This is a genomic window from Mitsuaria sp. WAJ17, assembly GCF_014174515.1.
GTDB lineage: Bacteria > Pseudomonadota > Gammaproteobacteria > Burkholderiales > Burkholderiaceae_C > Roseateles_B.
In genome coordinates, this window is the sequence record NZ_JACJUG010000013.1 from 111,370 (window position 1) to 160,320 (window position 48,951).

The 48,951-nt window shown below is 66.5% G+C and carries 39 protein-coding genes and 7 tRNA genes (1 of these 46 only partly in view); 37 read left to right on the plus strand and 9 right to left on the minus strand.

Translation table 11 applies throughout. From position 1 onward, the window contains the following. The 6 genes from H5407_RS12560 to pbpG form a co-directional block, all read left to right on the plus strand. Positions 1–180 carry the 3' end of an acetolactate synthase 3 catalytic subunit gene (locus H5407_RS12560; RefSeq protein ID WP_183104786.1) on the plus strand. The gene continues 1,611 nt to the left of window position 1, outside the view, so the window shows 180 of its 1,791 coding nt (coding positions 1,612–1,791); the start codon falls outside the window, past its left edge; the stop codon is at positions 178–180. A gap of 169 nt (positions 181–349) precedes the next feature. Beyond that, positions 350–841 (plus strand): acetolactate synthase small subunit, encoded by a 492-nt coding sequence (ilvN, locus tag H5407_RS12565; RefSeq protein WP_183104787.1) that lies wholly within the window; start codon positions 350–352, stop codon positions 839–841. A gap of 153 nt (positions 842–994) precedes the next feature. Further along, positions 995–2,011, plus strand: a complete 1,017-nt coding sequence (gene ilvC, locus H5407_RS12570) for a ketol-acid reductoisomerase (protein ID WP_183104788.1) — start codon at positions 995–997, stop codon at positions 2,009–2,011. 115 nt (positions 2,012–2,126) lie between these two features. Then, a complete protein-coding gene (gene pssA, locus H5407_RS12575) occupies positions 2,127–2,972 on the plus strand; it encodes a CDP-diacylglycerol--serine O-phosphatidyltransferase (protein ID WP_183104789.1) in 846 nt (281 codons plus the stop codon). Between the two features lie 236 nt (positions 2,973–3,208). After that, a complete protein-coding gene (locus H5407_RS12580; protein ID WP_183104790.1) occupies positions 3,209–4,750 on the plus strand; it encodes a 2-isopropylmalate synthase in 1,542 nt (513 codons plus the stop codon). 166 nt (positions 4,751–4,916) lie between these two features. Beyond that, positions 4,917–5,945, plus strand: coding sequence for a D-alanyl-D-alanine endopeptidase (pbpG, locus tag H5407_RS12585; RefSeq protein ID WP_183104791.1), 1,029 nt, complete (start codon positions 4,917–4,919; stop codon positions 5,943–5,945). Positions 5,946–6,035: 90 nt separating this feature from the next. Here pbpG and H5407_RS12590 read toward each other — a convergent pair whose 3' ends face one another. From H5407_RS12590 to hpnC, 4 genes are read right to left on the minus strand one after another with little or no spacing between them, the layout of a single operon-like run. Then, positions 6,036–6,803 carry an IclR family transcriptional regulator gene (locus H5407_RS12590; protein ID WP_183104792.1) on the minus strand — a complete coding sequence of 256 codons (768 nt, stop codon included), beginning with the start codon at positions 6,801–6,803 and terminating at the stop codon, positions 6,036–6,038. A 57-nt stretch (positions 6,804–6,860) separates the two neighbouring features. Continuing rightward, complete coding sequence (hpnE, locus tag H5407_RS12595; protein WP_183104793.1) at positions 6,861–8,180, minus strand: hydroxysqualene dehydroxylase HpnE; 1,320 nt, start codon at positions 8,178–8,180, stop codon at positions 6,861–6,863. Positions 8,181–8,184: 4 nt separating this feature from the next. Further along, positions 8,185–9,033 carry a presqualene diphosphate synthase HpnD gene (gene hpnD, locus H5407_RS12600; RefSeq protein WP_183104794.1) on the minus strand — a complete coding sequence of 283 codons (849 nt, stop codon included), beginning with the start codon at positions 9,031–9,033 and terminating at the stop codon, positions 8,185–8,187. Beyond that, on the minus strand, positions 9,030–9,887 hold the full coding sequence (hpnC, locus tag H5407_RS12605) for a squalene synthase HpnC (RefSeq protein WP_183104795.1): 858 nt from the start codon (positions 9,885–9,887) through the stop codon (positions 9,030–9,032). The genes hpnD and hpnC overlap by 4 nt, the downstream gene beginning before the upstream one ends. A 194-nt stretch (positions 9,888–10,081) precedes the next feature. Between hpnC and H5407_RS12610 the strand changes: the two genes are divergently transcribed. The 13 genes from H5407_RS12610 (at position 10,082) to H5407_RS12670 (ending at position 21,767) form a co-directional block, all read left to right on the plus strand. Beyond that, positions 10,082–11,215 (plus strand): efflux RND transporter periplasmic adaptor subunit, encoded by a 1,134-nt coding sequence (locus H5407_RS12610; RefSeq protein WP_183104796.1) that lies wholly within the window; start codon positions 10,082–10,084, stop codon positions 11,213–11,215. 17 nt (positions 11,216–11,232) lie between these two features. Further along, positions 11,233–14,388, plus strand: a complete 3,156-nt coding sequence (locus H5407_RS12615) for an efflux RND transporter permease subunit (RefSeq protein ID WP_183104797.1) — start codon at positions 11,233–11,235, stop codon at positions 14,386–14,388. Positions 14,389–14,585: 197 nt separating this feature from the next. Next, positions 14,586–14,672: transfer RNA gene (locus H5407_RS12620), tRNA-Leu, on the plus strand. A gap of 26 nt (positions 14,673–14,698) precedes the next feature. After that, entirely contained in the window at positions 14,699–16,009 is a 1,311-nt protein-coding gene (gene tig / locus H5407_RS12625) for a trigger factor (protein WP_183104798.1), read from the plus strand. 236 nt (positions 16,010–16,245) lie between these two features. After that, positions 16,246–16,854: an ATP-dependent Clp endopeptidase proteolytic subunit ClpP gene (clpP, locus tag H5407_RS12630; RefSeq protein ID WP_310737643.1), complete on the plus strand. Its 609-nt coding sequence runs from the start codon at positions 16,246–16,248 to the stop codon at positions 16,852–16,854. A gap of 164 nt (positions 16,855–17,018) precedes the next feature. Then, positions 17,019–18,287: an ATP-dependent Clp protease ATP-binding subunit ClpX gene (clpX, locus tag H5407_RS12635; RefSeq protein ID WP_183104799.1), complete on the plus strand. Its 1,269-nt coding sequence runs from the start codon at positions 17,019–17,021 to the stop codon at positions 18,285–18,287. A gap of 143 nt (positions 18,288–18,430) precedes the next feature. Then, a complete protein-coding gene (lon, locus tag H5407_RS12640; RefSeq protein ID WP_183104800.1) occupies positions 18,431–20,854 on the plus strand; it encodes an endopeptidase La in 2,424 nt (807 codons plus the stop codon). A 153-nt stretch (positions 20,855–21,007) separates the two neighbouring features. Beyond that, a tRNA-Gly gene (locus tag H5407_RS12645) sits at positions 21,008–21,083 on the plus strand. 86 nt (positions 21,084–21,169) lie between these two features. Then, positions 21,170–21,243, plus strand: a tRNA-Cys gene (locus H5407_RS12650). A 9-nt stretch (positions 21,244–21,252) separates the two neighbouring features. Then, positions 21,253–21,328, plus strand: a tRNA-Gly gene (locus H5407_RS12655). Positions 21,329–21,372: 44 nt separating this feature from the next. Further along, positions 21,373–21,448 (plus strand) — tRNA-Gly (locus tag H5407_RS12660). 35 nt (positions 21,449–21,483) lie between these two features. After that, a tRNA-Gly gene (locus H5407_RS12665) sits at positions 21,484–21,559 on the plus strand. A 119-nt stretch (positions 21,560–21,678) separates the two neighbouring features. Next, positions 21,679–21,767: transfer RNA gene (locus H5407_RS12670), tRNA-Leu, on the plus strand. 93 nt (positions 21,768–21,860) lie between these two features. On the opposite strand, the gene murI is transcribed toward H5407_RS12670, so the two are convergent. Then, on the minus strand, positions 21,861–22,688 hold the full coding sequence (murI, locus tag H5407_RS12675) for a glutamate racemase (RefSeq protein ID WP_255501221.1): 828 nt from the start codon (positions 22,686–22,688) through the stop codon (positions 21,861–21,863). A gap of 178 nt (positions 22,689–22,866) precedes the next feature. Between murI and H5407_RS12680 the strand changes: the two genes are divergently transcribed. From H5407_RS12680 to H5407_RS12695, 4 genes are all read left to right on the plus strand, one after another. Then, complete coding sequence (locus tag H5407_RS12680) at positions 22,867–23,616, plus strand: electron transfer flavoprotein subunit beta/FixA family protein (RefSeq protein ID WP_183104801.1); 750 nt, start codon at positions 22,867–22,869, stop codon at positions 23,614–23,616. A 142-nt stretch (positions 23,617–23,758) separates the two neighbouring features. Beyond that, positions 23,759–24,691 carry an electron transfer flavoprotein subunit alpha/FixB family protein gene (locus H5407_RS12685; RefSeq protein WP_183104802.1) on the plus strand — a complete coding sequence of 311 codons (933 nt, stop codon included), beginning with the start codon at positions 23,759–23,761 and terminating at the stop codon, positions 24,689–24,691. An 84-nt stretch (positions 24,692–24,775) separates the two neighbouring features. After that, positions 24,776–26,569 (plus strand): acyl-CoA dehydrogenase, encoded by a 1,794-nt coding sequence (locus H5407_RS12690; RefSeq protein WP_183104803.1) that lies wholly within the window; start codon positions 24,776–24,778, stop codon positions 26,567–26,569. Positions 26,570–26,677: 108 nt separating this feature from the next. Then, on the plus strand, positions 26,678–27,631 hold the full coding sequence (locus H5407_RS12695) for a nitronate monooxygenase family protein (protein ID WP_183104804.1): 954 nt from the start codon (positions 26,678–26,680) through the stop codon (positions 27,629–27,631). A gap of 16 nt (positions 27,632–27,647) precedes the next feature. Here H5407_RS12695 and H5407_RS12700 read toward each other — a convergent pair whose 3' ends face one another. Next, positions 27,648–27,941, minus strand: coding sequence for a hypothetical protein (locus H5407_RS12700; protein WP_183104805.1), 294 nt, complete (start codon positions 27,939–27,941; stop codon positions 27,648–27,650). A gap of 88 nt (positions 27,942–28,029) precedes the next feature. Then, positions 28,030–28,872 (minus strand): isopenicillin N synthase family oxygenase, encoded by an 843-nt coding sequence (locus H5407_RS12705; protein ID WP_183104806.1) that lies wholly within the window; start codon positions 28,870–28,872, stop codon positions 28,030–28,032. Between the two features lie 417 nt (positions 28,873–29,289). Between H5407_RS12705 and H5407_RS12710 the strand changes: the two genes are divergently transcribed. The 5 genes from H5407_RS12710 (at position 29,290) to H5407_RS12730 (ending at position 36,847) form a co-directional block, all read left to right on the plus strand. Next, positions 29,290–32,145: a 2-oxoglutarate dehydrogenase E1 component gene (locus tag H5407_RS12710; RefSeq protein WP_183104807.1), complete on the plus strand. Its 2,856-nt coding sequence runs from the start codon at positions 29,290–29,292 to the stop codon at positions 32,143–32,145. A gap of 113 nt (positions 32,146–32,258) precedes the next feature. Beyond that, positions 32,259–33,503 carry a 2-oxoglutarate dehydrogenase complex dihydrolipoyllysine-residue succinyltransferase gene (gene odhB / locus H5407_RS12715; protein ID WP_183104808.1) on the plus strand — a complete coding sequence of 415 codons (1,245 nt, stop codon included), beginning with the start codon at positions 32,259–32,261 and terminating at the stop codon, positions 33,501–33,503. 119 nt (positions 33,504–33,622) lie between these two features. Further along, the gene (gene lpdA, locus H5407_RS12720) at positions 33,623–35,053 is read left to right on the plus strand and encodes a dihydrolipoyl dehydrogenase (protein ID WP_183104809.1); all 1,431 of its coding nucleotides are present in this window, start codon (positions 33,623–33,625) and stop codon (positions 35,051–35,053) included. Positions 35,054–35,126: 73 nt separating this feature from the next. Next, positions 35,127–36,227 carry a cell division protein ZapE gene (gene zapE, locus H5407_RS12725; RefSeq protein WP_183104810.1) on the plus strand — a complete coding sequence of 367 codons (1,101 nt, stop codon included), beginning with the start codon at positions 35,127–35,129 and terminating at the stop codon, positions 36,225–36,227. Beyond that, complete coding sequence (locus H5407_RS12730; protein ID WP_183104811.1) at positions 36,224–36,847, plus strand: hypothetical protein; 624 nt, start codon at positions 36,224–36,226, stop codon at positions 36,845–36,847. Before zapE ends, H5407_RS12730 begins: the two co-directional genes overlap by 4 nt. A gap of 19 nt (positions 36,848–36,866) precedes the next feature. Here H5407_RS12730 and H5407_RS12735 read toward each other — a convergent pair whose 3' ends face one another. Continuing rightward, complete coding sequence (locus H5407_RS12735) at positions 36,867–37,631, minus strand: PP2C family serine/threonine-protein phosphatase (protein WP_183104812.1); 765 nt, start codon at positions 37,629–37,631, stop codon at positions 36,867–36,869. A gap of 101 nt (positions 37,632–37,732) precedes the next feature. On the opposite strand from H5407_RS12735, the gene H5407_RS12740 reads away from it, so the two are divergent. Further along, positions 37,733–37,936 carry a YdcH family protein gene (locus H5407_RS12740; RefSeq protein ID WP_183104813.1) on the plus strand — a complete coding sequence of 68 codons (204 nt, stop codon included), beginning with the start codon at positions 37,733–37,735 and terminating at the stop codon, positions 37,934–37,936. Positions 37,937–38,052: 116 nt separating this feature from the next. After that, positions 38,053–40,107 (plus strand): ATP-dependent DNA helicase, encoded by a 2,055-nt coding sequence (locus H5407_RS12745; protein WP_404935628.1) that lies wholly within the window; start codon positions 38,053–38,055, stop codon positions 40,105–40,107. A 141-nt stretch (positions 40,108–40,248) separates the two neighbouring features. On the opposite strand, the gene H5407_RS12750 is transcribed toward H5407_RS12745, so the two are convergent. Next, the gene (locus H5407_RS12750; protein WP_255501222.1) at positions 40,249–41,127 is read right to left on the minus strand and encodes an outer membrane protein assembly factor BamD; all 879 of its coding nucleotides are present in this window, start codon (positions 41,125–41,127) and stop codon (positions 40,249–40,251) included. A 56-nt stretch (positions 41,128–41,183) separates the two neighbouring features. Between H5407_RS12750 and H5407_RS12755 the strand changes: the two genes are divergently transcribed. From H5407_RS12755 to H5407_RS12785, 7 genes are all read left to right on the plus strand, one after another. Next, positions 41,184–42,200, plus strand: a complete 1,017-nt coding sequence (locus tag H5407_RS12755; RefSeq protein ID WP_183104814.1) for an RluA family pseudouridine synthase — start codon at positions 41,184–41,186, stop codon at positions 42,198–42,200. A 377-nt stretch (positions 42,201–42,577) separates the two neighbouring features. Next, positions 42,578–43,480: an SMC-Scp complex subunit ScpB gene (scpB, locus tag H5407_RS12760; protein WP_183104815.1), complete on the plus strand. Its 903-nt coding sequence runs from the start codon at positions 42,578–42,580 to the stop codon at positions 43,478–43,480. Continuing rightward, positions 43,477–45,498: a 23S rRNA pseudouridine(2605) synthase RluB gene (gene rluB, locus H5407_RS12765; protein WP_255501223.1), complete on the plus strand. Its 2,022-nt coding sequence runs from the start codon at positions 43,477–43,479 to the stop codon at positions 45,496–45,498. Before scpB ends, rluB begins: the two co-directional genes overlap by 4 nt. Positions 45,499–45,654: 156 nt before the next feature. After that, positions 45,655–46,080 (plus strand): nucleoside-diphosphate kinase, encoded by a 426-nt coding sequence (ndk, locus tag H5407_RS12770; RefSeq protein ID WP_183104816.1) that lies wholly within the window; start codon positions 45,655–45,657, stop codon positions 46,078–46,080. Positions 46,081–46,289: 209 nt separating this feature from the next. Next, on the plus strand, positions 46,290–47,468 hold the full coding sequence (gene rlmN, locus H5407_RS12775; RefSeq protein ID WP_183104817.1) for a 23S rRNA (adenine(2503)-C(2))-methyltransferase RlmN: 1,179 nt from the start codon (positions 46,290–46,292) through the stop codon (positions 47,466–47,468). A gap of 74 nt (positions 47,469–47,542) precedes the next feature. Next, positions 47,543–48,325, plus strand: coding sequence for a type IV pilus biogenesis/stability protein PilW (gene pilW / locus H5407_RS12780; protein ID WP_183104818.1), 783 nt, complete (start codon positions 47,543–47,545; stop codon positions 48,323–48,325). Next, on the plus strand, positions 48,318–48,951 hold a 634-nt coding region (locus H5407_RS12785), incomplete at its 3' end, for a RodZ family helix-turn-helix domain-containing protein (protein ID WP_183104819.1). The genes pilW and H5407_RS12785, both read left to right, overlap by 8 nt.

Below are 48,951 nucleotides of genomic sequence, written 5' to 3' on the forward strand. Positions count from 1 at the left end.
CATGTGGGCATCCTTGTCGAGCATCCCGCGGACGTGGAGCCCGCGCTGCGCGAGGCCATGCGCCTGAAGGACCGCACCGTCTTCCTGGACGTGCGCACCGATCCGACCGAGAACGTCTGGCCCATGGTCAAGGCGGGCAAGGGTATTTCGGAAATGCTGCTGGGGTCCGAGGACCTGTGAGCCTCCCGTGAGCCCTGCACGGTCCGCCGGCTTACCGGCCCCGGACCGGCGTCAGGGTCCACGATGGCCCGCATCGGCATCCCGCTGCATTCTTTTTCCACCATCGAAGAGCGTGGCCAAGGGCCGTCGGTTACCGCCGCCGGCCTGAAGAGCGCGAAGGACGAGACCCATGAGACACATCATTGCTTTGCTCATCGAGAACGAGCCGGGTGCGCTGTCGCGCGTCGTGGCCCTGTTCTCCGCCCGGGGCTACAACATCGAGAGCCTGACCGTGGCGCCGACGGAAGACCCGTCGCTGTCCCGCATGACCATCGTGACCACCGGCTCCGATGACGTCATCGAGCAGATCACCAAGCACCTGAACCGGCTGATCGAGGTCGTCAAGGTCGTGGACCTCACCGAGGGCAACTACACCGAGCGAGAACTCATGCTCATCAAGGTGCGGGCCGTTGGCAAGGAACGCGAGGAGATGAAGCGCACCGCCGACATCTTCCGCGGCCGCATCATCGACGTGACCGAGAAGACCTACACCGTCGAGCTGACCGGCGATGCGAGCAAGCTCGACGCCTTCATCGACGCCATCGACCGCACCGCCATCCTGGAGACCGTGCGCACCGGCGCCAGCGGCATCGGGCGCGGCGAGCGAATCCTCAGGGTTTGATCCTTTCCCCTGGCGGCAGGCCATTGCGGTTTGCCGTCGCCCTGCAGGCCATGAGCCGGCAGGGCAGCGAACCTGGCTCGGTGTGGCCCCGGCACGAGGTTCGCAAGCGCAAGGGGCCCGAACATTGATCGCAAAGTTTTTCTGGAGACCGACATGAACGTTTACTACGACAAGGACGCCGACCTCAGCCTGATCAAGGGCAAGAACGTCACCATCATCGGCTACGGCTCACAAGGCCATGCCCACGCCCTGAACCTGAACGACAGCGGCGTGAAGGTCACGGTCGGCCTGCGCCGCGGTGGCGCGTCCTGGTCCAAGGCTGAAAACGCCGGCCTGAAGGTCGCCGAGATCGCCGAGGCCGTGAAGGCTGCCGATGTGGTCATGATCCTGCTGCCGGATGAGCAGATCGCCGACGTCTACAAGCGCGAAGTCGAGCCGAACATCAAGCAGGGCGCCTCGCTGGCCTTTGCTCACGGCTTCAATGTGCACTACGGTCAGGTCACGCCCCGCGCCGACCTGGATGTCTGGATGGTCGCCCCCAAGGCCCCTGGCCACACCGTGCGCGGCACCTACACGCAGGGCGGCGGCGTGCCCCACCTGATCGCCGTCTACGCGGACAAGACCGGCAAGGCCCGTGATCTGGCGCTGTCGTATGCCTCGGCCAACGGCGGTGGCAAGGCCGGCATCATCGAGACCAACTTCCGCGAAGAGACCGAGACCGACCTCTTCGGCGAGCAGGCCGTGCTGTGCGGCGGTGCCGTCGAACTGATCAAGGCCGGCTTCGAGACTCTGACCGAGGCCGGCTACGCGCCCGAGATGGCCTACTTCGAGTGCCTGCACGAGCTCAAGCTGATCGTGGACCTGATCTATGAAGGCGGTATCGCCAACATGAACTACTCGATCTCCAACAACGCCGAGTACGGTGAGTATGTCACCGGCCCGCGCGTGGTGACCGAGGCCACCAAGGAAGCGATGCGCCAGTGCCTGAAGGACATCCAGACCGGCGAGTACGCCAAGAGCTTCATCCTGGAGAACAAGGCCGGTGCCCCGACCCTGCTGTCCCGCCGCCGCCTGACGGCCGAGCATCCGATCGAGCAGGTCGGCGAGAAGCTGCGCGCCATGATGCCCTGGATCAAGAAGAACCGCCTGGTCGATCAGTCGAAGAACTGATCAAGCGCTGATCAAGCGCTGAGTCACGGGATCTCCGGATCCCTTTTAGAGAGCCGCGTCGCCTCCGGGCAGACGCGGCTTTTTTATGGCGAGGCTTGCGCTATCCTCCCTGCCCATGACCGATCCCAAGCAGTCCACGGTGCCTTTCGATGACGATGAGGACGCCGACGTCCTGACCCCCGTGCGCCCGCGCCGCAAGGGCATCTACATCCTCCCCAACCTCTTCACGCTGGCCGCGCTCTTCGGCGGCTTCTATGCCATCGTGATGGCTATGCATGGCCGCTTCGAGCAGTCGGTCTACGGCGTGTTCTGTGCCATGGTGCTGGACAGCCTGGACGGTCGGGTGGCCCGCATGACCAATACCCAGAGCACTTTCGGTGAGCAGATGGACAGCCTCTCCGACATGGTGTCCTTCGGCGCCGCACCAGCCCTGATCATGTACGAGTGGGCGCTGCAGGGTCTGGGCAAATGGGGGTGGTTCGCGGCCTTTGTCTACTGCGCCGGCGCCGCGCTGCGCCTGGCCCGTTTCAATACCAATATCGCCGTGGTCGACAAGCGCTTCTTCCAGGGCGTGCCCAGCCCGGCCGCGGCGGCCCTGGTGATGGGACTGATCTGGGTCATGGAGGATGCCGGCTATCACGCGCCGACCGCGTCCCCGGGCCTGGCCTGGCTTGCCTTCGGCTTCACGCTCTACGCGGGCCTGACCATGGTTACCAACGCACCCTTCTACAGCTTCAAGGACATCAGCTTCAAGCGCTCGGTGCCCTTCATCAGTGTGGTCGCGATCGCCCTGGGCATCGCGCTGATCAACATCGACCCGCCGCGTGTGCTCTTCGGCCTGTTCTGCTTCTACGGCCTTTCGGGCTATGGGGTCTACGCCTACAAACGCATGAAGGGCAAGCCGGTCAGCGTGATCGCGATCTCGACCGACGAGCCCGATGAAAAGGGCCTTCACCATTGACGTAGGCAGGCCTGGTGCCAGTGCCGGGCCGCGTGCTACATTCAATCACCATGAAGACGCTGAACGTCATCGCCGCTCTGCTACTAGCCATCGGGCCCTTGGGCACGAGGCAGTCGCGCGTCTGACCGCCACCGTACTTTCGCACCAAGAGCCCGCCGAGCACCTGCTTCGCGGGCTTTTTGTTTTTCCGGCCGCATTGTTCCGACTTCCAACCTTCACGTTCCACGGAGACCCTCATGGCTGACAAGCTCATCATCTTCGACACCACCTTGCGCGATGGCGAGCAGTCGCCCGGCGCCTCGATGACGAAAGACGAGAAGCTGCGCATCGCCCGCCAGCTGGAGCGCATGCGTGTGGACGTGATCGAGGCCGGCTTCGCTGCAGCCAGCAATGGCGACTTCGAGGCTGTCAAGGCCATCGCCGACGTGGTCCGCGAGAGCACCGTCTGCTCGCTGGCCCGCGCCAATGACCGCGACATCGCTCGTGCCGCCGAGGCGCTCAAGGGCGCGGCCCGCTCGCGTATCCACACCTTCATCGCCACCAGCGAACTCCACATGGAGAAGAAGCTGCGCATGACGCGCGAGCAGGTGCTGGAGCAGGCCCGCCTGGCGGTGCGCTTTGGCCGCAACCTGACGGACGACATCGAGTTCTCGCCCGAGGACGGCTACCGCTCCGACATGGACTTCCTCGCCCGCGTCTGTGAGGCCGTGATCGCAGAGGGGGCCCGCACCATCAACATCCCCGACACCGTGGGCTACGCCATCCCCGAGCTCTACGGCAACTTCCTCAAGACCCTGCGCGAGAAGGTGCCCAACTCCGACCTCGCCATCTGGTCCGTCCACTGCCACAACGACCTGGGCATGGCCGTGGCCAATTCCCTGGCCGGCGTGAAGATCGGCGGCGCGCGTCAGGTCGAGTGCACCATCAACGGCCTGGGTGAACGCGCGGGCAACTGCTCGCTGGAAGAGGTGGTGATGGCGGTCAAGACCCGCCGCGACTACTTTGGCCTGGACGTCGGCATCGATGCGTCGCAGATCGTGCCGGCCTCCAAGCTGGTCTCCCAGACCACGGGCTTTGTGGTGCAGCCCAACAAGGCCGTGGTGGGTGCCAACGCCTTCGCGCATGCCTCGGGCATCCACCAGGACGGAGTGCTCAAGGCTCGCGACACCTACGAGATCATGCGTGCCGAGGACGTGGGCTGGAGCGCCAACAAGATCGTGCTGGGCAAGCTCTCGGGCCGCAATGCTTTCAAGCAGCGCCTGCAGGAGCTGGGCATCGAGCTGGAGTCTGAGGCCGAGATCAATGCCGCCTTCCAGCGTTTCAAGGACCTGGCCGACCGCAAGAACGAGATCTTCGACGAGGACATCATTGCCCTGGTGATGGACGAGTCCGTCATCCAGGACAACGAGCACTACCGCCTGCTGTCCCTGGCCCAGCGCAGCGAAACCGGCGAGCGCCCGCATGCCCGCGTGGTCTTCGCTGTCGGCGAGAAGGAATTCAGGGCTGAGAGCGACGGCAACGGCCCGGTGGACGCCTGCCTGCAGGCCATCGAGTCCGAGGTGCAAAGCGGCGCGGAAATGATCCTCTATTCGGTCAATGCCATCACCAGCGGCAGCACAGAATCGCAGGGCGAGGTGACGGTGCGTCTGCAGCATGCGGGACGTGTGGTCAATGGCGTTGGTGCCGATCCCGATATCGTGGTCGCGTCGGCCAAGGCATATTTGGCTGCGTTGAACAAGCTGCAGAGCAAGACGGAGCGCGTGGCGGCCCAGGGGTGAACCCGGCTGCCGCCGGACCCGGCGACGGGTCCGGAGCCCCCGCCAGTCGCCCCGTTCGTGAACTTTAAAAGCCTGAGCTAAGTTTTTGATCTTGCCGGTGTTTTCCGCTTGACCTAAACTGGCGCAGACCTTGTTGGGGGCTGGCGTGAATGCTGTTGTAAAGACCATGTTGGGAGCTGCCGCGGGCAGCATGATCGCCGTGATGCTGGCCCTGGCTTCGCAAGGTGCCCAGGCCGCGTCAACCGCCACCGGCAAGAGCGCAGGCAAGGCCCCGACCAAGGCCGTGGCCAAGAACGTCCGCAAGGCCAGGCCGGCCTCGGTCATGCGCAAGGCAGCCGTGGTGGCAACGCCGGCCAGCCCGACCTTCGGCCAGATGTACGGCCTGCATTCGGTCGATGATCCCCTGGACCTCAAGAGCAGCGTGGCCCTGGTCATGGACCAGGACACCAACGAGATCCTGCTGTCCAAGAACACCCAGGCGGTGCTGCCCATCGCTTCCATCACGAAGCTGATGACGGCCCTGGTGATCGTCGAGGGCGGTCAGTCCCTGGACGAGAAGATCACCATCACGGACGAAGACCGCGACACTGAGAAGGGCACGGGCTCACGCCTGGCGCCTGGCACCACGCTGACCCGCTCGGAGATGCTGCACCTGGCCCTGATGTCCTCGGAGAACCGTGCTGCCAACGCACTGGGTCGCAACTACCCGGGCGGACTGACGGCCTTCGTCGCTGCCATGAACCAGAAGGCGCAGGCGCTGGGCATGTCGGACACCCATTATGTCGAGCCTACGGGCTTGTCCAGCCGCAACCAGTCCAGCGCCAAGGATCTGGCGGCTCTGGTCAAGGTGGCCCATGAGGTGCCCCTGCTGCGTGAATACTCCACCACCCCGGACGCCACCGTGGCCCTGGGGCGCCGCCAGGTCGCCTTCCACAACACCAACGGCCTGGTGCGTTCGGGCAGCTGGGACATCGGTATCCAGAAGACCGGCTTCATCAACGAAGCCGGCCGCTGCTTGGTGATGCAGGCCAGCCTGGCCGGGCGCAAGCTGATCATGGTGCTGCTGGACTCCACCGGCAAGTACTCGCGGATTGGCGATGCCGAGCGTATCCGCAAGTGGCTGACCAACACCGGGGTGAGCAACCCCGGGGGGGGCCAGCCCCAGGCTCAGATGACGCTGGGCAAGGCCGGCTGATCCACGCCGCCGGCAAGCTCGGCGAACGCCCCAAAAAAGACGCCCGGACCGCAAGGTGCCGGGCGTTGCTGTTTGTGCGGCACCGTCGAGTCAGCCCCGGTAGCCCAGGGCCGAGGAGATCTGGGCTGCCGTGTCCTTGAGGCGACCCAGCCAGGCCTCCTCCAGGCGATCGGCCGGTGCTGAGATGGACAGGCCGGCGACCAGCTTGCCCTGGTCGTCATAGATGCCGGCGGCCATGCAGCGCACGCCCAGTTCCAGCTCCTCGTCATCGCGGGCCACGCCGCGCTGGCGCACCATGGCCATCTCGCGTTCAAGGGCCGCGAGGTCGGTCAGGCTGTTGCGGGTATGGCCGGCCAGGCCGGTGCGCGTGGCGTAGGCGCGCACGCGCTGGGGATCGTCGCTGGCCAAGAAGAGCTTGCCCACGGAGGTGAGGTGCAGCGGGGCGCGGCCCCCCACGGCGCGGACCACCTGCATGCCCGAGCGTTCGGAGTAGGTGCGCTCGATATAGACGATCTCATCGCCCTGACGCACCGAGAGATTGACGGGCTGGTGGGTGAACTTGTGCAGCTCGCGCATGGGCTCCAGCGCGGCATCCCGCACGTCCAGGCGGGCCTTGACCAGATTGCCCAGCTCAAGCAGGCGCATGCCCAGGCGGTAGGCGCCGGCCTCGGGGCGATCGACATAGCGTCCGATGGCGAGGTCGTTCAGGATGCGGTGGGCGGTGGAGGGGTGCAGCCCGGTGGTCTCGCTGATCTGCTTCAGGGAGACGGGGTCCTGGTGGCTGGCCAACACGTCCAGGATGGCGAAGCTGCGTTCCAGGACCTGGATGGCAGGGGTCTGTGCCTCAGTGCTCTTCATGCCGACCATTGTGCGGCAAAGCAGCATTTTTTTGCATGGCGAAATTGGAGGCCGGTCTCAGTGTGTGGCGCGGGGCGCGACAGGCGTCAGTTCAGCATGCAATGCCAGCGCTGCCTGGCGGCCGGACCGGACCGCGCCTTCCAGCGTGGCAGGATACGGCCCATCAATATAGTCGCCGGCCGCCCACAAGCCCTGGGCGATGCGGGCGCCGGGCCGTTCCAGGCCGGGCGTGCAGGCAAAGGTGGCGCGCTTCTCGGCCACGGCTCGTTCCAGACGCAGGCCGCTGAGTTGGGGGGCCTGGCTCATCACCTGAGCCAGCGCCGCTTCCGCACAGACGGTGGTGCCGCCTTGTCCCCGTTCCAGCCAGGGCGCGGCACCGCTGACCACCGCGGCAAAGCGCCCCGGCTGCAGGCCCAGCAGGCCATGGTCGAAGAGATACTGGGCCGGGGCCTCGGCCGATTCCTGCAGCGCCACCATGGGGAAGGGCAGACGGCCCTCGGCGCGCAGGTAGACGGTGACGATGGGCTCATAGCGCAAAGCTGCGGCCTGGGTGGACCAGGCCGGCGCGATGGACTGCAGCTGGCGCGCCGCCTCCAGCGCCGGGCAGGCCAGCAGGACGGCATCGAAGCGCTCGTGGCCACCCTCCGCGCTGACCGTCCAGCGGAAGTCCTCGCCCGGCGTCAGGCGGGCCCGGACGCCGGTGTGGAGGTGGGCGCCACGGGCCGCCAGCGTGCGCAGTGCGGGCAGGGGCAACAGCTCCGCCAGCGGGCGGCGCGGCAGCAGCAGGTCGGCAGAGCCATGGCCGGCGAAGAGTGCATCCTTCAGGACGCGAAGAAAGACACGGGCGCTGGCTTGCTCGGCCGCGGTGTTCAGCGCGGCCACGCACAAGGGCGCCACCAGCTCGGCGAAGGGCTCGGCGTGCATGCCGCGGCACAGGGCGCTCACGCTCAGCGACTCGGCGCACCGGAAGCCGCCCAGCGCCCAGCGCAGGCTGTGCCTCAGCAGGCTGAGTCGGGCCGCCCAGGGCCAGTGCGAGGCGTGCATCACCGCCCGGCTGAAGGCCAGCAGGGGCGGCCCCTTGGGCAGTCGCAGGCCTCGGCCCTGGGCGTCGGTGAGCTGAAGGGGGCTGCGCCACAGCAGTTCATCAGGTGACAGGCCCAGCGAGCGCATCACGGCCAGGGTCTCCGTGTAGGCGCCGATCAGGATGTGCTGGCCATTGTCCAGCGGGGTGCCGCCGTCGTCTTCGGCCAGGCTGCGGGCCCGCCCGCCAGGGGCTGACGCCAGCTCGAACAGGCTCAGCGCGTGACCCTGCGCCTGCAGCACGAGGGCTGCACTGAGGCCGGCCCAACCGGCACCGATGACCGCGACACGGGCCATGCAGTCAGCGGCCGCGCCAGTTGGTCTTCATCGCAATCCACACCTTGCGCAGCGGCGTCAGCGAGATCTTCTGGTGCAGCACGCGGAAGTCTTCGGCCTCAAGCTCGCGCAGCAGGGCGCGGTAGATATTGGCCATCATGAGGCCGGGCTTCTGAGCCTTGCGATCCGCCTCGGGCAGCAGGGCGAAGGCCTCGTCGTAGAGGCGGTGGGCACGCTCGGCCTGGAACTGCATCAGCGCGGTGAAGCGCTCGCTGTAGCCCCAGGGGGTCTGGCGCAGCAGGATCTCGTTGGCCTTGACGCCGAACTGCTGCAGCTCGTTCACCGGCAGGTAGATGCGGCCACGGCGGGCGTCGTCGCCCACGTCGCGGATGATGTTGGTCAGTTGCAGGGCCAGGCCCAGCTTGTGGGCGTAGGCGATGGTCTGGGCCTCGGTGCGGCCGAAGATGCCCGAGGCCACCTCGCCCACCACGCCGGCCACGAGATGGCAGTAGCGCTGCAGGCCGGCGAAGTCCAGGTAGCGGCTCTGGTCCAGGTCCATCTGGCAGCCATCGATCACGGCCAGCAGGTGCTCGGCACGGATGTCGTAGTCGCGAACATGGGGCATCAGGGCCTTCATGGCCGGATGACTGGGCTGGCCGGCGAAGGCCGCCTGCACTTCCTTGCGCCACCAGGCCAGCTTGGCGCCGGCCACGCCAGGGTCCTGGATCTCATCGACCACGTCGTCCACCTCGCGGCAGAAGGCATAGAAGGCGGTGATGGCGGCCCGCCGGGGCGGCGTGAGGAACTGGAATGCGTAATAGAAGCTGGACCCGCTGGCTGCGGCGCGCTGCTGGGCGTACTGGTCGGGCGTCACGCAGCGGCTCCTTGCTGGGCGGGGCGCATGCGAAGGGCTCGCCACAGCAAGGGGGCGGCGTCCAGGGCGCTCAAGCGCGGGCGGTGGACAAGAGAGGCGTGATCCATGGCCTCGATTCTCTCAAGAATGCGAAGGCCGCCCTGGACGACCAACCTCAATTCCCAGCCTGCCCGCCCTGGCAGGCCATGAACCAGGGGGGCGCCCGACTGCATCAGCTGCCGGGCCCAGCCACAGAGCTCTGCGATCAGGCGCCGGGCCTGTGGGCCATCCTCGCAGCGCACCCAGGCCTCGGCCAGCAGGCCGTGACGATCCAGGTCCTCCTGGGGCACATAGCAGCGGCCGTTGGGGCCGTCGCGACTGAAGTCCTGCCAGAAGTTGATCAGCTGCAGGGCGCTGCAGATGGCATCGGACTGCCGCAGCGCCTGCGGGCTCTCGACGCCATAGAGGTGCAGCAGCAGCCGGCCCACCGGATTGGCCGAGCGCTCGCAGTAGTGCAGCAACTCGGCGCGGCTGGCATAGCGGGTCTTGACGAGGTCTTGCTCAAAGGCGTCCAGCAGGGCCTCGAACAGGGGTGGGGTCAGGGCATGCCTGCGGATCTGCTGGGCCAGCGGGGCGAAGACGCGGTCGGCCCAGCGCTGCGAGGGCACCGCCCCCGCGAAGCAGGCCCGCAGGTCCTCGCGATAGGCGCGCAGCGCGGCTTGTCGCTCGGCGGTGGTGGCGCTGCCTTCATCTGCCAGGTCGTCGGCCGTGCGGGCGAAGTGGTAGATCGCCACCACGGCAGGCCGCAAGTGCGGGGGGCACAGCCAGGAGGCGACAGGAAAGTTCTCGTAGTGCTCTATGCTCACGGCCGGCATTGTGTCCGCAATGTCCGCTGGTCTGGAGGTGTGCCGGCGCGCCCGTTCCGGGGTTTGACAAGCCGGAACGGGCTCAATACATTACTGACCGGTCAGTCAGTTACTGATTCGCCGTATGGAATGAACGTGCCGGGTGGCAGTCCCTCGGCCTGCCGCCGCTCCACGCCGCACGATCCGTCATGAAGAGGTCTTCGATGCCCAAAATCCGGAATGCCCGACTCCCCGCCCTGATGCCCCTCGTGCCGCTGATGGCAGCCCTGCTGCTCAGTGCTTGCGGCAAGCAGGCCGCAGCACCTGAACCGGAGCGCGCCGTCCGGACCCAGCTGATCGAGGCGGGCAGTGCTGGCATGACGCGTGAATACGCGGCTGAAATCCGCGCCCGCACTGAATCCCGCCTCTCCTTCCGCGTGGGCGGCAAGATCCAGCAGCGCTTGGTGAACCTGGGTGACAAGGTCCGCGCCGGCCAGGTGCTGGCCCAGCTGGATGCCCAGGACCTGCGCCTGGGCTCCGAGGCGGCGCAGGCCCAGATGATCGCAGCCCGCACCAATCGGGACCAGGCCGGGGCCGACTACCGCCGCTTCATCGAGCTCCATCAGCAGGGCTTCATCAGCGCCGCCGAGCTGGAGCGCCGGGACGCCTACTTCAAGGCCGCCCAGGCCCAGCTGGACCAGGCGCGTGCGCAGGCCGGCGTGCAGGGCAACCAGGTGGCCTATGCCGCGCTCGTGGCGGATGCGCCGGGCGTCGTGACCGGCGTGAATGCCGAGCCCGGCATGGTAGTGGGGGCGGGCATGCCTGTGCTGAGCGTGGCTCACGATGGGCCCCGGGATGTGGTGTTTTCCGTCCCTGAGGACCAGGTTGGTGGCTTGCGCGCCGCCGCCAGCCAGTCCGGTGCGCTGCGCATGCGTCTGTGGGGCCAGCAGGAGGTCGTGCCGCTGATCCTGCGCGAGGTGTCGGCCGCGGCCGATCCCGTCACTCGTACCTTCCAGGTCAAGGCCGACGTGGGCAAGGCCGACGTCAAGCTGGGCCAGACGGCCGCCGTGCTGCTGGAACTGCCGCGCCTGGGCAATGTGGTCAAGCTGCCCCTGAGCGCCATCCTGGAGCGGGGGGGCAAGAGCCAGGTCTGGGTGCTGGATCCGGCGTCCATGACGGTCAAGGCCCAGCCGGTTCAGATCGGTGGGGCCGATGGCAACACCGTGGTCATCGCTGGTGGGCTCACGCCGGGCCAGGAGGTGGTGACGGCGGGCGTCCATGTGCTGAACGACGGCCAGAAGGTGCGTCGCTACGCGGGTGACGCCGCGCCTGCTGCGGCCACCGCGGCTTCGCGCTGAGGAGGTCCGCCGTGTCCATGAGCAGCAAACCGGGCCACGCAGGCTCCCGCTTCAATGTGTCGCGTTGGGCGCTGGAACATCCGGCCCTGACGCGCTACCTGATGATCGTGCTGATGGTGATGGGCTTCGCGGCCTACTTCCAGCTCGGTCAGGACGAGGATCCGCCCTTCACCTTCCGCCTGATGGTTGTCCAGGCCTTCTGGCCGGGCGCCACCGCCATGCAGATGGCCGACCAGGTGACGGACAAGATCGAGAAGACACTGCAGGAAGTGCCTTACTCGGACAAGATCCGCTCCTACACCAAGCCGGGCGAGTCCCTCACCATCTTCCAGCTGAAGGACAGCACGCCGCCCAAGGAAGTGGCGGACGTCTGGTACCAGGTCCGCAAGCGCGTCAACGACATGCGCTACACCCTGCCGCAGGGCGTGCTGGGCCCCGTCTTCAACGACGACTTTGGTGACGTCTACGGCTCCATCTACGCCCTCAGCAGCGACGGCTTCAGCCGCGAGGAGTCCCGCGTCTACGCCGAACGGGTGCGCCATCAACTGCTCAAGGTGAAGGACGTGGCCAAGGTGGAGGTCTTCGGCGTTCAGCCCGAGAAGATCTACATCGAGGTCTCCCAGAAGCGTCTGGCCGAGCTGGGCCTGGACTTTTCGCAGGTCATCAACCAGATCGGCGCCCAGAACGCGGTGGAAGGCGCTGGCGTGCTCAATGCCGGCAGCACCAATCTGCAGATCCGCGTGCAAGGCCAACTGGACGACCTCAAGGCCCTGCGCGACTTCTCGATCCGTGCCGTCAACCCCTTCACTGGCGCCGCCAGCCAGTTCCGCTTGGGCGACATCGCCGAGGTCAAGCGCGATTACGTCGATCCGCCCAGCACCATGGTGCGCCACCAGGGCAAGCAGGTGCTGGCCCTGGGCGTGTCCATGGCCAAGGGGGGAGACATCATCGCCATGGGCCAGGCCCTCAAGGCCCAACTGGCCGAGGTCCAGAAGGGCCTGCCGGCGGGCATGGAGCTCTCGCAGATCCAGGACCAGCCGTCTTCGGTGTCGCGCTCGGTGAATGAGTTCGTCCATGTGCTGATCGAGGCCGTGGTGATCGTGCTGGGCGTCAGCTTCATCAGCCTGGGCCTGCACACGCGGCCCCTGCGCATCGACATCTGGCCGGGCCTGGTCGTGGGCGTCACCATTCCCCTGGTGCTGGCCATCACCTTCGTGACCATGTTCTATTGGGGCGTGGGCCTGCACAAGATCTCGCTGGGCTCGCTGATCATCGCCTTGGGGCTGCTGGTGGATGACGCCATCATTGCGGTCGAGATGATGGTTCGCAAGCTGGAAGAGGGCTACGACAAGATGCATGCGGCGACCTTCGCCTATGACGTCACCGCCATGCCCATGCTCACCGGCACGCTGATCACGGCCGTGGGCTTCCTGCCCATCGGGCTGGCGCGCTCCACGACGGGTGAGTACACCTTCGCCATCTTCGCGGTGACAGCGGCCTCGCTGGTCATCTCCTGGCTGGTGTCGATCTACTTCGTGCCCTATCTGGGCTCCTTCCTGCTCAAGACCAAGGCCGGCCACGGCGGCGAGGCCCACGAGCTCTTCGATACGCCCTTCTATAACCGCTTCCGCGCCCTGGTGCGCTGGTGCGTGGAGCATCGCTGGAAGACCATAGGCATCACTGTGCTGCTCTTCGTGGCTGGCCTCTTTGGCATGACCCGCGTGCAACAGCAGTTCTTCCCGGACTCCAGCCGCCCCGAGATCCTGGTCGATCTGTGGCTGCCCGAGGGCTCGACCATCCAGCAGAGCGAGCAGATGGCCAAGCGCTTCGAGGCCCGCATGCTCAAGGAGGAGGGCGTGTCCACCGTCACGACCTGGGTGGGCAGCGGCGTGCCGCGCTTCTACCTGCCGCTGGACCAGGTCTTCCCGCAGTCCAACGTCAGCCAGGCCATCGTGCTGCCCAAGGACCTCACCCAGCGCGAGACCCTGCGCAAGCGCCTGCCCGAGCTGATGGCCACCGAGTTCCCCGAGGTCCGCACCCGCGTCAAGCTGCTGCCCAATGGGCCGCCCGTGCCCTATCCGGTGCAGTTCCGCGTGACGGGCGAGGACCCCAAGCTCGTGCGCAAGTGGGCCGACCAGGCCAAGGAGCTGCTCAAGGCCAATCCGCACATGCGCGGCGTCAATGACAACTGGAACGAGTCCATCAAGGCCCTCAAGCTGGACGTTGACCAGGACAAGGCCCGCGCCCTGGGTGTCACCAGCCAGAGCCTGGCGCAGGCCTCGCGCACCATCCTCTCGGGCACCGTCATCGGCCAGTACCGCGAGGCGGACAAGCTGATCGACATCGTCCTGCGCCAGCCCCTGGAGGAGCGCAACGCCATCACCGACCTGGGCAACGCCTACATGCCCACCACCACCGGCCGCGCCGTGCCCCTGACCCAGGTGGCCAAGGTGGGCTTCGAGTGGGAGCCCGGCGTCATGTGGCGCGAAGGCCGCAACTACGCGGTGACCGTGCAGGGTGACGTGGAGGAGGGCATGCAGGGCGCCACCGTCTCGGCCCAGATTTGGCCGCAGATGCAGGCGCTGTCAGCCAAGATGCCGCCGGGCTATCGCATCGACGTGGCTGGTGCGGTGGAGGAAAGCAGCAAGGGCCAGGGCTCGATCGCGGCCGGCGTGCCGGTGATGCTCTTCATCATCTTCACCCTGCTGATGCTGCAGCTGCAGAGCTTCTCGCGCGCCATGCTGGTTTTCCTCACCGGCCCTCTGGGTATTGCCGGTGTGGCTGCAGCCCTGCTGCTGCTGAACCGGCCGTTCGGCTTCGTGGCCCTGCTCGGCGTGATCGCGCTGATGGGCATGATCATGCGCAATTCGGTGATCCTGATCGACCAGATCGAGCAGGACCGCGCCCGCGGCGTGCCGGCTTGGTCGGCCATCGTGGAGTCGGCGGTGCGGCGTTTCCGCCCCATTGTGCTGACGGCGGCGGCGGCGGTGCTGGCCATGATCCCGCTGTCGCGCAGCGTGTTCTGGGGGCCCATGGCCGTAGCCATCATGGGCGGCCTGATCGTCGCCACCGTGCTGACCCTCCTCGCCCTGCCGGCCATGTATGCCGCCTGGTTCCGGGTGATGCGGCCGGCGGAAGCGAACTCGCGCTTCCCGACGCCTTCGCGCTTCTGATCGCCAGATCAGCGAGGCGCCCTGCCTGGAAACGGGCAGGGCGCCTCTCTCTTTTTGAAGGGGGAACTTGCGGCTAACCCCTAGGCCCGGGAAATGCCCCTATTCACGGCTACAATCACCGGTTTGCCGAAATGCCACGAGGCTGAGGTGGCTTGGGGTTTTCGAACCCCGATGCTGCGGCAGCCTTGAAACCACTCGCGCGGGTGGCGAAATTGGTAGACGCACCAGGTTTAGGTCCTGACGCCTTCACGGGCGTGTCGGTTCGAGTCCGACCCCGCGCACCAGAATCACTTTGTTCACAGAGTCCACTATGGCTGTCACCGTCGAAACCCTCGAAAAGCTCGAACGCCGCATCACGCTCACGCTGGCGGCCGCTGACATCAACAGCGAAGTCGAGACCCGCCTGAAGAAGCTGGCCCGCACGGTCAAGGCTGATGGCTTCCGCCCCGGCAAGGTGCCGATGAGCGTGGTCGCCCAGCGCTATGGCTATTCCGTCCAGTACGAAGTCATGAATGACAAGCTGGGCCAGGCCTTCAACGCTGCCGCCAACGAAGCGCAGCTGCGTGTCGCCGGCATGCCCAATATCGCCCAGAAGGACGAGTCGCCGGAAGGTCAACTGGCTTTTGATGCCACCTTCGAGGTGTACCCGGAAGTCAAGATCGGCGATCTGGCCGCTTCGGAAGTGGAGCGCGTCTCCAGCGAAGTGACCGAGGAAGCCATCGACAAGACCGTCGAGATCCTGCGCAAGCAGCGCCGCACCTTCGCCCAGCGTGCCGCTGCTGAAGCTGCCGCTGACGGCGACCGCGTCACCATCGACTTCGAAGGCAAAATCGACGGCGAGACCTTCGCCGGCGGCAAGGCCGAAGGCTTCCAGTTCCTGCTGGGTGAAGGCCAGATGCTCGAGGCCTTCGAGAAGGCCGTGCGCGGCATGAAGGCGGGCGAGTCCAAGACCTTCCCCCTGGCCTTCCCCGAGGACTACCACGGCAAGGACGTGGCCGGCAAGGAAGCCGACTTCCTGGTGACGGTCAAGAAGATCGAAGCCCAGCACCTGCCCGAAGTGAACGAGGCCTTTGCCAAGTCCCTGGGCATCAAGGACGCCACGATCGAGGCTCTGCGTGCCGACATCAAGAAGAACCTCGAGCGCGAAGTGAAGTTCCGCGTGCTGGCCCGCAACAAGGCTGCCGTGATGGACGCCCTGGTGGCCGCTGCCGAGCTGGACATCCCCAAGGCCCTGGTGAGCGGTGAGACCGAGCGCCTGGTCGAAGGTGCTCGTGAAGACCTGAAGAAGCGCGGCGTCAAGGATGCTGACAAGGCCCCGATCCCCGCCGAGCTGTTCACCGCCCAGGCCGAGCGCCGCGTGCGACTGGGCCTGGTGGTGTCGGAGCTGGTCCGTGCCAACAACCTGCAGGCCAAGCCCGAGCAGCTGCAAGCCCACATCGAGGAGCTGTCGCAGAGCTATGAGAAGCCCGCCGAGGTCGTGCGCTGGTACCTGAGCGACCGTCAGCGCCTGGCTGAAGTCGAAGCCATCGTGATCGAGAACAACGTCACCGAGTTCGTCCTGGCCAAGGCCAAGGTCAGCGACAAGGCCCTGCCGTTCGACGAGCTGATGGCCCAGGCCTGATGAGCTCGGGTCCCGGGCTCACCCCGGGGCTGCCAAGGGCGCCGTGCCGCAAGGCCGGCGCCTTTTTCATTGGGGCGGCAGCCGGCAATGGGGGAGGGTTCGGCCCTTCGGGACAGGCGCGCATCGCGGCCTGTTGCTTGGATGAATCCCCTGCACGGAAGAGCCGCGCTTGCCGGGACATAATCCGACCCCATATGACCCGCTATCACCCGCTGAACCAACCGCAAGGACCCTTCATGAGCGCGCTGGAAACGAGCAATCTGGGCATGGTGCCCATCGTCATCGAACAATCGGGCCGCGGCGAGCGTGCCTATGACATCTACAGCCGCCTGCTGCGCGAGCGCATCATCTTCCTGGTGGGCCCCGTCAACGACGCCACCGCCAATCTGGTCGTGGCCCAGCTGCTGTTCCTTGAGAGCGAGAACCCGGACAAGGAGATCTCTCTTTACATCAACAGCCCGGGCGGCAGCGTCTCGGCCGGCATGTCCATCTACGACACCATGCAGTTCATCAAGCCTGAGGTCTCGACCCTGTGCATGGGCATGGCCGCGAGCATGGGCGCCTTCCTGCTGACCGCTGGCGCCAAGGGCAAGCGCTTCGCCCTGCCCAACTCCAAGATCATGATTCACCAGCCCCTGGGCGGCGCCCAGGGCCAGGCCACGGACATCGAGATTCATGCCCGCGAGATCCTCAAGACCCGCGAGCAGCTCAACCGCATCATGTCCGAGCGCAGCGGCCAGCCCCTGGAGAAGATCCAGAACGACACCGAGCGCGATTACTTCATGTCGGCCGCCGAGGCGCAGGCCTATGGCCTGATCGACCAGGTGATCGAGAAGCGCCCCTGAGTGCAGGCGGGCAGAGTCCGGCCGCCGGTCGGGCTTTGTCCGCATGGCGCACATGGCGCTGGCGCCAACTGGTGCCGGATGAGGGTCCTTATCCGCCCAAGGGCCCTTTCTTCTTATGAACTATCATCAGCACAGGTCTCCCACCTGAACCGTAAAGCAGATCCATGGCCGAGAAAAAAGGCAACTCCAGCGAGAAAGTCCTCTACTGCTCCTTCTGCGGCAAGAGCCAGCATGAAGTGAAGAAGCTGATCGCTGGCCCGTCGGTATTCATTTGCGATGAGTGCATCGAGCTGTGCAACGACATCATCCGCGATGAAGTGCCGGCCGAAGGCGCGCAGCCGCGTGCCAGCAAATCCGATCTGCCCGTCCCGAGTGAAATCAAGAGCAGCCTGGACCAGTACGTGATTGGTCAGGATGTCGCCAAGCGCACGCTGTCGGTGGCGGTCTACAACCACTACAAGCGCCTGCGCCACATGGCGGACAACAAGGGCGAGGTGGAGCTGTCCAAGAGCAACATCCTGCTGATCGGCCCGACGGGCTCCGGCAAGACGCTGCTGGCCCAGACCCTGGCCCGCCTGCTCAATGTGCCCTTCGTGATCGCCGACGCCACCACGCTGACCGAAGCCGGCTACGTGGGCGAGGACGTCGAGAACATCATCCAGAAGCTGCTGCAGAACTGCAATTACGACGTCGAGCGTGCGCAGCGGGGCATCGTCTACATCGACGAAATCGACAAGATCTCCCGCAAGGCCGACAACCCCTCCATCACCCGTGACGTGTCGGGCGAGGGCGTGCAGCAGGCCCTGCTGAAGTTGGTCGAAGGCACGATGGCCTCGGTGCCTCCGCAAGGCGGCCGCAAGCACCCCAACCAGGACTTCTTGCAGATCGACACGACCAACATTCTGTTCATCTGTGGCGGCGCCTTTGATGGCCTGGAAAAGGTCATCCAGAACCGTTCCGAGAAATCCGGAATCGGCTTCGGAGCCTCGGTGAAGAGCAAGTCCGAGCGCAAGGTCTCCGAGCTCTTCCGCGAGGTCGAACCCGAGGATCTGATCAAGTTCGGCCTGATCCCTGAGCTGGTGGGCCGTCTGCCGGTGGTCGCCACCCTGGGCGAGCTGACCGAGGACGCGCTGATCCAGATCCTCACCGAGCCCAAGAATGCCCTGGTCAAGCAGTACCAGCAGCTGTTCGCCATGGATGGCGTGGAGCTGGAGATCCGTTCCTCGGCGCTGGGGGCCATTGCCCGCAAGGCTCTGGCCCGCAAGACCGGGGCCCGCGGCCTGCGTTCCATCATGGAGCATTCGCTGATCGACACCATGTTCGAGCTGCCGGCCCTCGATGGCGTGGCCAAGGTCGTCCTGGACGAACACAACATTGAGGAAGACGCCAAGCCGCTGCTCGTCTATCGCGAGCAGGCCAAGGCCAGCGCCTGACCGGCCCCAAGCATTCGGGCGGCCTTCGGGCCGCTCGCGCGTCACAGCTCAGTCAATCCGGTCTGATGGCAAGAAGAGGGCAGCCGCCCGGCCTTGCAATCAGGCCCTCGGGCCCCAGATGGGCCTGAGAAAGAGAGGTTTCTATGTCCGGTCATCCCATCCTGCCCGCAGAACCCATCACCTTGCCGCTGCTGCCGCTGCGGGATGTGGTGGTGTTCCCGCACATGGTGATTCCCCTGTTCGTCGGGCGTCCCAAGTCCATCAAGGCCCTGGAAGCAGCCATGGACGCGGGTCGCCAGATCATGCTCGTGGCCCAGAAGGCCGCCGGCAAGGACGAGCCCAAGGCCGACGACATGTTCGAGGTCGGCTGCGTCTCCAGCATCCTGCAGATGCTCAAGCTGCCTGACGGCACTGTGAAGGTGCTGGTTGAGGGCCTGCAGCGCGCCACCACCAACACCATCAGCGAGACGGAAGAGCACTTCGTCGCCGAGGTCACGCCCATCCCGCCCGAGGCCACCCTGGCCCCCGAGGTGGAGGCCCTGCGCCGCGCCGTGACCCAGCAGTTCGATCAGTACGTCAAGCTCAACAAGAAGATTCCTCCCGAGATCCTCACTTCCATCGCTGGCATCGACGACGCTGGCCGCCTGGCCGACACCATTGCTGCCCACCTGCCGTTGAAGCTCGACGCCAAGCAGTCGGTGCTGGACCTGGCCGACGTGGCCAAGCGCCTGGAGAAGCTGCTGGACCTGCTGGAGCACGAGGTGGATATCCTGCAGGTGGAAAAGCGCATCCGTGGTCGCGTCAAGCGCCAGATGGAGAAGAGCCAGCGCGAGTACTACCTCAACGAGCAGGTCAAGGCCATCCAGAAGGAGTTGGGCGACGGCGAAGAAGGCGCCGACATGGAAGAGCTCGAGAAGCGCATCCAGGCCGCCCGCATGCCCAAGGAAGCCCGCAAGAAGGCCGAGGGCGAGCTGAAGAAGCTCAAGCTGATGTCGCCCATGTCGGCCGAGGCCACCGTGGTGCGCAACTACATCGACACCCTGGTCAACCTGCCCTGGAGCAAGAAGACCAAGATCAAGCACGACCTGGCCTTCGCCGAGTCTGTGTTGAACGAAGACCACTACGGCCTCGACAAGGTCAAGGAACGCATCCTCGAGTACCTTGCTGTGCAGCAGCGCGTGGACAAGGTCAAGGCGCCCATCCTGTGCCTGGTCGGCCCTCCCGGCGTGGGCAAGACCTCGCTGGGCCAGTCTGTGGCCCGCGCCACCGGCCGCAAGTTCGTGCGCATGGCCCTGGGCGGCGTGCGTGACGAAGCCGAGATCCGCGGCCACCGCCGCACCTACATCGGCTCCATGCCGGGCAAGGTGCTGCAGTCGCTCTCCAAGGTGGGTACGCGCAATCCGCTGTTCCTGCTGGACGAGATCGACAAGCTCGGCATGGACTTCCGTGGAGACCCGTCCTCAGCTCTGCTGGAGGTGTTGGATCCCGAGCAGAACCATACCTTTGCCGATCACTACATCGAGGTGGATTTCGACCTGTCAGACGTCATGTTCGTGGCCACGTCCAACTCGCTGAACATCCCGCCGGCCCTGCTGGACCGTATGGAAGTGATCCGCCTGTCTGGCTACACGGAAGACGAGAAGGTCAGCATTGCCCAACGCTACCTGCTGCCCAAGCAGCGCACCAACAACGGCGTGAAGGAAGACGAGCTGGAAGTCGCCGAGTCCGCCATCCGTGGCGTGATCCGCTACTACACCCGCGAAGCTGGCGTGCGCTCGCTGGAACGCGAGGTCTCCAAGATCTGCCGCAAGGTGGTCAAGGGTCACCAGTTGAAGAGTTATGACGGCAAGGTGGTCATCACGGAGGACAACCTCCATGACTTCCTGGGCGTGCGCAAGTACGACTTCGGTCGTGCCGAAAAGACCAACCAGGTCGGCCAGGTGGTCGGTCTGGCCTGGACGGAGGTGGGCGGCGATCTGCTGACCATCGAGGCCACGGCCATGCCGGGCAAGGGCAACATCATCCGCACCGGCTCGCTGGGCGACGTGATGAAGGAGTCTGTCGAGGCCGCACGCACGGTGGTGCGTTCGCGCGCCAGCCGTCTGGGCATCAAGGACGAGCTTTTCGAGAAGCGCGACGTCCACGTGCACGTGCCCGATGGCGCCACGCCCAAGGATGGCCCCAGCGCCGGTGCCGCCATGACCACGGCCTTCGTCTCTGCGCTGACGGGCATCCCGGTGCGCGCCGATGTCGCCATGACCGGCGAGATCACGCTGCGCGGCGAGGTGACGGCCATCGGTGGCCTGAAGGAAAAGCTGCTGGCTGCTCACCGCGGCGGCATCAAGACCGTGATGATTCCGGAAGAGAACGTCAAGGACCTGCAGGACATCCCCGAGAACGTCAAAAACCAGCTGGAGATCGTGCCGGTGCGCTGGATCGAGCGTGTGCTGGAAGTGGCGCTGGAGTCCATGCCCAAGCCGCTGCCGGAAGAGGAGGCCGTGCAGCCCAAGGCCGCAGAGGAGGGCGCCAAGCCCGCCGCCGCAGTCGGTGATGCCATCAAGCACTGAGACTTTGTTGAAATGACCCGTGCAAGACTTGCGCGGGTCAAAAAATCCGGTCTATAATGTGAGCTTCAGCGCAAACGGTGCGACACTGAAAACAGGGCGAAAGTTCTGGAATCAGTTTTCTCAAACGTGTGTTGAACTCCAGTCGGAGTCCATGCGGGAATAGCTCAGTTGGTAGAGCGCAACCTTGCCAAGGTTGAGGTCGCGAGTTCGAGCCTCGTTTCCCGCTCCAGGATTTTGAAAGCGAATTTAAAAGGGAGGCCCCGGCTTCCCTTTTTCGTCAAGGTCTTCACCAAGGGCCTTGTCGTGGATTGTGATGGCGCGGTAGCAAAGCGGTTATGCCCCGGATTGCAAATCCGGTTAGTCCGGTTCGACTCCGGACCGCGCCTCCAGAGTGACATGCGGGAATAGCTCAGTTGGTAGAGCGCAACCTTGCCAAGGTTGAGGTCGCGAGTTCGAGCCTCGTTTCCCGCTCCATCATTCGATCCGAACGCTGGCTGCCGCCAAAGCAGTCGGCACATGCGGGAATAGCTCAGTTGGTAGAGCGCAACCTTGCCAAGGTTGAGGTCGCGAGTTCGAGCCTCGTTTCCCGCTCCAGTTTCGATGCGCTGGATGAGTTTCATCCGGTCCATGCGGGAATAGCTCAGTTGGTAGAGCGCAACCTTGCCAAGGTTGAGGTCGCGAGTTCGAGCCTCGTTTCCCGCTCCAGATCTGACAAGGGGAAGCACTGCTTCCCCTTTGTCGTTTCCAGGCCTGTCTTCACGCCTGATGATCACGGCAGCCCCCCGGGCCGCCGCCGCAGATAATGCGCACCGTCAGCGACCCTTGCCCGGGTGGTGAAATTGGTAGACGCAGCGGACTTAAAATCCGCGGCCCTGAACGGGGCGTACGGGTTCGAGTCCCGTCCCGGGCACCACATTCGCATGCAAACGGAGCCGGCCTTTGTGCCGGCTTTGTTGTTTCCGACGCCGGCCCGGCTTCAGGGCGAGGGCGGGGCGCCCGGCAGGCCTCAGATGTCGACCTGGCGGGCCGTCTGCGGTGACTGCAGGGCCAGCGTCGCCAGGCGCGCCAGCGGCGCCGGGTCGCCCGTGCTTTCCAGGCGCACGGACGCCGGCTGCACGGATGGCAATCCCAGTTCGGACCAACGCTTGAGGGCCTGGCGCGCGACCGCTCCCTCCGTGTTGAGCACGGTGACCTCCGGCCCCAGCAGGCGCTCGATGCGGGCCTGGATGAAGGGGTAGTGCGTGCAGCCCAGCAGCACGGTGTCGGCGCCGCTGGCCTTCACGGCGTCGGTGTAGGTTTTCAGCAGGTCCTGCAGGCGCTGGTCTTCCAGGTTGCCCGTCTCGATGCGGTCCACCAGACCAGGGCAGGCCTGGCTGTGGACATGGACGACTCCGCCATGGGTGGCGATGAGTTGCCGATAGCGTTCGCTGTTCACCGTGGCCTGCGTGGCCATCACGGCCACGCGCCCGTTGCGGGTGGCCTGCACGGCCGGCTTGATGCCGGGCTCGATGCCCACGATGGGCAGCGCGGGCCAGCGCGCCCGCAAGGCAGCCACGGCGTGCGCCGTGGCGGTGTTGCAGGCCACCACGATCAGCGCGGCGCCATGGGTGATCAGGTGCTCGCCGATGGCCAGGCAGCGCGCCACGATGGCTTCGGTGCTCTTGGGTCCGTAGGGCGCATGGCCGGAGTCCGCCACGTAATGAAGGGGGGCATCGGGCAGCGCGCTGCGCAGCGCTCGTAAGACGGTGAGTCCGCCTACGCCGGAGTCGAAGACGCCGATGCCCGGCGTGACTTCTTCTCTTGGGGAGGCGGCGGGGAGGGTGCTGTCCATCATCAGGGAGCGGAGTCTAAATGCAGCTTGCCAAGGCCCCGATCTTCATGCCTAAAATAGAACGATCGTTCGTTTTATTTTTCACCTTGATGGACGTGTGGCGTGCAGGGCTTCGCGGATGGGCACCAGACCCCCGTAGAATCCTGATTAACGTTTACGTCAATTCGCCTGGAGTGCTTCGATGAAGGTATTGGTTCCCGTCAAACGAGTCGTCGACTACAACGTCAAGGTGCGCGTCAAGAGCGACGGCACGGGCGTGGACATCGCCAATGTGAAGATGTCCATGAACCCCTTTGACGAAATCGCCGTCGAAGAGGCTGTGCGCCTGAAGGAAAAGGGTGTCGTCACCGAGGTGATCGCCGTGTCCTGCGGCGTGACGCAGTGCCAGGAAACGCTGCGCACCGCCATGGCCATCGGTGCCGACCGCGCCATCCTGGTCGAGACCGATGCCGAGCTGCAGCCCCTGGCCGTGGCCAAAATCCTGAAGGCCCTGGTCGATAAGGAACAGCCCCAACTGGTGATCCTCGGCAAGCAGGCCATCGACGATGACTGCAACCAGACGGGCCAGATGCTGGCTGCGCTGACCGGCCTGCCGCAGGGCACCTTCGCCTCCAAGGTCGAAGTGGCCGACGGCAAGGTGGCCGTGACCCGTGAGGTGGACGGCGGCCTGGAGACCGTGTCCCTGAGTCTGCCCGCCGTGGTTACCACCGATCTGCGCCTGAACGAGCCGCGCTACGTCACGCTGCCCAACATCATGAAGGCCAAGAAGAAGCAGCTCGACGTCGTCAAGCCGGCCGACCTGGGCGTGGATGTCACGCCCCGCATCAAGACCCTGAAGGTCGAAGAGCCGCCCAAGCGCAGCGCTGGCATCAAGGTGCCGGATGTGGCCACGTTGGTGTCCAAGCTCAAGAACGAAGCAAAAGTAATCTGACCCCCTACGCGCTTCGCGCGCCCCCTGCCAGGGGGCGGGCATGGCGGCCGGGCACAGCCGGATCCGCATGCCCTACTCGGGAAATCCAAACAGATTGATGCTGTGCGGTGGCCGGTCCGCCGCACTGATGGAGATAGAAGACATGACCGCACTCGTCATTGCTGAACACGACAACGCGTCCATCAAGGGCGCCACGCTGAACACCGTCACGGCCGCTTTGGCTGCTGGGGGTGACGTCCATGTGCTGGTGGCTGGCCACAATGCCGGCGCCGCAGCCGCCGCAGCCGCCCAGATCGCTGGCGTGAGCAAGGTGCTGCACGCCGATAGCGCTGCCCTGGCCGACGGCCTGGCCGAGAACCTGGCCGCCCAGGTGCTGGCCCTGGCCTCGGGCTACAGCCACCTGCTGTTCCCCGCCACGGCCTCGGGCAAGAACGTCGCTCCGCGCGTCGCAGCCCTCCTGGACGTGGCCCAACTGAGCGATGTCACCAAGGTCATCAGCGCCGACACCTTCGAGCGCCCGATCTACGCCGGCAACGCCATCGCCACCGTTCAGTCGATCGATGCCGTCAAGGTGATCACCGTCCGTACAACCGGCTTTGACGCCGCCGCCGCGACCGGTGGCGGCGCCGCCGTCGAGACCGTGGCCGCCGCTGCCGACAGCGGCAAGAGCAGCTTTGTGGGCCGCGAAGTCACCAAGAGCGACCGTCCCGAGCTGACCGCCGCCAAGATCATCGTCTCCGGTGGCCGCGCCCTGGGTTCCAGCGACAAGTTCAATGAAGTCCTGACTCCGCTGGCTGACAAGCTGGGTGCTGCCCTGGGTGCTTCGCGCGCTGCGGTGGACGCCGGCTACGCCCCCAACGACTGGCAGGTCGGTCAGACCGGCAAGATCGTCGCCCCTCAGCTGTACATCGCCTGCGGCATCAGCGGCGCCATCCAGCACCTGGCCGGCATGAAGGACTCCAAGGTGATCGTCGCGATCAACAAGGACCCGGAAGCTCCGATCTTCTCGGTGGCCGACTATGGCCTGGAAGCCGACCTGTTCACGGCCGTGCCGGAGCTGGTCAACAGCCTCTGAGTCGCCCCCCAACGCCAATAGCCTGAAGCAGAGGGCGCCGGAACTCACGGTTGCGGCGCCCTTCGTCCATCTGGAGACAAGACGATGACTTACCGCGCCCCCGTCAAGGACATGATCTTCACCATGCAGGAGCTCGCCGGCCTGCAGCAGCTGACCGAAGCGATTCCTGAATTCGCGGACTACGGCGTCGAGACCGCCCAGGCCGTGCTGGAGGAATGCGCCAAGCTCAACGAGGGCGTGATCGCCCCGCTGAACTTCGAAGGTGACAAGAACCCCAGCTACTGGAAAGACGGCCAGGTCTTCACGACCCCCGGCTTCAAGGAGGCTTTCAAGCAGTTCGCCGAGGGCGGCTGGCAGGGGTTGCAGCACCCGACCGAATTCGGCGGCCAGGGCCTGCCCAAGACCATCGGCGCGGCCTGCGGCGAGATGATCAACAGCGCCAACATGAGCTTCGCGCTGTGCCCCCTGCTGACGGATGGCGCCATCGAGGCCCTGCTGACCGCCGGCAGCGACGAGCAGAAGTCCACCTACATCCCCAAGCTGATCGATGGCAGCTGGACCGGCACTATGAACCTGACCGAGCCGCAAGCCGGTTCAGACCTGGCCCTGGTGCGCACCCGCGCCGAGCCGCAGCCTGATGGCAGCTACAAGATCTTCGGCACCAAGATCTTCATCACCTACGGCGAGCACGACATGGCCGAGAACATCGTGCACCTGGTGCTGGCCCGCGTGGCTGGCGCGCCGGAAGGGGTGAAGGGCATCAGTCTCTTCCTGGTGCCCAAGTTCATGGTCAATGCCGACGGCTCCCTGGGCGCGCGCAATGACGCCCACTGCGTGTCCATCGAGCACAAGATGGGTATCAAGGCCAGCCCGACCGCGGTGCTGCAGTTCGGCGACAACGGCGGCGCCATCGGCTACCTGATCGGGCAGGAGAACCGTGGCCTGGAGTACATGTTCATCATGATGAACGCTGCCCGCTTCGGTGTGGGCGTGCAGGGCATCGCCATTGCCGACCGCGCCTATCAAAAGGCCGTGCAGTACGCCCGTGACCGCGTGCAGTCGCGTCCGGTGGACGGCTCGGTGGCCGGCAGCGCCGCCATCATCCATCACCCGGATGTGCGCCGCATGCTGATGACCATGCGCTCGCTGACCGAGGGCTGCCGTGCCATGGCCCTGGTGGCCGCCGCCGCCTATGACGCGGCTCATCACCATCCGGACGCGGACACCCGTAAGCAGAACCAGGCCTTCTACGAGTTCATGGTGCCCCTGGTGAAGGGCTACAGCACCGAGATGAGCCTGGAGGTGACCTCCCTGGGTGTGCAGGTGCACGGCGGCATGGGCTTCATCGAGGAGACCGGCGCGGCGCAGTACTACCGCGACGCCAAGATTCTCACCATCTACGAAGGCACGACCGCCATCCAGGCCAATGACCTGGTGGGCCGCAAGACCCTGCGCGATGGCGCGCAGATGGCCAAGGCCGTCGCAGCCCAGATCGAAGGCACCGAGGCCCTGCTGGCCAAGCGCGACAGCGCGGCGGCCAAGGCCATGCTCAAGCAGCTGTCTGCCGCCCGCAAGGCCTTCGTGGAGTCGGCCGAGTTCATCGCCGGCAGCGGCAAGGGCAATCCCAATGCGGCCTTCGCCGGGTCGGTGCCCTACCTGATGCTGGCGGGCAACATGGTGGCAGGCTGGCAGTTGGCCCGTGCCCTGATCGTGGCCGAGGACAAGCTGAACGCAGGCGAGGACCAGGCCTTCATGCAAGCCAAGCTCGCCACGGCACGCTTCTATGCCGAGCACATCCTGCCGCGCACCCTGGCCCAGCGCGATGCCATCGTTGACGGCGCGGACAGCGTCACCGCGATGGCCCTGGACGCCTTCTGATCGAGGGCTTCCACCGCAGGCAAGACCTGACCCTGTATCCGCGCTTGGTGCCAGGTCTTGCCCCCATCTTCCCTGCCTCTTTGATCCGTCTTTCCGGAAGGACTTGGAATGACCGTGCCTGCCCTGTTGAAGCGTCTGCGCCTGCCCGTCATCGGCTCTCCGCTGTTCATCATCAGCAACCCCAAGCTCGTGATTGCCCAGTGCACATCCGGCATCGTGGGGTCCATGCCCTCGCTCAACGCGCGCCCGGCTGCCCAGCTGGATGACTGGCTGGCCGAGATCACCGAGGCCCTGGCGGCGCATGATCGCGCGCACCCGGATCGCCCTGCCGCGCCATTCGCCATCAACCAGATCGTGCACAAGAGCAATGACCGCCTCGAGCAGGACATGGCCGTGTGCGAGAAGTACAAGGTGCCTTTGATCATCACCTCGCTGGGTGCCCGCGAGGATGTGAACCAGGCCGTGCACGCCTGGGGCGGACTGGTGATGCACGACATCATCAACAACAAGTTCGCCCACAAGGCCGTCGAGAAGGGGGCTGACGGCTTGATCGCCGTGGCGGCGGGGGCGGGCGGCCATGCCGGCACCAAGAGCCCCTTCGCGCTGATCCAGGAGATCCGCGAGTGGTTCGACGGCCCGCTGGCGCTGTCGGGCTCCATGGCCACGGGCGATGCGGTACTGGCGGCGCAGGCCATGGGCGCCGATTTCGCCTACATGGGCTCTGCCTTCATCGCCACCGAGGAGGCCCGCGCCGCCGAGGCTTACAAGCAGATGATCGTGGCCAGCAACAGCGATGACATCGTCTACAGCAACCTCTTCACCGGCGTGCATGGCAACTACCTGAAGGGCTCCATCGTCGCCGCAGGCATGGACCCCGAGAACCTGCCGGAGTCCGACCCCAGCCAGATGAACTTCGGCGGGGACTCCAAGAAGGCCTGGAAGGACATCTGGGGCTGTGGCCAGGGCATTGGCTCCATCCGCGAGGTGGTGCCGGCGGCACAGCTGGTGGATCGACTGGAGCGCGAGTACCTCGCCGCGCGCGCTCGCCTGGCGCTGGGCTGATCGTCCTCGCCCTCGCTCAGGCTTCGGGCTGCTGCGGCTCCAATGAGCAGTCGCAGCCCCGGCCTGCGGCGATCCATCGCCGCACGAGCCAGCCGCGCAGGCCCGACGGCTGCGCCCCCAATGCGCCACAGACATAGCGCTGCCCCTCCCAGTGCAGTGCCACGCAGGCCCCGTGCATGCGCCGGCTCAGCAGCATGCCCAGCGGGCAGGGCTCGGCCAGGCAGCAGATGCCGCACCCGTTGCAGGCCTCGCCGACGGCAGGCTTGGTTGGTGCATCGGGTTGGATCTCAATGATGCGAGGGCGGGGCATTCCCTGCACTGTAGCGGGCATGCCGGCGACGCAGTTCATGAGAAAAGCCGCCCTCGGGCGGCTTTGTCCATTGGTGCGGGGTGGGGGCTCAGCCCTTGACGCCCAACTCGCGGAGCCGCTCCTCCAGATAGCTGTGCGCCGTGTATCGATCGCTCAGCACCACCTCATTGCGCGGGTGCAGGAACAGCGGCAGGGAGATGCGGCTCTTCTTCGCGCCTTCGCCGACCGGGTTCACCACGCGGTGGATGGTGGAGGGGTAGTAGCCCTGGGAGGCTTCCTGGAGCATGTCGCCGATGTTGATGATCAGCATGCCGAAGTCGCAAGGCACGTCCACCCAACTGCCGTCCTTGGCCTGGACCTGCAGGCCGGGCTCGTTGGCGGCGGGCAGGATGGTCAGCAGGTTGATGTCTCCATGCGGCGCGGCGCGCAGGGAGCCGGCCGGCTCCTGGCCGGTCAGGGGCGGGTAGCGCAGCACGCGCAGCAGGGTCTGGCGGCTGTCCTTGATCATGTTCGAGAGCGGCTCGCGGTAGTTCTTCGCGATGTCCGCCGGTGTGTGTTTCTCTACCCACGAGAGCAGCTCGGCCGCCAAACCATTGGCCAGGCCGTAGTACTGCATGGCATCGTCCTTGAGTGCCGGCGGGATGCGGCCCCAGGGGTAGATGTGGAAGTACTCCTTGATGTCCTTCTGCGTGAAGCCCTTGGCTGTCTCGGAGATCTCGGTGGAGAACCAGCCGTCCTGCGTTTCCTTGGAGAACGTGTAGCCGGTTTTCTCCTCGCTGTTGAAGAAGCCGAGCCAGTCGGCGTAGATCTTCTCGACCAGCGTCTGGGGGATGGGATGGTTCACCAGCACGCCGAAGCCGGTTTCATGCAGGGAACGGGTGAAGCGCTCGGCGGCATCCGGGGCGCGGTAGTCAACGACGCTGACTTGCATGGGGAGTCCTTTTCTCTTCCCGTCGCCCGGCCATTCAATCGCGGGGCCGTGGCGCGCGCGGGAAGTCTAGGCCATGGGCCCTGAATTCGCAAACGTTTGGCCCCTGAGGGGCGGTTCGGCGGCGTGTGGTCGGGAGGCGGGCGAGTCGTGTAAAAGCCTCAGGACCGCCCACAAGTTGCCGAAGATCAACACGGCCGGCGCATTGGTGGCAGATGGCAAGGGTGTTACAGTCCGGTTCCCTGTGATGGGGATTCGTACCGAAAGCCAGCGGTGGCTCGGGCGCATTCTCAGGTCCTTCCCGTCCCCTTTTCTGGCAACAGCAAAGGCGGGTCGCAATCCGCCAACCGGTCAAGCCGTGTCGCGGAAGGTTGTCCAACCAGCCAACAGTTCTGGAAACCGGAACAAGAGGTGAGCGAAATGATGCAGCAATACAGGTCGAATTCGTACCTGTTCGGGGGCAATGCGCCCTATGTCGAGGAGATGTACGAGGCTTACCTCGACAATCCGGGTTCCGTGCCGGACAACTGGCGCGCCTATTTCGACGCCCTCCAGCACGTCCCTGCCGTGGACGGCAGCGACGCCCGCGACGTGGCTCACGCGCCTGTCATCGAATCCTTCGCCCAGCGCGCCAAGGCCAATGCCTTTGGCAACAAGGCTTCCAGCGCCGACCTGGCCGTGGCCCGCAAGCAGGTGCACGTCCAGTCCCTGATTGCGGCCTACCGCTTCCTGGGCAACCGCTGGGCCGAGCTCGACCCGCTCAAGCGTGGTGAGCGTCCCAAGATTCCCGAACTCGATCCGGCCTTCTACGACCTGAGCGAGTCCGACATGGACATCGCCTTCTCCGCCGCCAACACCTATTTCGGTGGCGAAACCATGAGCCTGCGCCAGATCGTGCAGGCCCTGCGCGAGACCTACTGCGGCACCATCGGCGCCGAGTTCATGCACGGTTCCGACCCCGCCGAGAAGCGCTGGTGGCAGGAACGCCTGGAGAAGCAGCGCGGCAAGCCCAGCTTCGCCGCTGAGGACAAGAAGCGCATCCTCGACCGCCTGACCGCGGCCGAAGGCCTGGAACGCTACCTGCACACCAAGTACGTCGGCCAGAAGCGCTTCTCGCTGGAAGGCGGCGAGAGCTTCATCGCCGCCATGGACGAGCTGATCCAGCGCGCTGGTGAGAACGGCGTGCAGGAAATCGTGATCGGCATGGCTCACCGCGGCCGCCTGAACGTGCTCGTGAACACCCTGGGCAAGATGCCCAAGGACCTGTTCGCCGAGTTCGAGCACAAGGGTGCCCATGACCTGCCCGCAGGCGACGTCAAGTACCACCAGGGCTTCTCCAGCGATGTGTCCACCCAGGGCGGCCCCGTCCACTTGAGCCTGGCCTTCAACCCCTCGCACCTGGAGATCGTCAACCCGGTGGTGGAGGGCAGCGTGCGCGCCCGCCAGGACCGTCGCGGCGACACCGCTGGCAGCCAGGTGCTGCCGGTGCTGGTGCACGGTGACGCGGCCTTCGGCGGCCAGGGCGTCGTGCAGGAAACCCTGTGCATGGCCCAGACCCGTGGCTATCGCACGGGCGGCACGGTCCACATCGTCATCAACAACCAGATCGGCTTCACCACCAGCGACCCGCGCGACCTGCGTTCCACGCAGTACTGCTCCGACGTCGTCAAGATGATCGAGGCCCCGGTGCTGCACGTGAACGGCGACGATCCCGAAGCCGTCGTGTGGGCCGCGCAGCTGGCCATGGACTACCGCACCGCGTTCAAGAAGGACGTGGTCATCGATATCGTCTGCTTCCGCAAGCTGGGCCACAACGAGCAGGACACCCCGGCCCTGACCCAGCCGCTGATGTACAAGAAGGTCGCCGCTCACCCCGGCACCCGCAAGCTCTACGCCGACAAGCTGGTCGCCCAGACCGCGCTGACTGCCGACGAGCCCGACAACATGGTCAAAGCCTACCGCGCCGCCATGGATGAAGGCCGCCACACGGTGGACCCGGTCCTGACCAACTACAAGGGCAAGTACGCCACGGACTGGACTCCCTTCCTGGGCAAGAAGTGGACGGACAACTGCGACACCGCCATCCCCGTTTCCGAATGGAAGCGCCTGGCCGAGCGCATCACCACCCTGCCCAAGGACTTCGTCCCGCACAACCTGGTGCAGAAGCTGATCGCCGACCGTGCGGCCATGGGCCGTGGCGAGATCAACATCGACTGGGGCATGGGCGAGCACATGGCCTTCGCCTCGCTGGTTGCCTCGGGCTATCCCGTGCGCCTGTCGGGCGAGGACTGCGGCCGCGGCACCTTCACGCACCGCCATGCCGTGATCCATGACCAGAACCGTAGCAACTGGGATGAGGGCACCTACATCCCCCTGCAGAACGTGGCCGAGAACCAGGCTCCGTTCGTGGTCATCGACTCCATCCTGTCGGAAGAGGCGGTCCTGGGCTTCGAGTACGGCTATGCCGCTGCCGAACCCAACACCCTGACCATCTGGGAAGCGCAGTTCGGCGACTTCGTCAATGGTGCGCAGGTCGTGATCGACCAGTTCATCGCCTCTGGTGAAGTGAAGTGGGGCCGTGCCAATGGCCTGGCCATGATGCTGCCGCACGGTTATGAAGGCCAGGGCCCCGAGCACAGCTCGGCCCGTCTGGAGCGCTTCATGCAGCTGGCCGCGGACAACAACATGCAGATCGTGCAGCCCACCACGGCCTCGCAGATCTTCCACGTGCTGCGCCGCCAGATGCTGCGCATGTTCCGCAAGCCGCTGGTCATCATGACCCCCAAGAGCCTGCTGCGTGCCAAGGACGCCACCTCGCCGCTGTCCGAATTCACCAAGGGTGAGTTCCAGACCGTGATCGGCGAGTTGGACGCCAGCATCGACGCCGCCAAGGTCAAGCGCGTGATCGCGTGCTCGGGCAAGGTCTACTACGACCTGGTCAAGAAGCGCGAGGAGAAGAAGGCCAGCGACGTCGCCATCATCCGCGTCGAGCAGCTGTACCCCTTCCCGCACAAGGCCTTCGCTGCCGAGATCAAGAAGTACCCGAACGCCGCGGACATCGTGTGGTGCCAGGACGAGCCGCAGAACCAGGGGGCCTGGTTCTTCGTGCAGCACTACATCCACGAGAACATGCTCGACGGCCAGAAGCTCGGCTTCGCCGGCCGCCCGGCCTCGGCCTCGCCCGCCTGCGGCTACGCGCACCTGCACCAGGAGCAGCAGAAGGCGCTGCTGGACCAGGCCTTCGCCAAGCTCAAGGGCTTCGTTCTCACCAAATAAGTCAAAGCGGCCCTGGGTGCCGCTCCTGACTCCGGCGGTTCGGGCGTCCCTCCATGTGACGCCGAACCGGGGGCAGTGAGCGGCCAGCGCAGCAGCAAGCAGAAAGAATCATCATGGCAATCGTAGAAGTCAAGGTTCCCCAACTGTCTGAATCGGTGTCCGAAGGCACCCTGATCTCCTGGAAGAAGAAGCCCGGCGAAGCCGTCGCGGTGGACGAGATCCTGATCGAGATCGAGACCGACAAGGTCGTGCTGGAAGTGCCGGCCCCCAGCGCCGGTGTGCTGGCCGAGACGCTGAAGGACGGTGGCGCTTCCGTCGTGAGCGAGGAAGTCATCGCCCGCATCGACACCGAAGGCAAGGCCGGTGCCGTGGCCGCCCCGGCCGCCGCAGCCCCCGCGGCTGCTCCCGCCGCCGCAGCGCCCGCTGCCGCTGCGAACAAGGGTGACGTGGCCATGCCCGCCGCCGCCAAGATCCTGGCCGAGAAGGGCCTGCAGGCCACCGACGTGGCCGGCTCCGGCAAGGACGGCCGTGTGACCAAGGGTGATGCCCTGGCCGCCAGCGCCAAGCCCGCTGCCGTGGCCGCCCCGGTGGCCGCGCCTGTGGCTGCTGCCAAGCCCCTGCCGACCGTGGCCGCGCCCGTCGCCCAGAACCTGGGTGAGCGTCCCGAGCAGCGCGTGCCCATGAGCCGCCTGCGTGCCCGCGTGGCCGAGCGCCTGATCCAGTCGCAATCCACCAACGCCATCCTGACCACGTTCAACGAAGTGAACATGGCCCCGCTGATGGAGATGCGCAAGAAGTTCCAGGAGAAGTTCGAGAAGGAGCACGGCGTCAAGCTGGGCTTCATGAGCTTCTTCGTGAAGGCCGCCGTCGCTGCCCTCAAGAAGTTCCCCGTGCTGAACGCCTCGGTCGATGGCAATGACATCGTCTACCACGGCTACTTCGACATCGGCATCGCCGTGGGCTCGCCCCGCGGCCTGGTCGTGCCCATCATCCGCAATGCCGACCAGCTGAGCTTCGCCGACATCGAGAAGAAGATCGCCGAGTTCGGCCAGAAGGCCAAGGAAGGCAAGATCTCCATTGACGACCTGACTGGCGGCACCTTCTCGATCTCGAATGGCGGCACCTTCGGCTCCATGCTGTCGACCCCCATCATCAACCCGCCGCAATCGGCCATCCTGGGCGTGCATGCCACCAAGGATCGTGCCGTGGTCGAGAACGGCCAGGTCGTGGTGCGCCCGATCAACTACCTCGCGATGTCCTACGACCACCGCATCATCGACGGCCGCGAAGCCGTGCTGGGCCTGGTCACGATGAAGGAAGCGCTGGAAGATCCCGCACGCCTGCTGTTTGATATCTAAACGATGATGCGCGGCCTCACGGCGGCGCGGCAGGTCCGTCTCCGGTACCTGTGCGCGAGCCCTGAGGCCGTTTGCCAGGCCTCGAACCATCGGGGTCTGCTGCGACAAGGAATCAAGACATGAGCACCAAGAACTTTGACGTCGTCGTGATCGGCGGCGGCCCCGGCGGCTACATCGCCGCCATCCGCGCCGCCCAGCTGGGCTTCAACGCAGCCTGCATCGACGAGTGGAAGAACGAGAAGGGCGGCCCCGCACCGGGCGGCACCTGCACCAACGTCGGCTGCATCCCCTCCAAGGCCCTGCTGCAGTCCTCGGAGCACTTCGAGCACGCCAACCACCACTTCGCCGAGCACGGCATCACGGCCGACAACGTCCAGATCGACGTGGCCAAGATGATCGGCCGCAAGGCCACCGTCGTGAAGCAGAACAACGACGGCATCCTCTACCTGTTCAAGAAGAACAAGGTCAGCTTCTTCCACGGCCGCGGCTCCTTCGTGGCTGCGAAGGACGGCAGCTACGAGATCAAGGTCGCTGGCGCTTCGGAAGAGACGCTGACCGCCAAGCACGTCATCATCGCCACCGGCTCCAACGCCCGCCAGCTGCCCGGCGCCGAGTTCGATGAAGCGCTGATCCTCTCCAACGACGGCGCGCTGCGCATCCCCGCCACGCCCAAGAAGCTGGGTGTGATCGGCTCCGGCGTGATCGGCCTGGAGATGGGTTCCGTGTGGCGCCGCCTGGGTGCGGAAGTGACCATCCTCGAAGCCATGCCGGCTTTCCTGGGGGCCGCTGACGAGTCCGTGGCCAAGGAAGCCGCCAAGGTCTTCAAGAAGCAGGGCCTGGACATCCAGCTCGGCGTGAAGATCGCCTCCGTCACCAAGGGCAAGGACAGCGTCACCATCGCCTACGCCGACGCCAAGGGCGCCGAGCAGAGCCTGGTGGTGGACAAGCTGATCGTCTCCATCGGCCGGGTGCCCAACACCGTCGGCCTGAATCCGGAAGCCGTGGGCCTGAAGCTCGACGAGCGCGGCGCCATCGTCGTGGACGACGAGTGCAAGACCAACCTGCCCAATGTCTGGGCCGTGGGTGACGTCGTGCGCGGCCCCATGCTGGCCCACAAGGCCGAGGAAGAGGGCGTGGCTGTGGCCGAGCGCATTGCGGGCCAGCATGGCCATGTGAACTTCGGCACCATCCCCTGGGTCATCTACACCAGCCCCGAGATCGCCTGGGTCGGCAAGACCGAGCAGCAGCTCAAGGCCGAGGGTGTCGCGTACAAGGCTGGCCAGTTCCCCTTCATGGCCAATGGCCGCGCACGCGCGCTGGGTGACACCACCGGTTTCGTGAAGATGCTGGCGGACGCCAAGACGGACGAGATCCTGGGCGTGCACATCATCGGCCCCTTCGCGTCCGAGCTGGTCTCGGAAGCCGTCGTGGCCATGGAGTTCAAGGCCTCGGCCGAGGACATCGCGCGCATCTGCCACGCTCACCCGTCCCTGAGCGAAGCCACCAAGGAAGCGGCCCTGGCCGTGGACAAGCGCACCCTGAACTTCTGAGTCCCCTCAGAGATCACGGGTTCAAAGGGGCGGCCTCGGTCGCCCCTTTTCACGAGGAATTCGCCGAGACCCCATGAGCAGCGTCACCGAGCTCTATCACCAGACCCTGGCCGAACGCGGCTTCCAGGCCGATCCGGCCCAGTTGCGCGCGATGGCGGCCCTGCAGCGCTGCCAGGACGAATGGGCGGACTACAAGGCCCGTCGCAGCAATGCCGTGACCAAGCTGCTGGTGCGCCCGCCCATTCCGCGCGGCGTCTACATGTTTGGCGGCGTGGGCCGGGGCAAGAGCTTCCTGATGGACTGCTTCTTCCAGGCCGTGCCGCTCACGCGCAAGACCCGCCTGCACTTCCACGAGTTCATGCGCGAGGTGCACCGCGAGCTGCAGGACCTCAAGGGCATTGCCGATCCACTGGACGAGCTGGGCAAGCGCATTGCCAAGCGCTTCCGGCTGATCTGCTTCGATGAGTTCCACGTGGCCGACGTGACGGACGCGATGATCCTGCACCGGCTGCTGGACGCGCTGTTCAAGTACCGCGTGTCCATCGTCACCACCTCCAACTTCCACCCGGACGGTCTCTATCCCAACGGCCTGCACCGCGACCGCATCCTGCCGGCCATCGCCCTGCTCAAGGAGAAGATGGAGGTCATCAACGTCGATAATGGCACGGACTACCGCCAGCGCTCGCTGGAGCATGTGGAGCTCTACCACTGCCCCCTGGACGACAAGGCCGACGCCGCGCTGACGCATGCCTTCGAGAGCCTGGCCGAGGCCAAGGACGAGGACCCGCTGCTGCACATCGAGCACCGCGAGCTGCGTTCGCGCCGCCGGGCCGGGGGCGTGGTGTGGTTCGACTTCCAGACGCTCTGCGGCGGCCCGCGCTCGCAGAACGACTACCTCGAACTGGCCTCGCGCTTCCACACCCTGATCCTGTCCGACGTGCCGGAGATGCCGGTGCGCCTGGCCAGCGAGGCGCGGCGTTTCACCTGGCTGGTCGATGTGCTCTATGACCGGCGCTGCAAACTGGTCATCTCGGCCGCTGTGCCGCCTGAGCAGCTCTACACTGAAGGCCCCTTGGCGCATGAATTCCCGCGCACGGTGTCCCGGCTGCAGGAGATGCAGTCGCGCGAGTACCTGGAACTGGAGCGCCGGGAAGTGGATACTTCTCTGACATGAGCCTGCCTGATCGACAACACCGCCGCGCGCGCCTGGCCCTCGCGGCCGGGCTGGCCTGCTGCAGCCTGGTCGCCGCTGCGGGTGAACGGGGCGAGGACGAGCGCCGGGCGGCCCGCAGCGCGATCGAGCAGCGCTACCAGCAGGCTGTGCGGGATTGCCAGGCCCGCTTCGCCGTCAATGCCTGCCAGCAGGAAGCCAAGCTCGCGCGGCAGCAGGCCCTGCAGCCCCTGCTGGACGAGGAGCTGGCGGAGTCCCTGGCCCAGCGCGAGCAGCGTGCCTCCGAGAGCCGCCAGCGCCTGCGGGTCAAGGCACAGGAGCAAGCCCAGCTGGAGGCCCGGCGCCGCAGCGAGGCGCTGATGGCGGAGCCCCTGCGGCATCGCCCGGAGGCGCCTCAGGCCGCCTCCGCGGCCTTGCGGCCGTCACGGCCGGTGCCCGATGTAGAGAAGCAGCGGCGCGAGGATGAGGCTGCTGCGGCGCAGCGGGCCCGCGACCAGCAGAGCCGCCTCAGGAAGGCCGAGGAGCATCGACGCCAGGCCCTGGAGCGACTGCAGGACCGCGCCCTGCACAAGCCACTGGCGCCGCCCTTGCCGCCCGCGAGCGGCACTTCGGCGCCGCGCTGAACAATCGCAGGCCAGCGCCTCAGCTCAGCGGCTCGACCCGGACCACGGCCAGCGAGAGGTTGTCCCCGCTGCCATGGGCGCGCTGGCGAGCCTTGTTGAGCAGCAGCTCGGCCGCCTCGCGCGGGGGCAGGCTGTGCAGCACGGTGCCCAGCTCGCGCGGATTGAAGTAATGCCACAGGCCGTCGCTGCAGGCCATCAGGCAGTCGCCAGGTTCCAGCGGGCCGATGACGTCGCCCGTGGGCGTCGGGTCCTGCACCGTGCCCAGGCAGCCCGTCAGCAGATTGGATTGCGGATGCGTGGCGGCCTCGGTCTCGCTGATCTTGCCCTCGTCAACCAGGCGCTGGACATAGGAGTGGTCCAGCGTGCGCTTGAGCATGTTGGGGCCGCGGAAATAGTAGATGCGCGAGTCCCCGGTATGCAGCCAGTGGCAGCGCCGGTCCGGCGTGATCAGGTAGGCGGCGACCGTGCTGTGCGGCTCTTCTTCGGCGGAGATGGCCGTCAGCTTGATCATCAGGTGGGCTTCGTCGGCGATCTGGCGCAGCAGGTCCGCAGGGTTTTCGTCTTCCGGGGAGAAGCGCTCGAAGAGCTGCTGGGCCGTCAGAACGACCTGATCGGCGGCCTTGCGACCGCCACTCTTGCCGCCCATGCCGTCGGCCAGCACGGCCAGCACGCAGCCGGCGATGCGCGGGTGACTGATGACCTGGACCTGGTCTTGCTGGTATGTCCGATCACCCCGGTGGATGCCGGTGGCGGCGTTCAGTCGAAATCCAGGGTTGCGGCTCATGCGGTCTCGGGCGAGTTTGCCCAAAACTATAATCGCGATTGAAGGCCGGACCGGTGCATCGGAAGCAATTCCGGGGACCATTCCCCCCGGGTTCCCCACAAATGGACGCAGATCTTCACTCCCTGTCACGCCAATTGATCGAGTTGCGGATGGAGCATGCGGATCTCGACGGCCTCATCGATCGGGTCTCAGGCATGCTGCCAGTGGACGAGTTGCAGCTGCAGCGCCTGAAGAAACGCCGCCTGGCCCTGAAGGACCGCATCGCCCGCCTGGAGCAGGCCAGCGAGCCGGACGAGCCAGCGTGAGCGCCGAGCGGGCTGCGTGCCCGGCCTACAGTCCTGATGTCTTCACCTCCAATTCAACGCTCGGGCCTGCGCCTGACCCCGACGACGCCACGCCCTTGAGCTCCCAGGACCCGGATATCCCCGCCGCCGATTCCGCCCCGCCCAGCGAGTTGGAGCAATGGGTGCAGGCCGCCTTCGACCAAGGCGGGCCACTGTCGCGCGCCGATGCCGGCTACAGCCCGCGTGAGCCGCAGCTGGCCATGACGCAGGCCGTGGCCCGAGCCATCGCGCGGCGGGAGAGCCTGGTGGTCGAGGCGGGCACGGGCGTTGGCAAGACCTTCGCTTATCTCGTGCCGGCACTGCTCAGTGGCGGGCGTGCGCTGATCAGCACCGCGACCAAGAGCCTGCAGGACCAGCTCTTCCTGCGCGATCTGCCGCGCCTGTGCGAGGCCCTGTCGGTGCCGGCCCGCATCGCCCTGCTGAAGGGGCGCGGCAGCTACCTGTGCCTGCATCGTCTTGAGTACGCCCGCCATGGCGCCGAGCTGCCCGACCGGCGCGCGGTGCTGGCCCTGGCGCGCGTGGAGCGCTGGGCCCAGCAGACCCGAACGGGCGATTTTGCCGAGCTGGACGGGCTGGATGAGCGCTCGCCCGTCATCCCCATCGTCAGCTCGACGCGGGAGAACTGCCTGGGCAGCGAATGTCCGCAGTGGAGTTCCTGCTTCGTCGTCAAGGCGCGGAGGGAGGCGATGGAGGCCGATATCGCCGTCGTCAACCACCACCTCTTCTTCGCCGACATGGCCCTGCGCGACAGTGGCGTGGCCGAGCTGCTGCCTAGCGTGGACGTGGCCGTGTTCGACGAAGCCCACCAGTTGACCGAGGCTGGTGTGCAGTTCCTTGGGCAGAACCTGGGTACCTCGCAGCTGCTCGACTTCGCCCGCGACCTGCTGGCGCTGGGCCTCAGTGAGGCCCGCGGCGCGATGGACTGGCAGGCCCTGCACGGGCATCTTGAGCGAGCGGCGCGCGAGCTGCGCCTGGTCTGTGCCGGGCCCTTGAAGGAGCTGCGCGGGCTGATCAAGCTGCGCTGGAACGAGCGGGCAGGGCAGGAGGGGTTTGCCGCGGCGCTGGCCGAGGTCGCCTGTGCGGCGGACGAGGCGGCGCAGGCGCTGGCGGCCGTGGAGAATGGCTCGCCGGATTTCCTGCGCCTGATCGAGCGGGCCGGGCAGCTGTCGGAACGCGCCCATGCCTTCTCGCTCGATCCGGCGCCCGGGGCGGTGCGCTGGATCGACATCAGCCCGCATCAGGCGCGACTGGTGGAATCGCCGCTGGACATCCGCGAGGCCATGCAGGAGCAGCTCAAGGCCGTCCCCAAGGCCTGGATTTTCACCTCCGCCACCCTGGGTGACGATGAGCGCCTGAGCTGGTTCACTGAGTCTTCCGGTCTGACGGACGCACGGGTGTTGCGCGTGGGCAGCCCCTTCGACTACCCCAGGCACGCCCGGCTCTACGTGCCCCGGGGCTTTCCCAAGCCTTCCGAGCCGCATCACTCGGCCAGCGTGGCCGTGCTGGCGGCGCGCTGTGCGCAGGCGCTTGGCGGCCGCTGCTTCGTGCTGACGACCACGCTGCGCGCCCTGCAGGTGATCGGCGACGCACTGAAGACTGAGCTGGAGGCCCTTGGGGCGCCGCTGAAGGTGCTGGTGCAGGGCGCCATCCCCAAACGCATGCTGCTGCAGCAGTTCATGGAGGATCCGCGCGCGGTGCTCGTGGGCTCGGCCAGCTTCTGGGAAGGCATCGACGTGCCGGGCGATGCACTGCAGTGCGTGCTGATCGACAAGCTGCCTTTCCCTCCGCCCAACGATCCGCTGGTGGAGGCCCGCGTGCAGCGCCTGGAGCGCGAGGGTCGCAACGCTTTTGCGGACTACTTCATTGCCGAGGCGGCGATCGCGCTCAAGCAGGGCGGTGGGCGGCTGATCCGCACGGAGAGCGACAAGGGCCTCCTGGTGGTCTGCGACCCGCGCATGGCCGGTATGAACTATGGCCGGCGGTTGCGCGCAGCCCTGCCGCCCATGACGCCCGTGGCCAACGAGGGCGAGGCGCTGAGCTGGCTGCGCAGCTTGGCGTCCGAGCGGGGCCCGGCGGCTCTGGCCGCGGCCTGGACGGCCACTACCGCCGCCGGGGCCCCCCCGGGCGCCTGAGCTGGCCGCCGGCGCCGTGCCGGCCTCGGCCTTGGCTCAGGCCATGAGCCAGGGGGCGACCCGGCCCGGCGCAGCGCGACCATGAAAAAAAGCGCATGCGGCTTTCGCTGTATGCGCCTTGCGGGCGTGCGTCCTGGTGGCCTACCAGAGCTTCCACCACGGCTTCTTGGCAACGCGCTCGTTGCCGGCCAGGTACTGGCTCTGCGGAAAGCTCTTGCGCAGCACGCGTTCGGCGTCGTCGCGCAGCTTGGGCAGGCCCAGCTGTTCGTAGCTGCGGACCATGATGGACAGCGCCTCCTCGGCAGCGGGTGCAGTCTCGAACTCCTTCACCGCGGACTGCGCGCGGTTGACCGCGGCCACGTAGGCGCCCCGGTTGAAGTAGTAGCGGGCGACATGGACCTCGTAGGCCGCCAGGGTGTTGGTGATGAAGTCGATCCGGACAGCCGCGTCCTCGGCGTACCGCGACTCCGGGAACTGCTCGACCAGTTGGCGGAAGGCCAGCAGCGCATCACGCGAGGCCTGCTGGTCGCGCTCGGCCACATCCTGGCTGGCCAGGCGGCCGAAGAGGCCCATGTCCTCGTTGAAGTTGACCGTGCCCTTCATGTAGAGGGCGTAGTCCATGGCCGGGCTGGAGGGGTTGAGCTTGATGAAGCGGTCCAGTGCGCTGATGGCCTGGGCGCGTTCGCCGCTCTTGTAGTAGGCCCAGGCGATATCCAGCTGCGCCTGCTGGGCGAGTACCGTACCGGCCGCACGCCCCTCGATCTTCTCCAGGCCCTTGATGGCCCGGTCGTAGCCGCCGGAAGCCAGGTCTTCCTTGGCCTCTGAGTACAATTTGTCCAGGCTGGCCTGCGAGTTGGGATCCTCCTTGAAGGGGGAAGAGCAGGCCGCCAGGGCCAGCACCAGGCTGCCCGCCAGAACACGGGCGGGCACGGCGTTGAGCCGACGGGCGGGCCTGTCCGCAGACAGCACAGGCACGGAGCCGCTCTGCGTCGGGTGACGCTTCCCCAGGAAATCCATCATGGTCCATTGGCCAGGCGCTCAGGCGCCAGCCCATCTGAAAAAGGAGCGCCGATTATATGGTTCAGGCTTTGGTGGACCTGAAAGCCACGCCAGGTGTCGAGGCCCTCGATCTGGAGGCGGAGGCGCCGGAGGACGTGGGCGCTTCGGAGGTGGAGGTCCGTGAGTCGCGGGTGGAGCGCGAGGCCCAGGGGCAGCGCCTGGACAAATTCCTCGTTGGCATGGCTCCAGAGTTCTCGCGCAGCCATCTGCAGGGCCTGATCGAGCGTGGCCTGGTGAGCGTTCAGGGGCAGGCGCAGACGACGGCCTCGCGCAAGGTCCTGGCTGGCCAGCGGGTGCGCGTGGAACTGCAGCCCACCGAGGAAAGCCAGGCCTTCCGCGCCGAGCCCATGGCGCTGGACCTCCTGTACGAGGATGCCCACCTCATGGTCGTCAACAAGCCTGTGGGCCTGGTCGTGCATCCTGCGCCGGGCAACTGGTCCGGCACGCTCATGAACGGCCTGCTGGCCCACCATGCCCAGGCGGCCCAACTGCCGCGAGCTGGCATCGTGCACCGGCTCGACAAGGACACCTCGGGCCTGATGGTCGTGGGCAAGACGCTGGAGGCGACCGTGGCGCTGTCCCGGATGATTGCCGACCGGCAGGTGCATCGCGAATACCTGGCCCTGTGCCACGGGCGCCTGGCAGCGCCCTTGCATGTCGATGCGCCGATGCGTCGCGACCCGGCTTCGCGCGTCAAGATGGCGGTGGTGCCCGGTGGCAAGCCGGCGCAGACCGATGTCTTCCCGCTGGCGCATACGCCAGACGCGCCCTGGATCAGCGCGGTGCACTGCGTGCTGCACACCGGCCGCACCCATCAGATCCGGGTGCACCTGTCCTGGAAGGGGCATGCCCTGCTGGCCGATGCCCTTTATGGCGGCGCGCCTGCGCTGGGTCTGGAGCGCCAGGCGCTGCATGCGGCCAAGCTGAGTTTTGAGCACCCCATGACGGGCGAGGCGCTGGTCCTCCTGGCGCCGCTGGCGCCGGACCTTGCCCAGGCCTGGCGGCGGGCGGGATTGCCGGAGCCACTCCTCTGACCAGTATGTGCGGCGGGCAGGGTACAATGTTGGCGCAGAGCATGGGTGAAGAGCCCTCGGTCCGGCGGCTCGCTGAGCGTGGCGCTGGATGCGGTTGGGGCCTGACCCATTTCGAGCAGGTGGCTGATGATCGTCCGTGAGGGGCGATCGGCGCCTGAGGGCGAGAGAGAGTTTCGCCGTCCGAGTTGCTGGACTGACCATGTCCCTGAATGCGCCAGATGTGGAGGCAGCCAATGGCCGTCGCGCACCGCCTGCCGCACATCCGGGATCTGCTACAGCGGCATGAGCTGATGTTTGCCCCCGGGCCCCAGGCCCTCCGATAGAACACTGTTGAACACCATGGCCGGCTCGATGAGCAGGTGCTGCCGACACACGCGATGAACACGCAGGAAGCCAAGCGAGTCCTGGAGACCGCGCTCATCTGTGCGCAGCAGCCCCTCACGATCAAGGATCTGCGCAGCCTCTTCGCCGACGAAATCGGTGCGGACAGCCTGCGCATGCTGCTGGACGACCTGGCGCGCGACTGGGAGGGGCGTGGTGTCGAGCTGGTGGCCATTGCCAGTGGCTGGCGCTTCCAGAGCCGGCCCGAGATGCGCGAGTTCCTGGACCGCATGCATCCGGAGAAGCCACAACGTTATTCCCGGGCAGTGATGGAGACCCTGGCCATCATTGCCTACCGTCAGCCGGTGACGCGGGGCGACATCGAGGACATCCGCGGCGTCGTGGTGTCCACGCAGATCGTCAAGCAACTGGAAGACCGCAACTGGATCGAGGTGGTTGGCCACCGTGAGGCGCCGGGTCGCCCGGCGCTCTACGCCACGACGCAGCAGTTCCTGGACGATCTGGGGCTGGCCAGCCTGTCCCAGCTGCCAGCGCTTGAGGCGGCCGGCGAGCCCGGTGCGGCCCTGGTGGAGGCGCTGGAAGGCCAGGGCTCGCTGCTGGAGTCGGGCCCGGCTTCGCAGACGGCAGAGGTCGATGCAGAGGCGGGTGCGGCCCCCCTGGAATCTGGCGCTGCGGCTGAGGAAGCGTCCGTCCAGGCTCCACCGGATGATGAGCCTGGCATGGTCGAGGCGTCGATGCCTGAGCGAGCCGGCGTGCCCGAGGCCCCGACTGAATCGATAGAGACAAGCGAACGAGAAGTGCAAGCAGAAGTAGGCGTCGCAGGCGACGCCACCCAGGTGGTGACCGCCGTCGCCGCCGTCCCCGCTGAGCCCGAGGCCCTGGTGCCGCAGCAAGCTCAGCATCCCGATGTGAATGACAAGGTGCAAGCTGACGCATGAATGCCCATGACACCGATCCGGCCGCCGAAGGCGCGGGCGCGATGAATCCCGAAGCCGAGGCGCCCAAGCGCCGCCGTGCCCCCGCACGCAGCAAGGCCGCCGCCGAGACGGCCGCGCCTGAAGCGGCGGAGCCCGCAGCCGAGACCCCGGCCCCCAAGCCGCGAGCGCCACGCAAGACGGCTGCCAAGAAGGCTGTGGCGACTGAGGTGGCGGCTGAAGTGGCGGCCGCTCCGGAGGCCCCCGCCGCCGAGCCCGCGGCTGAAGAAGCCAAGCCGGCCAAGGCGCGCGCACCGCGCAAGACGGCCAAGGCCGCCAAGGCGGAAGCTGCCGTGGAGGCCTCTGAGACCGCTGAGGCCGCCGAAGTCGTGCCCGTCCAGGCTGCCCAGCCGGTGGCCCATGAGCCGGCCGAGGTGCCCGTCGCAGCCAGCGCCGATGTCGAATCAGCGCCCCAGGCCGCGTCCGTCGAAGAGGGGGATGCCGGCGAAGAGGGGCGGGGCCGGCGCAACCGCCGCCGGGGTCGTCGTGAGCGTGATGGCGAGCGTGGCGAGCGCGGTGCCGAGCGCCCTGCACGTCCTGCCGAGGCCGTGTTCACCCTGGGTGCTGAAGGCGAGGACGCCGAGGGTGAAGCCGCGCGTGGCGAACCCGTGGCCGAGGAGCTGATGGCCCAGGTCGGCGAGCGCTTTGCCGAGCTGCTGTCCGGCGCCTACGATGGCGAGGAGGTGGTGTCGGTTGAGGAGGTCGCCAGTCAGGAGACCAAGCGCGTGCTGGCCCCTGAGCTCGATGCGCCCAAGCTACAGAAGGTGCTGGCCCAGGCCGGCATCGGTTCGCGCCGCGACATCGAGGACATGATTGCCGAGGGCAAGATCTCGGTGAATGGCGAGGTGGCCCACATCGGCCAGCGCATCTCCTTTGGTGACCGCGTGGCCGTCAACGGCAAGCCCATCAAAGTGCGCATCCAGCCACCGGCGCCGCGCATCATTGCCTATCACAAGCCTGCGGGCGAGGTGGTCACCCACAACGACCCGGAAGGCCGCCCCACCGTCTTCCGCCGCCTGCCCAAGCTGCACCAGGGCAAGTGGCAGTCGGTCGGCCGCCTGGACCTGAACACCGAGGGCCTGCTGCTGTTCACCAACTCCGGTGAGCTGGCCAACCAACTCATGCACCCGCGCTTCGGCGTGGAGCGCGAGTACGCCGTGCGCGTGCTGGGCACCCTCAACGAGGAACAGCGCGCTAAGCTGCTGTCCGGCGTCGAGATCGAGGGCCAGTCGGCCAGCTTCAAGAGCATCGAGGACGGCGGCGGCGAAGGCGTGAACCACTGGTATCGCGTCATCATCACCGAGGGCCGCAACCGCGAGGTGCGCAAGCTCTTCGACGCCGTGGGCCTGACCGTCAGCCGCCTGATCCGCATCCGCTATGGCACGGTGGTGCTGCCGCGCGGCCTGAAGCGTGGCGTGTGGGTCGAGCTGGAAGAAGGCGATGTGCGGGTGATCCGCCGCCTGGCCGGCGGCCCGCGTGAGGAACGCGCCGAGCGCGGCGGAGATCGCAACCAGCCGCCTCAGCAGCGTGATCGCAAGAACGGCAAGCGCCGTGGCGACCGCGCCCAGGGCACGGGGCCGCGCCCCAGTCGCCCGCAGGAAGCGCAGCAGCCGCGGCCTGAGCGCAAGGAGCGCTTTGTCGAGCAGCCCCGCGCGCAGGAGCGCTCGCGCGACCGCAGCGATGACGAGGATGACGACTTCATCCCGCGCAACATCAATCCGCTGGAGCAGACCTTCGACCGCCGCTTCGCCAGCGGCAAGTCGCGCGGCATTCCGCAGGGCTTTGGTCGTGGCGGCAGCGGGCCTGATCCGGTGGACCAGGGGCCGCGCGGCGGCAAGAAGGGCGGTGGCGGTCCCCGCGAGCCGGATCCCATGCAGACCTCGGTCGGCTACATCGGCGCCGATGCCTTCCATCGCCGCAGCGGCGGCGGGGGCCGGGGTGGTCGAGGCGGTGGCGGTGGCGGTGGCCGCGGCCGTCGCTGAGCTGGTCCTCGCCAGTCTGGTGGCCGGGCGCGCTTGACCCAGCTCAGGGGCGCCCAGGCAAACAGTCACAAGAGTCAATAGGGGCGGACACCGCCCCCTCATGTTCACGCAGTACAATCATCGGCTTTGCCAAGCCTCAGATTCCAGGAGAAAAAAATGGCCATCGAACGCACCCTTTCCATCATCAAGCCCGATGCCGTGGCCAAGAACGTCATCGGTCAGATCTACTCGCGCTTTGAAGGCGCCGGCCTGAAGGTCATCGCCGCCAAGATGGTCCACCTGTCGCGCGGCGAAGCTGAAGCTTTCTACGCCGTGCACAAGGCCCGTCCCTTCTTCAACGACCTGGTGAACTTCATGATCTCCGGCCCGGTGATGATCCAGGCCCTGGAAGGCGAAGGCGCCATCCTGAAGAACCGTGACCTGATGGGCGCCACCGACCCGAAGAAGGCCGAGAAGGGCACCATCCGCGCCGACTTCGCCGACAGCATCGACGCCAACGCCGTGCATGGCTCCGACGCTCCCGAAACCGCCGCTGTGGAAATTGCCTTCTTCTTCCCCGGCATGAACGTTTACAGCCGCTAAATCGCGCCAAAGCCTCTTGCAGCGAGCCTCAAGGGGCGAGTCGCAACAAAGCCGCCTCAGGAGGCCGTCATCGCGGCCGTGCTGCCTTGTGCAGTGCCTGAGGCGGTCGGCATTTGAATGAAGAGCGCCCTCCGGCCTGCCGCTGCATGCCATGTCCCCCGGGGCCTGGTCATTCGGGGCGGCGCGGCGATTCCTTGAGAGGCAAGACCATGAACGACGCGGTCACCCCACCCGGACTCACGAACCTGCTCGGGTTCGATCTCGAAGGCTTGGCCGCGTACTGCGAGCAGCTGGGGGAGAAGCGCTTTCGCGCGACCCAGCTCTTCCGCTGGATCCATCAAAAAGGGGCGTCTGACTTTGCGCAGATGTCCGACCTGGCCAAGTCCCTTCGGGACAAGCTGGCCACTCGCGCCCACATCCAGGCGCTGCCGGTGATTTCCGAGCAGGCCTCCTCCGACGGCACGATCAAGTGGCTGTTCGACGTGGGGCAGGGCAATGCCGTCGAGGCGGTGTTCATTCCCGAAGACGATCGGGGCACGCTGTGCGTGTCCAGCCAGGCCGGCTGCGCCGTGGGCTGCCGCTTCTGCTCCACCGGCCATCAGGGCTTCAGCCGCAATCTCGAGACCTGGGAGATCCTGGCCCAGCTGTGGTTCGCCGAGCACCATTTGCGCGAGCGGCTCAATACGCCGGATCGTGTGATCAGCAATGTGGTGATGATGGGCATGGGCGAGCCGCTGCAGAACTACGCCGCTCTGGTGCCCGCGCTCAAGGTCATGCTGGATGATCACGGCTACGGCCTGTCGCGCCGCCGGGTCACCGTCTCCACCTCGGGCGTCGTGCCCATGATGGACCGCCTGCGCGAGGACTGCCCCGTGGCCATGGCCGTGTCCCTGCATGCGCCCAGCGATCCACTGCGCGACCAGCTGGTGCCGCTGAACAAGAAGTACCCGATTGCCGAGCTGCTGGCCGCCTGCAATCGCTACCTCGACGCTGCGCCGCGTGACTTCATCACCTTCGAGTACTGCATGCTTGACCAGGTGAATGACACGCCCGAGCAGGCTGAAGAATTGGTGCGTCTGCTCAAGGGCAAGGTGCCCTGCAAGCTCAATCTGATCCCCTTCAATCCCTTCCCGGCCTCCGGACTCAAGCGCAGCCCCAAGGAGCGGGTGCAGGCCTTTGCCGAGGTGCTGATCCGGGCGGGCATCGTCACCACCGTGCGCAAGACCCGTGGCGACGACATCGACGCCGCCTGCGGTCAACTGGCTGGAGAGGTGCAAGATCGCACCCGCGCGCATCTACGCATGGTGCGGCCCGTGGTTGTGGTGAAGAATGCGGCCGACCGTCCTGCTGATGGCGCGAGCTCCGCGCCAGGGCAGCCCACTTCCTGATCCCGAGCTACGCTCCCTCCATGATGACGCCAGCGACCGTGTTTCAGAATTCCCGCTCCCTTCTGCGTCCCGTGATGCTGCAAGGGCTTCTGGCGCTCTCGGCGGTACTGCTGCTGCCGGGCTGTGCCAGCACGGGCTCGGGCAGCTCGGCCGAGCCCAAGACGGAAAGCGACCGCACCGATCTGGACCGCCGGGCCGCGGTGCGGGTCGAGCTGGCGACAGGCTACTTCGCGCGCGGTCAATACAGCACGGCACTGGACGAGATCAAGCTGGCCCTGGCGCTGAAGCCGGAGCAGCGCGAAGCCATCAACCTGCGCAATCTGGTCTATGCCGCCATGGGCGAGACGGCGATGGCCGAGGAGGGCTTCAAGCGCGCCATCGCCACCGCCCCGTCCGATGGTGACGCCAAGCACAACTACGCCTGGTTCCTCTGCCAGCAGGGCCGCTGGGTGTCCTCGCGGGCCCTGTTCGAGCAGGCCATGGCCCTGCCCAACTACCGCGGTGCCGCTCGCTCCCTGCTGGCGCGCGGTGTCTGCGAGGCCCGCAACGGCGAATGGCCGGCTGCCGAGCACAGCCTGTCCAAGGCTTTCGAGCTGGACCCGGCCAATCCCGCCGTGTCCCTGAATCTGGCCGAGGTGCTCTACCACCAGCAGCAGTATGAGCGCGCACGCTTCTACGCGCGGCGCATCAATGCGCAGGCCGAGTTGGTCAATGCCCAGAGCCTGTGGCTGGAGTTGCGCATCGAGCGCAAGCTCAACAATGGCGTGGCGGTGGAAGACCTGGGCCAGCAACTGCGTCGCCGCTTTACCGATGCGGCAGAGACCCAGCGTCTGCGGGAAGGGCGCTTCGATGAGTGAAAGTCAGGTGTTCCCCGAGCAGGATGCCGCGGGCCTGGGCCTCAGGCGCGCCGAGCCGACGACGGCCGGGGCCAAGCTCAAGGCCTTGCGCGAGGCCACCGGCATGCACATAGGTCTGCTCTCTGCCACGCTCAAGGTCCCCCAGGCACGCCTGGAGGCGCTGGAGGGCGATCGCCTTGACGAGCTGCCTGATGCGACCTTTGCCCGAGCCCTGGCCAAGGCAGTCTGCCGCGTGCTGAAGGTCGATCCCGCCGAAGTCCTCAAGCTGCTGCCGGCCACCACGGAGCCGGGTCTGGAACGGGTCAGCAAGGGACTGAACCAGCCCTTCAGGCCCCAGGCCCTGGGCGCGGAGGGCGTGAGCCTGGCCGTACTGCGCAAGCCGGTGGTGCTGGCGCCCTTGGGCCTTCTTGCGGCTGCGGCCGTGGTGTATCTGCTGCCGGCCGATTTCGCTTCACGCTGGCGCACGGCGGCAGGGCCGGTGGCGAGCGAGCCGGCCTTCGAGCCGCAGCCTTCGCCGATGGCCGATGCCGCCTCGGCCGGGATGCCGCCCGCCCTGTCGTCTGCGCCTGCGCAGGGCACCTCGGCAGCGCTGGAGAGTGCCCCAGCCTCGGCAGTGCCCGGCGCGG

Bases quoted from the DNA above. Each gene is read 5' to 3' on its own strand.
- H5407_RS12740 (WP_183104813.1), top strand. From the start codon at position 37,733: ATGGACGCAGATCTTCACTCCCTGTCACGCCAATTGATCGAGTTGCGG.
- H5407_RS12755 (WP_183104814.1), top strand. From the start codon at position 41,184: ATGGTTCAGGCTTTGGTGGACCTGAAAGCCACGCCAGGTGTCGAGGCC.
- H5407_RS12700 (WP_183104805.1), bottom strand. From the start codon at position 27,941: ATGCCCCGCCCTCGCATCATTGAGATCCAACCCGATGCACCAACCAAG.
- odhB (WP_183104808.1), top strand. From the start codon at position 32,259: ATGGCAATCGTAGAAGTCAAGGTTCCCCAACTGTCTGAATCGGTGTCC.
- pilW (WP_183104818.1), top strand. From the start codon at position 47,543: ATGCTGCAAGGGCTTCTGGCGCTCTCGGCGGTACTGCTGCTGCCGGGC.
- H5407_RS12680 (WP_183104801.1), top strand. From the start codon at position 22,867: ATGAAGGTATTGGTTCCCGTCAAACGAGTCGTCGACTACAACGTCAAG.
- clpX (WP_183104799.1), top strand. From the start codon at position 17,019: ATGGCCGAGAAAAAAGGCAACTCCAGCGAGAAAGTCCTCTACTGCTCC.
- hpnE (WP_183104793.1), bottom strand. From the start codon at position 8,180: ATGGCCCGTGTCGCGGTCATCGGTGCCGGTTGGGCCGGCCTCAGTGCA.
- H5407_RS12750 (WP_255501222.1), bottom strand. From the start codon at position 41,127: ATGATGGATTTCCTGGGGAAGCGTCACCCGACGCAGAGCGGCTCCGTG.
- ilvN (WP_183104787.1), top strand. From the start codon at position 350: ATGAGACACATCATTGCTTTGCTCATCGAGAACGAGCCGGGTGCGCTG.
- tig (WP_183104798.1), top strand. From the start codon at position 14,699: ATGGCTGTCACCGTCGAAACCCTCGAAAAGCTCGAACGCCGCATCACG.
- zapE (WP_183104810.1), top strand. From the start codon at position 35,127: ATGAGCAGCGTCACCGAGCTCTATCACCAGACCCTGGCCGAACGCGGC.
- H5407_RS12615 (WP_183104797.1), top strand. From the start codon at position 11,233: ATGAGCAGCAAACCGGGCCACGCAGGCTCCCGCTTCAATGTGTCGCGT.
- H5407_RS12610 (WP_183104796.1), top strand. From the start codon at position 10,082: ATGCCCAAAATCCGGAATGCCCGACTCCCCGCCCTGATGCCCCTCGTG.
- H5407_RS12580 (WP_183104790.1), top strand. From the start codon at position 3,209: ATGGCTGACAAGCTCATCATCTTCGACACCACCTTGCGCGATGGCGAG.
- pbpG (WP_183104791.1), top strand. From the start codon at position 4,917: ATGTTGGGAGCTGCCGCGGGCAGCATGATCGCCGTGATGCTGGCCCTG.
- hpnC (WP_183104795.1), bottom strand. From the start codon at position 9,887: ATGCCGGCCGTGAGCATAGAGCACTACGAGAACTTTCCTGTCGCCTCC.
- rlmN (WP_183104817.1), top strand. From the start codon at position 46,290: ATGAACGACGCGGTCACCCCACCCGGACTCACGAACCTGCTCGGGTTC.
- lpdA (WP_183104809.1), top strand. From the start codon at position 33,623: ATGAGCACCAAGAACTTTGACGTCGTCGTGATCGGCGGCGGCCCCGGC.
- H5407_RS12695 (WP_183104804.1), top strand. From the start codon at position 26,678: ATGACCGTGCCTGCCCTGTTGAAGCGTCTGCGCCTGCCCGTCATCGGC.
- H5407_RS12735 (WP_183104812.1), bottom strand. From the start codon at position 37,631: ATGAGCCGCAACCCTGGATTTCGACTGAACGCCGCCACCGGCATCCAC.
- clpP (WP_310737643.1), top strand. From the start codon at position 16,246: ATGAGCGCGCTGGAAACGAGCAATCTGGGCATGGTGCCCATCGTCATC.
- murI (WP_255501221.1), bottom strand. From the start codon at position 22,688: ATGATGGACAGCACCCTCCCCGCCGCCTCCCCAAGAGAAGAAGTCACG.
- H5407_RS12705 (WP_183104806.1), bottom strand. From the start codon at position 28,872: ATGCAAGTCAGCGTCGTTGACTACCGCGCCCCGGATGCCGCCGAGCGC.
- H5407_RS12590 (WP_183104792.1), bottom strand. From the start codon at position 6,803: ATGAAGAGCACTGAGGCACAGACCCCTGCCATCCAGGTCCTGGAACGC.
- rluB (WP_255501223.1), top strand. From the start codon at position 43,477: ATGAATGCCCATGACACCGATCCGGCCGCCGAAGGCGCGGGCGCGATG.
- pssA (WP_183104789.1), top strand. From the start codon at position 2,127: ATGACCGATCCCAAGCAGTCCACGGTGCCTTTCGATGACGATGAGGAC.
- H5407_RS12710 (WP_183104807.1), top strand. From the start codon at position 29,290: ATGATGCAGCAATACAGGTCGAATTCGTACCTGTTCGGGGGCAATGCG.
- ndk (WP_183104816.1), top strand. From the start codon at position 45,655: ATGGCCATCGAACGCACCCTTTCCATCATCAAGCCCGATGCCGTGGCC.
- scpB (WP_183104815.1), top strand. From the start codon at position 42,578: ATGAACACGCAGGAAGCCAAGCGAGTCCTGGAGACCGCGCTCATCTGT.
- H5407_RS12690 (WP_183104803.1), top strand. From the start codon at position 24,776: ATGACTTACCGCGCCCCCGTCAAGGACATGATCTTCACCATGCAGGAG.
- H5407_RS12730 (WP_183104811.1), top strand. From the start codon at position 36,224: ATGAGCCTGCCTGATCGACAACACCGCCGCGCGCGCCTGGCCCTCGCG.
- lon (WP_183104800.1), top strand. From the start codon at position 18,431: ATGTCCGGTCATCCCATCCTGCCCGCAGAACCCATCACCTTGCCGCTG.
- ilvC (WP_183104788.1), top strand. From the start codon at position 995: ATGAACGTTTACTACGACAAGGACGCCGACCTCAGCCTGATCAAGGGC.
- H5407_RS12685 (WP_183104802.1), top strand. From the start codon at position 23,759: ATGACCGCACTCGTCATTGCTGAACACGACAACGCGTCCATCAAGGGC.